This is a genomic window from Saccharothrix isguenensis, from assembly GCF_052936305.1.
Map to the genome: position 1 here is coordinate 5,560,658 of NZ_CP193626.1, position 57,671 is coordinate 5,618,328.

45 protein-coding genes, 1 pseudogene and 1 riboswitch (2 of these 47 running past the window's edge) are annotated in these 57,671 nt (G+C 71.5%); of the genes and pseudogenes, 15 read left to right on the plus strand and 31 right to left on the minus strand.

The features are described 5' to 3' along the window. Together ACRAKI_RS24475 and ACRAKI_RS24480 are read right to left on the minus strand one after the other, a co-directional pair. Positions 1-455, minus strand: the 5' portion of a protein-coding gene (locus ACRAKI_RS24475; RefSeq protein WP_447002856.1) for a hypothetical protein. It extends 52 nt beyond the left edge of the window; 455 of the gene's 507 nt are visible here — the first part of the coding sequence; its start codon is at positions 453-455; its stop codon lies beyond the left edge, outside the window. Positions 456-471: 16 nt separating this feature from the next. Beyond that, positions 472-1,251: a LysE family transporter gene (locus ACRAKI_RS24480; RefSeq protein ID WP_447002857.1), complete on the minus strand. Its 780-nt coding sequence runs from the start codon at positions 1,249-1,251 to the stop codon at positions 472-474. Positions 1,252-1,269: 18 nt separating this feature from the next. Between ACRAKI_RS24480 and ACRAKI_RS24485 the strand changes: the two genes are divergently transcribed. The 3 genes from ACRAKI_RS24485 (at position 1,270) to ACRAKI_RS24495 (ending at position 3,159) form a co-directional block, all read left to right on the plus strand. Then, complete coding sequence (locus tag ACRAKI_RS24485; protein ID WP_447002858.1) at positions 1,270-1,929, plus strand: (2Fe-2S)-binding protein; 660 nt, start codon at positions 1,270-1,272, stop codon at positions 1,927-1,929. A gap of 61 nt (positions 1,930-1,990) precedes the next feature. After that, positions 1,991-2,166: riboswitch (cobalamin riboswitch) on the plus strand. A 31-nt stretch (positions 2,167-2,197) separates the two neighbouring features. Then, entirely contained in the window at positions 2,198-2,401 is a 204-nt protein-coding gene (locus ACRAKI_RS24490) for a CbtB domain-containing protein (RefSeq protein WP_447002859.1), read from the plus strand. Continuing rightward, positions 2,392-3,159 carry a CbtA family protein gene (locus ACRAKI_RS24495; protein WP_447002860.1) on the plus strand — a complete coding sequence of 256 codons (768 nt, stop codon included), beginning with the start codon at positions 2,392-2,394 and terminating at the stop codon, positions 3,157-3,159. The genes ACRAKI_RS24490 and ACRAKI_RS24495 overlap by 10 nt, the downstream gene beginning before the upstream one ends. A gap of 164 nt (positions 3,160-3,323) precedes the next feature. Here ACRAKI_RS24495 and ACRAKI_RS24500 read toward each other — a convergent pair whose 3' ends face one another. After that, positions 3,324-3,986, minus strand: coding sequence for an HAD family hydrolase (locus ACRAKI_RS24500; RefSeq protein WP_447002861.1), 663 nt, complete (start codon positions 3,984-3,986; stop codon positions 3,324-3,326). Positions 3,987-4,223: 237 nt separating this feature from the next. Here ACRAKI_RS24500 and ACRAKI_RS24505 point away from each other — a divergent pair, with 237 nt between their 5' ends. After that, on the plus strand, positions 4,224-5,120 hold the full coding sequence (locus ACRAKI_RS24505; protein ID WP_447002862.1) for a PAC2 family protein: 897 nt from the start codon (positions 4,224-4,226) through the stop codon (positions 5,118-5,120). Between the two features lie 291 nt (positions 5,121-5,411). On the opposite strand, the gene ACRAKI_RS24510 is transcribed toward ACRAKI_RS24505, so the two are convergent. Next, positions 5,412-6,434 (minus strand): ISAs1 family transposase, encoded by a 1,023-nt coding sequence (locus tag ACRAKI_RS24510; protein ID WP_447002863.1) that lies wholly within the window; start codon positions 6,432-6,434, stop codon positions 5,412-5,414. Positions 6,435-6,620: 186 nt separating this feature from the next. On the opposite strand from ACRAKI_RS24510, the gene ACRAKI_RS24515 reads away from it, so the two are divergent. After that, a complete protein-coding gene (locus tag ACRAKI_RS24515) occupies positions 6,621-7,835 on the plus strand; it encodes an MFS transporter (RefSeq protein WP_447002864.1) in 1,215 nt (404 codons plus the stop codon). Here the strand turns inward: ACRAKI_RS24515 and ACRAKI_RS24520 are convergent. The 4 genes from ACRAKI_RS24520 to ACRAKI_RS24535 are packed head-to-tail and all read right to left on the minus strand — an operon-like array spanning position 7,750 to position 12,053. Then, positions 7,750-8,940, minus strand: a complete 1,191-nt coding sequence (locus ACRAKI_RS24520; protein WP_447002865.1) for an MFS transporter — start codon at positions 8,938-8,940, stop codon at positions 7,750-7,752. The genes ACRAKI_RS24515 and ACRAKI_RS24520 overlap by 86 nt on opposite strands. Further along, positions 8,937-9,494: an ArsR/SmtB family transcription factor gene (locus tag ACRAKI_RS24525; RefSeq protein WP_447002866.1), complete on the minus strand. Its 558-nt coding sequence runs from the start codon at positions 9,492-9,494 to the stop codon at positions 8,937-8,939. Before ACRAKI_RS24525 ends, ACRAKI_RS24520 begins: the two co-directional genes overlap by 4 nt. Positions 9,495-9,546: 52 nt before the next feature. Continuing rightward, positions 9,547-11,139 (minus strand): ABC transporter permease, encoded by a 1,593-nt coding sequence (locus ACRAKI_RS24530; protein WP_447002867.1) that lies wholly within the window; start codon positions 11,137-11,139, stop codon positions 9,547-9,549. Next, the gene (locus ACRAKI_RS24535; protein WP_447002868.1) at positions 11,136-12,053 is read right to left on the minus strand and encodes an ATP-binding cassette domain-containing protein; all 918 of its coding nucleotides are present in this window, start codon (positions 12,051-12,053) and stop codon (positions 11,136-11,138) included. Before ACRAKI_RS24535 ends, ACRAKI_RS24530 begins: the two co-directional genes overlap by 4 nt. A gap of 94 nt (positions 12,054-12,147) precedes the next feature. Here ACRAKI_RS24535 and ACRAKI_RS24540 point away from each other — a divergent pair, with 94 nt between their 5' ends. Then, positions 12,148-12,636 (plus strand): GbsR/MarR family transcriptional regulator, encoded by a 489-nt coding sequence (locus ACRAKI_RS24540; protein WP_447002869.1) that lies wholly within the window; start codon positions 12,148-12,150, stop codon positions 12,634-12,636. A 237-nt stretch (positions 12,637-12,873) separates the two neighbouring features. Further along, on the plus strand, positions 12,874-14,676 hold the full coding sequence (locus tag ACRAKI_RS24545) for a S8 family peptidase (protein WP_447002870.1): 1,803 nt from the start codon (positions 12,874-12,876) through the stop codon (positions 14,674-14,676). A gap of 93 nt (positions 14,677-14,769) precedes the next feature. Here the strand turns inward: ACRAKI_RS24545 and mshC are convergent, their stop codons facing one another. Continuing rightward, complete coding sequence (mshC, locus tag ACRAKI_RS24550) at positions 14,770-16,008, minus strand: cysteine--1-D-myo-inosityl 2-amino-2-deoxy-alpha-D-glucopyranoside ligase (RefSeq protein WP_447002871.1); 1,239 nt, start codon at positions 16,006-16,008, stop codon at positions 14,770-14,772. 262 nt (positions 16,009-16,270) lie between these two features. On the opposite strand from mshC, the gene ctaD reads away from it, so the two are divergent. After that, positions 16,271-18,061, plus strand: a complete 1,791-nt coding sequence (gene ctaD, locus ACRAKI_RS24555; RefSeq protein ID WP_447002872.1) for an aa3-type cytochrome oxidase subunit I — start codon at positions 16,271-16,273, stop codon at positions 18,059-18,061. Positions 18,062-18,155: 94 nt separating this feature from the next. Here the strand turns inward: ctaD and ACRAKI_RS24560 are convergent, their stop codons facing one another. The 9 genes from ACRAKI_RS24560 to fabG form a co-directional block, all read right to left on the minus strand. Then, positions 18,156-20,093: a vWA domain-containing protein gene (locus tag ACRAKI_RS24560; RefSeq protein WP_447002873.1), complete on the minus strand. Its 1,938-nt coding sequence runs from the start codon at positions 20,091-20,093 to the stop codon at positions 18,156-18,158. Next, a complete protein-coding gene (locus ACRAKI_RS24565; RefSeq protein ID WP_447002874.1) occupies positions 20,090-21,475 on the minus strand; it encodes a sigma 54-interacting transcriptional regulator in 1,386 nt (461 codons plus the stop codon). The genes ACRAKI_RS24560 and ACRAKI_RS24565 overlap by 4 nt, the downstream gene beginning before the upstream one ends. Positions 21,476-21,771: 296 nt before the next feature. Then, complete coding sequence (locus tag ACRAKI_RS24570; protein WP_447002875.1) at positions 21,772-22,635, minus strand: aminoglycoside phosphotransferase family protein; 864 nt, start codon at positions 22,633-22,635, stop codon at positions 21,772-21,774. Positions 22,636-22,748: 113 nt separating this feature from the next. Further along, positions 22,749-24,572: a glycoside hydrolase family 6 protein gene (locus ACRAKI_RS24575; RefSeq protein WP_447002876.1), complete on the minus strand. Its 1,824-nt coding sequence runs from the start codon at positions 24,570-24,572 to the stop codon at positions 22,749-22,751. Positions 24,573-25,050: 478 nt separating this feature from the next. Beyond that, a complete protein-coding gene (locus ACRAKI_RS24580) occupies positions 25,051-25,848 on the minus strand; it encodes a hypothetical protein (protein ID WP_447002877.1) in 798 nt (265 codons plus the stop codon). A 32-nt stretch (positions 25,849-25,880) separates the two neighbouring features. Then, entirely contained in the window at positions 25,881-26,354 is a 474-nt protein-coding gene (locus tag ACRAKI_RS24585; protein WP_447002878.1) for a YcxB family protein, read from the minus strand. After that, positions 26,351-27,397 (minus strand): ferrochelatase, encoded by a 1,047-nt coding sequence (locus tag ACRAKI_RS24590; RefSeq protein ID WP_447002879.1) that lies wholly within the window; start codon positions 27,395-27,397, stop codon positions 26,351-26,353. The genes ACRAKI_RS24585 and ACRAKI_RS24590 overlap by 4 nt, the downstream gene beginning before the upstream one ends. A 91-nt stretch (positions 27,398-27,488) precedes the next feature. After that, positions 27,489-28,256, minus strand: a complete 768-nt coding sequence (gene fabI / locus ACRAKI_RS24595; protein ID WP_447002880.1) for an enoyl-ACP reductase FabI — start codon at positions 28,254-28,256, stop codon at positions 27,489-27,491. 54 nt (positions 28,257-28,310) lie between these two features. Continuing rightward, positions 28,311-29,015, minus strand: coding sequence for a 3-oxoacyl-ACP reductase FabG (gene fabG, locus ACRAKI_RS24600; RefSeq protein ID WP_447002881.1), 705 nt, complete (start codon positions 29,013-29,015; stop codon positions 28,311-28,313). Between the two features lie 107 nt (positions 29,016-29,122). Between fabG and ACRAKI_RS24605 the strand changes: the two genes are divergently transcribed. After that, entirely contained in the window at positions 29,123-31,810 is a 2,688-nt protein-coding gene (locus ACRAKI_RS24605; protein ID WP_447002882.1) for an FAD-binding and (Fe-S)-binding domain-containing protein, read from the plus strand. Positions 31,811-31,924: 114 nt separating this feature from the next. Here the strand turns inward: ACRAKI_RS24605 and ACRAKI_RS24610 are convergent, their stop codons facing one another. After that, entirely contained in the window at positions 31,925-32,281 is a 357-nt protein-coding gene (locus ACRAKI_RS24610) for an ester cyclase (RefSeq protein ID WP_447002883.1), read from the minus strand. A gap of 288 nt (positions 32,282-32,569) precedes the next feature. Between ACRAKI_RS24610 and ACRAKI_RS24615 the strand changes: the two genes are divergently transcribed. Then, the gene (locus ACRAKI_RS24615) at positions 32,570-34,135 is read left to right on the plus strand and encodes an alanine/glycine:cation symporter family protein (RefSeq protein ID WP_447002884.1); all 1,566 of its coding nucleotides are present in this window, start codon (positions 32,570-32,572) and stop codon (positions 34,133-34,135) included. Positions 34,136-34,273: 138 nt separating this feature from the next. Here ACRAKI_RS24615 and cutA read toward each other — a convergent pair whose 3' ends face one another. From cutA to ACRAKI_RS24670, 11 genes and pseudogenes are all read right to left on the minus strand, one after another. Beyond that, the gene (cutA, locus tag ACRAKI_RS24620; protein ID WP_447002885.1) at positions 34,274-34,603 is read right to left on the minus strand and encodes a divalent-cation tolerance protein CutA; all 330 of its coding nucleotides are present in this window, start codon (positions 34,601-34,603) and stop codon (positions 34,274-34,276) included. Then, positions 34,600-36,552: a beta-galactosidase gene (locus ACRAKI_RS24625; RefSeq protein WP_447002886.1), complete on the minus strand. Its 1,953-nt coding sequence runs from the start codon at positions 36,550-36,552 to the stop codon at positions 34,600-34,602. The genes cutA and ACRAKI_RS24625 overlap by 4 nt, the downstream gene beginning before the upstream one ends. Further along, positions 36,549-37,502, minus strand: a complete 954-nt coding sequence (locus ACRAKI_RS24630) for a carbohydrate ABC transporter permease (RefSeq protein ID WP_447002887.1) — start codon at positions 37,500-37,502, stop codon at positions 36,549-36,551. The genes ACRAKI_RS24625 and ACRAKI_RS24630 overlap by 4 nt, the downstream gene beginning before the upstream one ends. Next, positions 37,499-38,473: an ABC transporter permease gene (locus ACRAKI_RS24635; protein ID WP_447002888.1), complete on the minus strand. Its 975-nt coding sequence runs from the start codon at positions 38,471-38,473 to the stop codon at positions 37,499-37,501. The genes ACRAKI_RS24630 and ACRAKI_RS24635 overlap by 4 nt, the downstream gene beginning before the upstream one ends. After that, positions 38,460-40,079, minus strand: coding sequence for an extracellular solute-binding protein (locus ACRAKI_RS24640; protein ID WP_447002889.1), 1,620 nt, complete (start codon positions 40,077-40,079; stop codon positions 38,460-38,462). The genes ACRAKI_RS24635 and ACRAKI_RS24640 overlap by 14 nt, the downstream gene beginning before the upstream one ends. Positions 40,080-40,322: 243 nt before the next feature. Then, complete coding sequence (locus ACRAKI_RS24645; RefSeq protein ID WP_447002890.1) at positions 40,323-41,324, minus strand: LacI family DNA-binding transcriptional regulator; 1,002 nt, start codon at positions 41,322-41,324, stop codon at positions 40,323-40,325. 1 nt (position 41,325) lies between these two features. After that, positions 41,326-43,854 (minus strand): beta-glucosidase, encoded by a 2,529-nt coding sequence (locus ACRAKI_RS24650; RefSeq protein WP_447002891.1) that lies wholly within the window; start codon positions 43,852-43,854, stop codon positions 41,326-41,328. Between the two features lie 274 nt (positions 43,855-44,128). Continuing rightward, positions 44,129-47,068, minus strand: coding sequence for a glycoside hydrolase family 48 protein (locus ACRAKI_RS24655; protein WP_447002892.1), 2,940 nt, complete (start codon positions 47,066-47,068; stop codon positions 44,129-44,131). Between the two features lie 115 nt (positions 47,069-47,183). Beyond that, positions 47,184-50,126 (minus strand): glycoside hydrolase family 9 protein, encoded by a 2,943-nt coding sequence (locus tag ACRAKI_RS24660; RefSeq protein WP_447002893.1) that lies wholly within the window; start codon positions 50,124-50,126, stop codon positions 47,184-47,186. Positions 50,127-50,341: 215 nt separating this feature from the next. Next, a complete protein-coding gene (locus tag ACRAKI_RS24665; protein WP_447008498.1) occupies positions 50,342-50,629 on the minus strand; it encodes a cellulose binding domain-containing protein in 288 nt (95 codons plus the stop codon). Between the two features lie 120 nt (positions 50,630-50,749). Next, a pseudogene (locus tag ACRAKI_RS24670) lies at positions 50,750-52,585 on the minus strand (glycoside hydrolase family 3 protein); the annotation flags it as partial. A gap of 424 nt (positions 52,586-53,009) precedes the next feature. Between ACRAKI_RS24670 and ACRAKI_RS24675 the strand changes: the two are divergent. The 3 genes from ACRAKI_RS24675 to ACRAKI_RS24685 all read left to right on the plus strand — a co-directional run bounded on the left by ACRAKI_RS24675 (position 53,010) and on the right by ACRAKI_RS24685 (position 55,242). After that, the gene (locus ACRAKI_RS24675) at positions 53,010-54,446 is read left to right on the plus strand and encodes a glycoside hydrolase family 6 protein (RefSeq protein WP_447002894.1); all 1,437 of its coding nucleotides are present in this window, start codon (positions 53,010-53,012) and stop codon (positions 54,444-54,446) included. A gap of 89 nt (positions 54,447-54,535) precedes the next feature. After that, complete coding sequence (locus ACRAKI_RS24680) at positions 54,536-54,841, plus strand: hypothetical protein (RefSeq protein WP_447002895.1); 306 nt, start codon at positions 54,536-54,538, stop codon at positions 54,839-54,841. Beyond that, positions 54,838-55,242, plus strand: a complete 405-nt coding sequence (locus ACRAKI_RS24685; RefSeq protein WP_447002896.1) for a YchJ family protein — start codon at positions 54,838-54,840, stop codon at positions 55,240-55,242. The genes ACRAKI_RS24680 and ACRAKI_RS24685 overlap by 4 nt, the downstream gene beginning before the upstream one ends. On the opposite strand, the gene ACRAKI_RS24690 is transcribed toward ACRAKI_RS24685, so the two are convergent. After that, positions 55,209-56,015 carry an ANTAR domain-containing protein gene (locus ACRAKI_RS24690; protein ID WP_447002897.1) on the minus strand — a complete coding sequence of 269 codons (807 nt, stop codon included), beginning with the start codon at positions 56,013-56,015 and terminating at the stop codon, positions 55,209-55,211. The genes ACRAKI_RS24685 and ACRAKI_RS24690 overlap by 34 nt on opposite strands. A gap of 57 nt (positions 56,016-56,072) precedes the next feature. On the opposite strand from ACRAKI_RS24690, the gene ACRAKI_RS24695 reads away from it, so the two are divergent. Both ACRAKI_RS24695 and ACRAKI_RS24700 read left to right on the plus strand, forming a co-directional pair. Continuing rightward, positions 56,073-56,732 (plus strand): response regulator transcription factor, encoded by a 660-nt coding sequence (locus ACRAKI_RS24695; RefSeq protein WP_447008499.1) that lies wholly within the window; start codon positions 56,073-56,075, stop codon positions 56,730-56,732. Next, a protein-coding gene (locus ACRAKI_RS24700) for an ATP-binding protein (RefSeq protein WP_447002898.1) crosses the window boundary here: on the plus strand, positions 56,733-57,671 show its 5' portion. The gene runs 417 nt beyond the window's last position; 939 of the gene's 1,356 nt are visible here — the first part of the coding sequence; it begins with the start codon at positions 56,733-56,735; its stop codon lies off the right edge, out of view. It begins immediately after the preceding gene.

Consider the following 57,671-nt stretch of genomic DNA (forward strand, 5'->3'; position numbering starts at 1 on the left):
GTGTCGTCCCGGGTGTCGGTGTCGGGACCTGGGACTCCGGTCATGGGTCTTGTCGGGGCCGGTCGGGGGCCGGGTCGGGGTCGGGGAAGACCACGAATCGCGTCTGCACGGTCCGCGCGCCGTCCGGAACCCGGTCGGCGGGGCGCTGGTACCTCTTCAGCAGCGTCAGGTAGTCCTCGAAGAGCGCGGCCAGTTCGCCGGGCGTCGAGTTGGTGGCGCACCGCGTCGAACCGGGCGAACATCTCCAGGTCCTCGGCGAGCCAGAGCCGCTGGGGGTCGTCGATCGTGGACCGCCGCTCGGGGTCCTGCTCGCCGCGGACACGTTCGGGCACCTCTCCCCCCAACCCGTCTTTCGAGGATCGCAGGTTGTAGCTGGTCACGCCGAGCCGCTCGGCGAGCACGGTCGACGTCGCCTCGCCGAGGAGCTCCAGCTCCCGGAGCATGCGTTGCCGCACGGGTTCCCCCTCGCACTCAGCCCGTTCGCAGGTGCCCCGCGAACTCGACTCCCATCGCGATGCCGACGAGCACGAGCAGCACACCGGCGCAGGTGAGCGTGCGCCGATAACCGTTGTCGTCCAACCGATCGCGCCCGCGCGCGACGAGCAGGGCGATCACGATCTTGCCGCCGACCAGGGTCAGGTAGAACCCGCCCAGCAGCGCCGCACCCGCGCCGGCCGACTCGCGCCACGTGGTGATGATCAGCGGGCCCAGCGCCGTCGCCCAGGCGATCCACGGGTGCGGACTGAGGAGGTTGACCACCACCGCCCGCTTCAGCGCACCGAAATTGTCGGACCCCGTCGGTAGAATCGACTTCAGGGGTCCCCTTGGCGGCGACCCCTGCACAGCACGGCCTCCGGCCGCATCACGCGCTGCCGCACCTCCCGCCGACGCGTCTTCGCCAGCCGTCTCCGTCCCTGCTGCGCCTGTCCCTGCCGCTTCTCCCCCGGTCGGGCGCACGGCGCCGGATCCCAGCGAGGCCGACCGCGCCTCCCGAACCGTCTGCACTCCGCTCCACACCACGAACACCGCGCCCACCACCCCGAGCACGCCCAGCGCCCGCCCCGGCAACCGGTCCAGCAGGAGCAGCGTCACCGCGACGACCACGGCGTCCGACACCAGCGGCGCGCAGGCGGTCAGCACGCCGGCCCTCCGGCCCGAGCGCAACGCCGCCGTCACGACCAGCACCAACAGCGGGCCGGGGCTGATGCCGGCGGCCAAGCCGAGGGTCAGTCCCAACCCCAGTGCGTCCACGGCGGCAGACTAGGACACGTGTCCCAGTTCGCCCGAGTCCTGACCACCCTGCGGCAGATCCGCGGCCTCAGCCCGTTCTTCGTCCTGGACGTCGGCCGTCCCGCCGACGGGGACTGGCACGACGGCCGGGAACTGCTGCACGGCCCCGCCCTGCCCGACGCGCTCGACCGGATCGCCACCCGGTACCGCACGGCCGAACGACGCGTCGCCGCGTCGCTGTTCTTCCTCAGCTACACCGCGCGGCTGCTCAGCCCGGTGGTCGCCGCCCGCGCGGTCGACGGGGTCGCGCCGGACGTCCGGCCGGCGAACCTGTGGTGGCGCTACCGGCCGGACGGCCTCCAAGTCCGCCTCAAGGACCCGGTCGCGGGCGTGGGCATCGCCGAGTCGATGGAACCGGTGGTCGAAGCGGTGCACGGGATCACGCCGGTGGCACGCGGACTGCTGTGGGGCAACGCGGCGTCCTCCGTAGCGGGCGCGCTGCGCACGATCAGCCGAAGCGGCATCGCGACGGACTGCGTGGCGCTGGGCGAGGAGTTGTTCGCCGATCCACCGTTGCGGGGCACGGGCGACTTCATCCCGTTCCCCGGCGAGGTCGTGTTCCGCCGGCGCAGCTGCTGCCTGTACTACCGCCTCGACGGCGGCGGGACCTGCGGCGACTGCCCGCTGCCGCCCCGCTGACCGGCAGACGTGAAGAAGACGACAACTCGTCTGGCCGGTTGTGCCCGGCCACGATCGACACTTACGGTTCGGGCGCCGCAGTGGACGGGAAGCCGGTGGGAATCCGGCGCGGTCCTCGCCACTGTGACCGGGGAGCCAACCCGCCGAGAACGTCACTGGCCGCGTGGAGCGGCTGGGAAGACGCGGGGACGGTGTCGATCCGGGAGTCAGGAGACCGGCTGCGGCGCGAGTTGTTGTTGACCTTCCACGAGGTATGGAGGAGGCCGTCATGACGAGCCCCGCGCAGTCCCCCGCTGTTTCCGACCCTCGGGTCACGCCCGTCCCCACATGGGCCTATGCCGTCGCACTGGTCGCGTTGACGGTGACGTGGCTGGTCCTCCAGGAGAACGGCGTCGCCCTCGGCCACGCCGCCGAGACCGTGCACGAGTTCTTCCACGACGGGCGCCACGCACTCGGCGTCCCGTGCCACTAGGGCTCGCCGTGATGCGGGCGAACGTGCCCACCTACAAAGGTCTGCTGCTCCGCGGTGTCGGTGCGGGCGCGGTGTCCGGGCTGCTCGCAGGCCTGGTCGGCGTGCTGGTGGTCGAGGCGCCGATCCGGGCGGCGCTGGCCGTCGAACAGGCACGGCCGGCGGAGCCCGGTGGTCACGGGCACGGCGAGCTGTTCAGCCGTGGCACGCAGGTGGTCGGCGGTGTGCTCGCCGCGATCGTGGTGGGTGTCGCCGTCGGCGCGTTGTTCGCCACCGCCTACGCGGGGTCACGGCGCTGGTTCGCGTCCAAGGCGCCGTTCGTGCGGGCCGTGACGTTGTCGGCGGCGGCGTTCGGCGCGGCGGCGTTGCTGCCCGCGGTGAAGTACCCGGCCAACCCGCCGGCGGTGGGCGACCCGAACACGGTGGAGTACCGGACGGTGCTCTACCTGGGGTTGATCGCGGCCGGGCTGCTGGTCGCGTTCGGGGCGAGCTACCTGGCTTCCCGGCTCGGGCACCTCGGTCAGCCGGTCCGCGCCACTGCCGTGGCGTTGGCCGTGGTGGCGGCGGTGGTCGTGCTGCTGGTGGCGTTCCCGGCCACTCCGGACGCCGTTCCGGCGGACATGCCGGGCAGTGTGCTGTGGGACTTCAGGTTGGCGTCCCTGGCCGAGACGGCCACGCTGTGGCTCGGCCTCGGCGTGGTGTTCGGCCTCCTCGTGGACCCGGCCGCGCGCCGCGTCCCCGTGTCACCCACCACCCCCTGACGCGCGAGTCGTCCACCCGGACACCGCGAGTCGTCCACTCCAGCACTCCGAACCCCACGCTCGCGCACTCCGAACCTCACGTTCGCGGCGCGTTGACGGATGTGAGCGCGAGGTTCGGGGTGTCGGAGTGGACGACTCGGGGTGCCGGAGTGGACGACTCGCGGTCAGTTGGGGAGGAGGGCGGCTAGGGACTCGGGGTCGACGCCTACCAGGGAGTCGCGGAAGATGCGGTGCTCGCCTTCGGGGACCGGGAGGTCGCAGGGGACGACGAGGACCGTGCAGCCGGCGGCCACGGCGGCGGTGGCGCCGGTCGGCGAGTCCTCGACCGCCACGCACCGGGTCGGATCGACGCCGAGCAGGCGGGCCGCCTTCAGGTACGGCTCCGGCAGCGGCTTGTTCAGGCCGTCGACCTCGTCGCCGCACACCGTGACGTCGAACAGGTCCCGCCCGAGCGTGTCCAGCGCGACCTCGGTCAACTGCCGTTCGGTCGACGTCACCAGCGCCATCGGCACCCCGGCATCCCGTACCGCCCGCAACGCCTCGCGCGCGCCCGGCCGCCACGGCAGCCCGGCGCGGAACAGCTCCTCGGTGCGCCGCTGGATCCACGCCGCGCCGTCCGCGATGTCACCGTCCTGCGGCGTGATCCCGACCTCGGCGAACAGCAACGCCATGGTCCTGGCCACGTTCGACCCGACCATCGCGTGCCGCGTCTCCAGCGACAGCGTGCCGCCCAGCTTCTCGGCGAACTCGTAGAGCGGGATGTCCCACAGCTTCTCCGAGTCCAGCAGCGTGCCGTCCATGTCCCACAGCACGGCCTCGACCGTCATGCGCACCTTCCCCCAGTGATCAAGCGTGTGAACGATTGGGTGAATCGGCCCCGAACGTGGTGATCTCCACGGCGTCCGCGACGACGGCCGGGTGGTCGCGGGGCGCACGTGGGGCACGGCATCGGGCCTGGTCACGTTGAGGGTCGGCCGGCGCGCCCCGAAAAGGTGGCGTGACACGATCCGACATGCGCCAAGCCTACGGCGTCAGGTCTGCGGCAGTGGTCGTAGTCTGACGCCGTGACCGATCCGGACGAGGCCGCCCAGACCCCCTTCGACCCCAGCAAACCGCTCACCAATCCGATCATGGTGGCGGCGTTCGAGGGGTGGAACGATGCTGGCGACGCCGCCAGCACGGCGATCGAGCACCTGCAACTCACGTGGGACGCGACGCCCCTGGCGGAGATCGATCCGGACGACTACTACGACTTCCAGGTGACTCGTCCCACAGTCCGACTGGTGGACGGCATCACCCGACGGGTTGAATTCCCGACCACCAGGCTGTCGGTTTGCCGGCCGCCCGGTTCGTCCACCGACGTGGTGCTGGTGCACGGGATAGAGCCGAACATGCGGTGGCGGAAGTTCGCCGCCGAGCTGCTGGGCCACATCGAGGACCTGGGCGTGACCACGGTTGTCACGCTCGGCGCGTTGCTGATGGACACCCCGCACAGCCGGCCGGTGCCGGTGACGGGGACGGCGTACGACGCGGAGGCGGCGGCGAAGTTCGGGCTGGAGCGGTCCCGGTACGAGGGGCCGACCGGGATCGTCGGCGTCTTCCAGGACCTGTGCGTGCAGGCGGGGGTGCCCGCGATCTCGTTCTGGGCCGCCGTGCCGCACTACGTGTCCCAGCCTCCCTCGCCGAAGGCCACGCTGGCGCTGCTGCACCGGGTGGAAGAGGTGCTGGACGTCGAGGTGCCGCTGGGCGCGCTGCCGGAGCAGGCGGAGGAGTGGGAGCGCACGGTCAGCGAGATGGCCGACGAGGACGAGGACGTGCGGAACTACGTGCGGGCTCTGGAGGAGCGCGGGGACGCGGAGATCCAGATCACCGAGGCGAGCGGTGACGCCATCGCGGCCGAGTTCGAGCGGTACTTGCGGCGGCGCGGGCGTGGACCGGGGCGCGGGCCGACCGGCATGTGAACCGGCCCGACCGACCACCTCCAGGTCGCTCGTACCCTGGTCCGCGGACTCCGGCTCAGACTCGGTCTCAGACTCGCCACCACTCCGCTCCGGCCGACTGCCCACAGGTCGGTCGACCGGCACCGGTCGACCGGCAGTCGGTCCGTCACCGGCTGGTCGAACGGCAGCCGGTCAAACGCCCGCAGGTCGAACGGCAGCCGGTCGAGCACCGGCAACTGACAGCCGGGCCGCGCGATGGCTTCGCAGGGGTCCTCGCCCAGGGCAGGGTTCCGGCAAAGTCGTTTGTGCTGTTCAGGTGTTGATTCCGAGTAGTTGTAGTGGTCGTGCCGGGTTGCGGGACATGGTTCGCAACCCGGCGGCGATGTTGGTGTGGCCGGTGTGTCGTAGGGCGTTGATGGCGAGGTTGCGCAGGGAGGCCATCGCCCTGGGGGCGTTTCCGGTGCGGACGCGGGAGGCGTCCTCGCCGTAGGTGACGTCGCGGACCCAGTGCAGCCGGTTCTCGATCCGCCAGTGGCCCCGCAGCAGGTCGGCGATGCGGGCGGGGTGGGCGTGTTCGCCGGTCAGGCTGCTGACCCCGAGCGCGGCGAAGGCGCCGCGCCGGCCGGTGGCGTGGCAGGTCCGGTAGCGCTCGACGAGGAACGCGGTGGCGGCGTGGGGGAAGTCGACGTCGCCGAAGCCGTGCTTTCCGAGCGGGGCGACCCGGACGGTGCGCAGTTCGGTGCGGCCGTGTCCTCGGTCGGCGAAGACCAGGCAGGGCATGTCGTTCCAGGGCAGTGAATCGAGTTGGGTGTAGACCCTCGGCCAGCCGGTCTTGACGGTGAACACGTAGTGCGCCCCGCGGGCGTGCAGGTAGCGGGCGTGGTCGCGCTGGGTGTGCAGCGCGTCGGCGGTCACCACCACCCCCGCCAGGTCGACGGTGTCGAGCAGCGGCGCGAACCCGGCCAACTCACCGCCGGCCGGGACCCGCCGCTGACCGGCCACGATCCCGTCGTCATGACGTAACGCCGCCAGCAGGTGCACCCCGCTGCCGCCGGCCCGACCGAACGTTCCGGCCACCGACTTGCCGTCCACCGCCACCGCCGACAACGCCTCGCCCGCGTCCCGACCGGAGATCCGCGAGGCCGACCAGGCACCGATCGCCGCGAACGACCGCGCACCCGCCGCCACCGCCGCCGCGGCCACCGACAGGATCGAGGTCAACGAATGCCGCACACCCCGACGCCTGCGCGGGTCCGGCACCCGGTCCAGAAAGACCCGCAGGTCGGCGACCTGCCCGGCCGGCACCGAGGCCAACCGATCGACGACACCGGGCATCGGGCAGGATGACAAGGCGGGCACGGCACTCCCCAGATCATGCGACTTAGACACTCACATGATCACTCCGGAGCGCCGTGCCCGCCCACATTCAGAGCCTGAACAGCACAAACGACTTTGCCGGAACCCTGCTCGCCCAGGGGACCCCTGCTTCAACCCTGCCAGAAGGGGCCGACAATTCCGGTGGTGAGACCGGCGCCTGTGGACAAGTCCCGCTCCCGCATCCGACTCGCGGCGCTCTACGCGGGTGGGTTCCTGGGGCCGTTCGGCGGCGCGATGACGTCGTCGGTGCTGCCCGAGGTGGGCAGTGACTACGGCATCCCGGCCGGCTCGGCGGCGGCCACGTTGACCGGGTACATGGTGCCGTTCGCCCTGCTCATGCTGGTGTCCGGCACGCTCGGCGCGCGCTGGGGCGCCCGGCGGACCATCCGGATCGCCTACGCCGTCTACGCGGTCGCCTCGGTGCTGTGCGCGGTGGCTTGGTCGTTTCCCGTCCTGATGGGCGGGCGGGCTTTGCAGGGGGCGGCGAACGCGTTCACGACTCCCCTGCTGCTGGCGGCGATCGCGGCGGTGACGCCGCAGGCCCGGTTGGGGCGGGCGTTGGGGGTGTTCGCGTCCATGCAGGCCGCCGGGCAGACGTCCGCGCCGCTGCTGGGCGGGTTGGCGGCGGAGGCGTCGTGGCGGTGGGCGTTCGTCGGCGCGGCGGTGGTGGCCGGGGCGCTGGCGCTGGCCGGGCTGCCCGCCGACCCGCCGCGCGGCGAGGACCGGCCACGGCTGCGCAGCGCGTGGCAGCTCCGGACGCTGCGGGTGGCCGTGGTCGGGTTCGTGGGCTGGGGCTGTCTGGGCGGGGTGTCGTTCCTGGTGGCGCTGCGGCTCGGCGACTCGTTCGGGTTGGGCGCCGGGCAGCGGGGGCTGGTGCTGACCGGGTTCGGCCTGGTCGGGATCTTCTGCGCGCGGCTCACGGGGTGGGCGATCGACCGGTTCGGGGCGCGGCGGTGGGCGTTGTTCGGCGCGGCGGGTGGCGCGGTGCTGCTGGCCGGGGTCGGGGTGTTGCCGTCGGTGGTGGCGGTCGCCGCGTTGTGGGCGGTGGCGGGCGCGTTCAGCCAGGCGGTCATCGTGAGCCTGAACGCCCTGGTGCTGTCCGACGGGGGAGGCAACCGGAGCGGGGCGGTGTCGGTGGTGCAGTCGCTGCGGTTCCTGGGCGGCGCGGCGTCGCCGGTGGCGTTCGTGCCGCTGTACGACCTGGATCCGATGAGCGCGTTCCTGGTGCCCGCCGGGCTGGTGCTGGCCGTCCCGCCCGCGCTGCTGCTCGGGTTCAAGCCGCGACGCGAGGACGCCGGACGTCCAGACGAACCAGCGCCAGCGCACCCGCCACCAGGTGGAGACCAGCCTGGACGTTGAGCAGCACGGACAGGCCCAGCACGGGCGTCAGCACGCCGGCCAGCACCATGCCGAGCGCCTGACCGCCGTCGTGGAGGCTGACGAAGGTGGCCAGCACCCGACCGCGCACCTCGTCGACCGTGTGCAGTTGGAGCACCGACATCATCCCGGCGCCCGCGATCAGGCCGGGCAGGCCGACCAGCGCGAACGCGGCCAGGTAGAACACGAGCGCCGTGGTCAGGTGCGGCGCGTTCCAGCCGACCGCCGCGACCACGCCGTAGCCGAGCAACGCCACACCCAGGAGCCTGCCCGGTGGAAGGTTCCGAGCCAGCAGGCCGAGCGACAGACCGCCGAGCAGACCGCCGACCGCCTGCACGCCCCGCAGGAGCCCCACCTCGGCCGCTCCCCCGCCGAGCTGGTCGGTCACGAACACGACGAACAGCACGACGAACAGACCCTGGCCCATCGCCATCAGCCCGACCACGGCGACCATGGGCCGCAGCGGGCCGCGGACCTCACGCAGCCCGTCCAGCCAGGCCCGCCACGCCGGTTCTCCGACCTCACGCGCGGGGTCCGCTGTCCGCGAAGTCGCCAGCAACACCGCCGCGAGCAGGAACGACGCCACGTCGACCAGCACCACGCCGGCCAAGCCGGTGTACCCGAGGAGCAGTCCGCCGAGCGACGCGCCGACCAGCCGCGCCAGGGTGCTGTTCAACCCCACCAGCCCGTTCGCCGCCGGCACCTGGTCGCGCGGCACGAGCGTCGGCAGCAGCGCGTTCTTGGCGGGTTCGAACAACGCGGCCAACCCGGCCTGCACCGCCGTGACCACGTTGACGAGCACGAGATCGCCGGTGAGCAGCGGCAGCAGGGTGACCGCCTGGGCGAGGCTGACCAGCAGCATCAGCTTCCGCCGGTCCCAGCGGTCGGCCAGCACCCCGGCCGGCGGCGACAGCGCGAGGCTCGGCAGCAGCGCCACCACGAACGTCGTCGCGGTCGCCGCCGTGGATCCCGTCAGCTGGTACACGTACACCGGCAGGGCGACCACGAGGACCCAGTCGCCGATCTCGGAGACGAACCCGGCGATCCACAGCCGCCGGAACGCGGGCACCGCCAACGGTCCGGTCATCGCGGGAACGCGCGGATGCCGACGTGCGCGGGCAGTGCGCCTTCCGGCACGTCCTCACGCACCGGCACCAGGTACGGGCGCAGGAGGTCGTCGATCACGCCGAGCAGGCCGGTCAGCTCCTCGGCCGTGACGTTGACCGTGTAGCCGTGCAGCCCGGAGGCCTCCAGCCACTCGCGCGGCAGCTCGTGCTGCCGGTCGAGGAACCGCTGCGCGAGCCGGTTCTCCTCGTTGAGCTGCAACGCGACCAGCGCGTCCTGCTGGGCGCGGACCTCCGGGTCCTCGTCGAACCCGCCGATGTCGTAGCCGACCGACGTGGCCCGCCATGGCCGTTCGCGGCCGTCACCGGCCTCCACGCGTTCCACGAACCCGGCCTTCGCGAGCTGCCGCAGGTGCCAGCTGCAGTTCGACGCGGTCGACCCGACGGCCTCGGCGCACTCGCTCGCCGTGCGCGGGCCCACCGCGACGAGGTGGTTCAGCAACGACACGCGCAGCGGGTGGGCCAGCGCCTTCAGCGCGTCGACGTCGGTGACCCGTCGGGGCCTGGGGAGATCCATGACCCCGACGGTAGACCTGAAAGAGGACTTTCGAAAGAGCCCTTTCAGGTTCCTAGCCGACGTCCCGCCGCCGGAACCCGATCAGCCCGACCGCAACGAGCGCCGCCGCGATCACGGTCAGCCACAGCAGCGGGGCCGCGGTGACGTCCGCGCCCGGCACCTTCGGGATGTGCGTGAACGGCGAGAGGTCCATCGCCCACTGGTCGAGCTGGAGCAGCGGCCCCAGCTGACCGAGCACCAGGAACACCACGATCACCGCCCAGCTCGCCGACGCCAGCTTCGGCACCAGCGCGAACAACGCCAGCGCGAGACCCGCGACCACCCACACCGCCGGCACGTGCGTCAGCGCCGCGCCCACCAGCCGGACGACCTGCCCGCCGACGTCACCGACGCGGGCGCCGTGCACCAGGCCCGCACCGGCACCGGCGGCGGCCAGCACGACGGCCGTGCCGGCGGTGGCGAACGCCAGGTGGCTGCCGACCCACGCGTACCGGGTGACCGGCGTGGCCAGCACCGCCTCGGCTCGGAACTCGGTCTCCTCGGTGCGCAGCCGCAACGTCGCCTGCACCACGTAGATCGCGCTGAACAGGGCGATGATGCCGACGATCGACGCCAGGTAGACGTCCACGATCGCGCCGGCGCCGCCCATCTGCGAGAGGATCTTCTCCATCGCCGGGTTGGCCTGGAGCATCTCCTCGACGCCGCGCGCGACCGACCCGTAGACGGCGCCCAGCCCGAACAGGCTCAGCGTCCAGCCGATCAGCATGCCCCGCTGCAACCGCCAGGCCAGGCCGAACGCGCTGCCCAACGAGCCGGGGGCGCGGGCCGGGCCGAGCCGGGTCGCCAGCAGGCCACCGCCGAGGTCGCGCTTCGTCACCAGCATCGACGCGGTCACCAGCAGCACCGCGAACAACACCAGCGGCAGGAGCAGCACCCAGTACCGGTCGCCCGCGAACGCCCTGGTCTGCTGCACCCAGCCCAACGGCGACAGCCACGTCAGCCACGTCGGCCCCTGCTCGCCCGCCGCGTCACCGACGGCGCGCAGCAGGTAGGCGGTGCCGAGCACGGCGCCGGAGATCGAGTTGCAGGTCCGGGCGCTCTCCGACAGCTGCGCGCTGACCGCGCCGACACCCGTGAACACCCAGCCGGCGGACATGAAGGCGAGGCCGAACGCGAACGACCCGGACGCCGACTGACCCAGGCCCAGCAGCCCGAACGCGATCAGCAGGCCGATCAGGGTGCTCGCCAGCAGCGCCACGACCACGGCCGCGACCAGCGGCGCGTGCCGGGCGACGACGGCCGAGCCGATCAGCTCCAGCCGGCCGCTCTCCTCCTCGGCCCTGGTGTGCCGGGTGACCAGGAACATGCACATCAGGCCGATCAGCAGCGAGCCGAACACGCCCCACCGCCAGGCCAGCACGCCGCCGATGGTCGACGCGTCGTGCAACGGGCCGAGCATGGCCAGGAACGCGGGGTTGCCGCCCGCCGTCGCGGCCAGTTGCTGCCGCGAGTCGGCCGAGCCGTACAGCTCTTCGAGGGTCGACGCGGTGGACAGCGTGATGCCGACCAGGCCGATGATCCAGGCGGCGAGCAGCAGCCGGTCGCGGCGCAGGGCGAGGCGCACCAGCGAACCGAGCCCCGTCACGACGACATCGCCTCCTCGACCCCTCCGGCCGGCGCCTCGTCCTCGTAGTGGCGGAGGAACAACTCCTCCAGCGTGGGCGGCTGGCTGGTCAGCGCGCGGACGCCGCTGCCGACCAACGCGCGCAGCGCCGTGTCGAGGTGGTCGGTGTCCACCTCGAACTTGACCCGCAGGCCGTCCACCTCGAGGTCGTGCACGCCGGGCAGCCCGGCCAGCCCGTTCGGCGCGCCCACGAGTTCGGCGGACACGCTGGTGCGGGTGAGGTGGCGCAGGTCGGCCAGCGTGCCGCTCTCGACCGTGCGGCCGTTGCGGATGATGCTGACCCGGTCGCACAGCGCCTCGACCTCGGCCAGGATGTGGCTGGACAGCAGCACGGTCCGCCGGCCGCGCAGCTCGTTGACGGCCTCCTGGAACACGGCCTCCATCAGCGGGTCCAGCCCGGAGGTCGGCTCGTCCAGGATCAGCAGCTCCACGTCCGAGGCCAGCGCGGCGACCAGCGCCACCTTCTGCCGGTTCCCCTTCGAGTAGGCGCGGCCCTTCTTGCGCGGGTCCAGCTCGAAGCGCTCCAGCAGTTCGGCCCGGCGCTTCTCGTTCAGCCCGCCGCGCAGCCTGCCCAGCAGGTCGATCACCTCGCCGCCGGTCAGGTTCGGCCACAGGCTCACGTCGCCCGGCACGTAGGCCAGCCGGCGGTGCAGTTCGGCGGTGTCGCGCCACGGATCGCCGCCCAGCAGCGACGCGGAGCCGGCGTCGGCGCGCAGCAGACCCAGCAGGACCCGGATGGTGGTCGACTTGCCCGACCCGTTCGGGCCGAGGAAGCCGTGCACCTCCCCCTCGTGGACGGTGAGGTCCAGCCCGTCCAGCGCACGCGTCGCCCCGAACGTCTTGACCAGGCCCGACACGGATATCGCAGCAGTCATGAGCGGTAAGCTACAGTCGTTTCACAAAGTCGTGAAGTTAAGGAAGCGTATAAACTGCCAGCCGTCCGAGGGACCACGAAGGGATGATCCGGCGGTGACACAGGTGGACGGGCGGGACGACCAGGCCGTGCTGCGCTTCATCGAGCGCTTCTCCTCGGTGTTCACCGAGTCGGGCATGCCGCGGATGCCGGCCCGGGTGTTCGTCGCGCTGCTCGCCACCGACTCCGGCGAGATGACCGCCGCCGAGCTGGCCGACGTGCTGCGCGTGTCGCCCGCCGCGATCTCCGGCGCGGTCCGGTACCTGACCCAGCTGGGCCTGGTGAGCCGGGAACGCGAGACGGGCACCCGCCGCGACCTGTACCGGGTGCTCGACGACCTCTGGTACGAGGCGCTGTTCCGCCGGGACGAGATGCTGCGCCGGATGACCGGACCGCTCAAGGAAGGCGTCAGCGCGCTCGGCGCCGGGACGCCCGCGGGCAAGCGCATCGCCGAGACGCTGATGTTCTTCGAGTTCTTCCACGCCGAGCTGCCGAAGATGCTCAAGCAGTGGCGGGAGTACCGGGACGAGCGACTGGGCTCCTGACGGCCGGCATTCGGCCCTGCCCGGCCCCGACCCGTTCGGAATGGCCGTAGTGATCGGGCCGAATTCGGCGTAGTACCGACGATCGGCGCTATTCGCAGGTCGGTGCCGTCGCGGAGCATGCAAGTGACCAGGTCGCTACACCCAGTTCGCGCGAACGTCCCCACCCTGCAACGCGAGGCCGACCGGTGCACCCGCCCGGCACGGCCGCGCAGCCCTGCCCTGAGGGAGAACCCTGCTATGGGAGACGCCCGCACCACCAGAAGACTGGCCGTGCTCGGTCTGGCCGCCGTGTCGGCCGCCGCGCTGGCCTTCGCGAACACCGGAGTGGCGGCCGCCGAGGGCGACGTGCTCGGCGCCGAGCGCGCCGACGCCGTCCCCGGCTCCTACATCGTGGCCCTGAACGACGCCGCGTCGCCGCGCTCGGACTCCGCGTCGACCGCGTCCTCGCTGGTCGGCAAGTACGGCGGCAAGGTCCGCGTGGCGTGGCAGCACGCCCTCAACGGCTTCCACGCCTCGCTGTCCGCCGGGCAGGCCAGGCGCCTCGCCGCCGACCCGCGGGTCGCGTTCGTGCAGGCCGACCTGCCGGTGTCGCTGGACGCGGTCCAGCAGAACCCGCCGTCGTGGGGCCTGGACCGGATCGACCAGCGCAACCTGCCGATGGACAACGCCTACAACTACTCCACGACCGCGGGCAACGTGCGGGCGTACATCATCGACACGGGCATCCGGACCACGCACAGCGACTTCGGCGGCCGTGCCACCTGGGGCACCAACACCGTCGACACCAACAACACCGACTGCAACGGCCACGGCACGCACGTCGCCGGCACCGTCGGCGGCACCGCCCACGGCGTGGCCAAGGGCGTGCAGCTGATCGCGGTCAAGGTGCTGAACTGCGCGGGCTCCGGCACCACGGCGGGCGTCGTGAACGGCGTCAACTGGGTCACCCAGAACGCCGTCAAGCCGGCCGTCGCGAACATGTCGCTCGGCGGCGGCGTGGACTCCGCGCTCGACACCGCGGTGCGCAACTCCATCGCGTCGGGCATCACGTACGCGGTGGCGTCGGGCAACTCGAACGCGAACGCGTGCAACTACTCGCCGGCCCGGGTCGCCGAGGCGCTGAGCGTGAACGCGTCGACCAACACCGACGCGCGTGCCTCGTTCTCGAACTACGGCACCTGCACCGACCTGTTCGCGCCCGGCCAGGGCATCACCTCGGCGTGGATGACGAACGACACCTCCACCAACACCATCAGCGGCACGTCGATGGCGGCTCCGCACGTCGCGGGCGCGGCGGCGCTGTACCTGGCGGACAACCCCACGGCCACCCCGCCGACGGTGAACGCGGCGATCGTCGCCGCCGCCACCCCGGACAAGGTCACCAACGCGGGCACCGGCTCGCCGAACAAGCTGCTGTTCACGGGCGCCTCCACCCCCAGCGGCCCGTCGGTCACCAACCCGGGCAGCCGGTCGACGGCCGTCGGCACCGCGGTCAGCCTGCAGCTGTCCGCCACCGGCGGCACCGCGCCGTACACGTTCTCGGCCACGGGCCTGCCCGTCGGCCTGTCGATCAGCACGTCCGGCCTGATCTCCGGCACGCCGACGACCGTGGGCGAGTACTCGGTGACGGCGACCGTGCGTGACGCGGCGGCGCGGACCGCCAGCACCACGTTCGCGTGGTCGGTCACGTCGACCAGCGGCTGCGCCGCGGTCACCAACGGCACCGACGTGACGATCGGCGACCACTCCGACGTGAGCAGCTCGATCACGCTGAACTGCGCGGGCAACGCGTCGTCCGCCACCACCGTGCAGGTGGACATCCGGCACACCTACATCGGCGACCTGATCGTCGACCTGGTCGCGCCGGACGGCTCGGTCTACAACCTGCACAACCGCACCGGCAGCAGCACCGACAACATCACCCGCAGCTACACCGTGAACGCCTCCTCCGAGGCCGCCGCGGGCACCTGGAAGCTGCGCGTCCGCGACCAGGCTTCCCTGGACACGGGCTACATCAACAGCTGGACGCTCGACGTCTGAGCTGTCGCGTGACCAGCGGGGCCGTCACCTCTTCGGGTGGCGGCCCCGCTCTCGTCCTACCTGCGGATACCCCGGCTCGCCAGCTACCCCTGCCTACAGCTCCACGCCCAGCAGCGAGTCCACCGCGGCCCGGAAGAGGGTCGGCGCGGTGGCGTCCGAACCACCGGTCGACAGCGCCTCCGCCGCCCAGCCGTCCAGGGCCGCCAGCGCCCGGGGCGTGTCCAGGTCGTCGCCGAGGTGGTCGCGCAACCTGGCGACCACGTCCACCGCGCTCGGACCGGAGGCCAGGGCCGCCGCCTGACGCCACTTCGCCAGCCGGGCCTCGGCCTCCGCCAGCAGGGCGGCGCTCCACGCCCGGTCGGCGCGGTAGTGGCCGGAGAACAACGCCAGCCGGATCGCGTTCGGGTCGACATCCTCGGCCCGCAGCTTGGACACGAACACCAGGTTGCCGCGCGACTTGGACATCTTCTCGCCGTCCAGCCCGATCATGCCCGCGTGCACGTAGTGGCGGGCGAACGGGTGGTCACCGGTCAACGACTCGGCGTGCGCGGCGGAGAACTCGTGGTGCGGGAAGATCAGGTCGGACCCGCCGCCCTGCACGTCGAACGACGTGCCGAGCCGGTTCAACGCGATCGCGCTGCACTCGATGTGCCAGCCGGGCCGGCCCGCGCCCAGCTCGGACGGCCACGACGGCTCGCCGGGACGCGCGGCCCGCCACACCAGGGCGTCCAGCGGGTGCCGCTTGCCCGGCCGGTCCGGGTCGCCGCCGCGCTCGGCGAAGAACCTGGTCATCGTCTCCAGGTCGTAGTTCGACTCGTAGCCGAACCGGCCGGTCGCCGACTGGTCGAAGTACACGTCCGGGTACTCGTCGTCGTCCACCCGGTACGCGGCCCCGCTCGCCATCAGCTTCGCCACGGCCTCGACGACCTCGGGGATGGACTCGACGGCGCCGACGTACTCGCGCGGCGGCAGCACCCGCAGCGCCACCATGTCCTCGCGGAAGAGCGCGGTCTCCCGCATGCCGAGCACGACCCAGTCGTCCTGGTCCCGCTCGGCCCGCTCCAGCAGCGGGTCGTCGATGTCGGTGACGTTCTGCACGTAGTGCACGTCGTGGCCGTTGTCCAGCCACACCCGGTGCACCAGGTCGAACGCCAGGTAGGTGGCGGCGTGCCCCAGGTGCGTGGCGTCGTACGGGGTGATGCCGCAGACGTACAGCCTGGCGGTGGCACCGGGGGTGGTCGGGCGCACCTCGCCGGTGGCGGTGTCGAACAGCCGCAGCGGGCGCGGCTCGCCCGCTACCCGCGGGACTGGAGTAGATGACCAGGTCTGCATGTTCACGACCCTAACTCGCCCGCCGGGTGGTGGACGAACGTCCGCCTGGTCGGAGCGACGCCGTCAGCGGCCATGGCGGGGAAGAGCCGGCGCCACCTTGTCGGCTGGAGCTGCCGCGCTCCCACGAACGGGCGTCCGGCGCGGCGGAGCAGCAGGTCAAGCCCTCTGGGCCGGGCTGAACGCCGGTCTCGTGCGTTTGCCGCGCGTGGCGCACCGGGAGACGATGTGGACTGGCTCACGTCGTCGGGACGAGGGAGGCGGGATGACCGCGCTCAAGCCGGAACCCGTGATCGCCCATCCGGGGGCGGCCAGACGGCGCTCCAAGGGCTCCGTGTTGCTGGGTCTGCTCAAGACGACGGACCCGAAGCAGATCGGGCTGCTCTACCTGACGACGTCGTTCCTCTACTTCATGGCCGGCGGCGTGATGGCGCTGCTGCTGCGGGGCGAGCTGGCCCGGCCGGGGTTGCAGTTCCTGTCCAACGAGCAGTACAACCAGCTGTTCACCATGCACGGCACGGTGATGCTGCTGCTGTACGCGACGCCGATCGTGTTCGGGTTCGCCAACTACATCCTGCCGCTCCAGATCGGCGCGCCCGACGTGGCGTTCCCCCGGCTCAACGCGCTGTCCTACTGGCTGTACCTGTTCGGCGGGCTGATCGTGATGGCCGGGTTCGTCACGCCCGGCGGCGCGGCGGACTTCGGCTGGACCGCCTACACGCCGTTGAGCGCCGCCATCAGTTCCCCCGGCGTCGGCGCGGACCTGTGGATCACGGGCTTGGCGCTGTCCGGGCTCGGCACCATCCTCGGCGCGGTCAACATGATCACCACGGTGTGCTGCCTGCGCGCGCCGGGCATGACGATGTTCCGGATGCCGATCTTCACCTGGAACATCCTCGTCACCAGCGTCCTGATCTTGATCGCGTTCCCGATCCTGACGGCGGCGCTGTTCGGGCTGCTGGCCGACCGCCACCTGGGCGCGCACGTGTTCGACCCCGCCAACGGCGGCGTGATCCTGTGGCAGCACCTGTTCTGGTTCTTCGGACACCCCGAGGTCTACATCGTCGCGCTGCCGTTCTTCGGCATCATCAGCGAGATCATCCCGGTGTTCAGCCGCAAACCGCTGTTCGGCTACAAGGGGCTGGTCTTCGCCACGTTCGCGATCGCCGGGCTCTCGGTGGCGGTGTGGGCGCACCACATGTTCGCCACCGGCGCGGTGCTGCTGCCGTTCTTCTCGCTGATGACGTTCCTGATCGCGGTGCCGACCGGCATCAAGTTCTTCAACTGGATCGGCACGATGTGGAAGGGCCAGATCACGCTGGAGACGCCGATGCTGTGGAGCATCGGTTTCCTCATCACGTTCCTGCTCGGCGGGCTGACGGGCATCATCCTGGCCTCACCGCCGCTGGACTTCCACGTCACCGACACCTACTTCGTCGTGGCCCACTTCCACTACGTGCTGTTCGGCACCATCGTGTTCGCCACTTTCGCCGGCATCTACTTCTGGTTCCCCAAGTGGACCGGCCGGATGCTCAACGAGCCGCTCGGCAAACTGCACTTCTGGACCACGTTCATCGGCTTCCACCTGACCTTCCTGATCCAGCACTGGCTCGGCAACGAGGGCATGCCCCGCCGCTACGCCGACTACCTGGAGAGCGACGGCTTCACCCTGATGCACACCGTCTCCACGATCGGGTCGTTCCTGCTGGGCGCGTCCGTGCTGCCGTTCGTGTGGAACGTGCTGCGCAGCTACCGCTTCGGCGACCCGGCGGGGCACGACGACCCGTGGGGCTTCGGCAACTCGCTCGAATGGGCGACGACCTCCCCGCCGCCCCGGCACAACTTCGCCGAACTGCCCCGCATCCGGTCGGAGCGGCCGGCCTTCGAACTCCACTACCCGCACATGGTGGAGCGGATGCGCGACGAGTCGCACTTCTCGCTGACCCGCCCGGGAAAGCGCCAGGTGCCGGCGGACGGCAAGACGGAGAAGGCCCTCGCGTCGACCGAGCGCGAGCGCGAGACGAAGGACGAGGTCAGGGAGGACCGGGAGGACTGAGCCGCCGGCCGTCCGCTCGTCGTCGTTCGGTCGGCCCCCTGGCACCGCTTGCCGTACACCCCTGCGTCAGAGCGCTCTCTTACGGCCGACAGCGTCAGCGACGGCGCTTCCGGGAGCGCAGGTAGTCGCTGACGACGGCGGCGCCCAGGCCGTCCTCACCCGGCGCGACCACCCGGCCACCGGAACGGCGGGCCACGGTGTCCACGAACGCGGTCAGCCTCGGGTCGTCACCGAGGCGGAACACGGTGATCGACGCGCCGAGTCGGGCCAGGGCGTCGACCTCCACCAGCGTCTTGCCGAGGGTCCGGTCCAGGGGCGGGTAGTGGAACTCGGCTTCGCCGGTCGCCTCCAGGTGCGCGGTCGGTTCGCCGTCGGTGACGACCAGCACCACCGGCTGGGCGTCCGGGTGCTTGCGCACGTGCCGACCGGCCAGCAGCAGGGCGTGGTGGAGGTTGGTGCCCTGTTCCCACACGCCCTCCAGCGCGGTGAGCCGGCCGATGTCGACGGTCTCCGCGTGCCGGCCGAACGTGATCAGCTCCAACGCGTCCGTCCGGAACCTGGTGCGCACCAGGTGGTGCAGCGCGAGCGCGGTGCGCTTCATGGGCACCCACCGGCCGTCCTGCACCATGGACCACGACGTGTCCACGCACAACGCGACCGCCGCACGTGACCGCTGCTCCGCCTCGCTGACCTCCACGTCCACCACGTCCAGCCGCACCGGGCCGCCGGCCGCCCGCAGCACGGCGTTCGTCACCGTGCGCGGCACGTTCCACGGCTCGGTGTCACCGAACTGCCACGGCCGCGTGGACCCGATCAGCTCACCGGCCGCGCCCGCCGACGAGTTGTCCCGCTGCCCCTGCTGCCGCGCGCTGTCGATCACGCCGCGCAACGCCGTCTCACCCAACCGCCGCAACGCCTTCGGCGTCAACCGGAGCGAACCGTCCGGCGCGCGTTCCAGCAGGTTCTGCGACCGCAGCTCGCGTTCCAGCTCGGCCAGCCGCCGCGCGTCCACGCCCGCCTCGCCACCGAGCTGCCGGACCAACGCCTCCAGGTCGATGTCCTCCAGCCGCGCACCGGGGTACGACTGGGACAGCTGCTCGGCCAGCGCGTCCAGCTCCGCCAGTTCCGCCATCGCCCGCGCGCCCTCGCCCAGGCCCATCGGGTTGTCGCCCCGGAACCGCGCCGACCCGGTCCAGTCCTCACCCGGCCGCAGACCCTGCAACAACGAGTCCAACCGGGACAGTTGCGACCCGACGCCGGAGTTGCCGAAAGCCTGCTGCGACAACGCCGACAGCTCGTCGCGCTGCTGGTCGGACAGCGAGTTCATCATCCGCTGGGCGGCGGCGGACCGGGCGGCGAGCGCGTCGACCAGCTCCTCGACCGTCCTCGGGTTCTCCGGGAAGAACTCGCCGTGCGCACGCATGAACCCGGCGAACCGCTCCATCGTGTCCTCGCCTCGGGCGTGCGCGGCGAGCAGGTCGTTCAGGTCGTCGAGCATGGCCTGGATGCGCTGGACGTCCTCGGGCCGGACGTCCTCCATCGCCCGCTTCATGCCCTGGAACCGCTGGTCCATCAGCTCCCGGCCGAGGAGGTTCCGGATCTGCTCGTAGGACTCGCGGGCCTGCGGCGACCGCCAGTCGTACTCGGCCAGCTCGCCCACCGCCGCGGCGGCCGACTGCGGCAACGCGTCCAGCTGCGCCTCGCGGAACCGCGCGTCGTCGTCCGGGTCCGGGAACAGCGCCGCCCGTTCGGCCCGCAACGCCTCCTCCAGCAGCCGCTGGACCTCCTGGAGCGTGCCGTCCAACTTGTTCCGCCTGGTCAGCGCGGCGCGCTTCTGCCACAGCCGCGCGGTCAGGTCGTCCAGGCCCCGGTTCCCGGGCAGTCCTCGGCGCAGCAGCTCGCGCAACGCCGACTCGGGCGACGCGCCCTCCATGACCTCCCGGCCCAGCTCGTCCATGGCCGCGCGCAGGTCGGTCGGCGGGGCGAGCGGGTCCGGTCCGTCCGCGTACCGGCCGTACCGGTAGGTGCTCATCCGTACACCGTCCGGTCGTCGTCGCTGTCCTTGGCGAGCCGGCGGGTGAGGTAGAGCGATTCCAGCGCCAGCTCCACGGCCGACGCGATGCGCCCCACCGGGTCCTTCGGCCCGGCGCCCGTGCGCTCCGCGACCTCGTGCAGCACCGGCAGCTCGGGCAGCGCGGCCAGCAGGTCGCCCGCGTGCACCCGTTCACCGGTCGCGACCGGGTGGCCATCGGACACCAGCTCGGCCAACGGCCGCAGGTTGATCCCCGCGAACGTCGACCGCGCCGTGTCCGCGACGGCCCGGCGCAGCAGGTGGACCAGCACCTCCTGCTCGCGGCCCTCCTCGCCGGCCTCGAACTCCAGCTTCCCGCGCAGCACCTCGGGCACCGAGTCGAGGTCGACCGGGCGGGCGATGGGCGGGTTCTCGCCGATCAGCGCGCTGCGCCGCAGGGCACTCGCCGCGACCGTCTCCGCCGCGGCGACCGCGAACCGCGCCGACACGCCGGACCGCTGATCGATCGAGGACGACTCGCGCAGGTGCCGGACGAACCGCGCGATGACCTCCAGCAGGTGGTCGCCGACCTCGGCGACCAGGTGGGCCTCCTGGCGCACCAGGTCGATCTCGGCGCCGATCTCCAGCGGGTAGTGGGTGCGGATCTCGGCGCCGAACCGGTCCTTGAGCGGGGTGATGATCCGGCCGCGGTTCGTGTAGTCCTCGGGGTTGGCGGTGGCGACGAGGAGGACGTCCAGCGGGAGCCGCAGCGTGTAGCCGCGGATCTGGATGTCGCGTTCCTCCATCACGTTCAGGAGGGCGACCTGGATGCGTTCGGCCAGGTCGGGCAGCTCGTTGACGGCGATGATGCCGCGGTGCGAGCGGGGCAGGAGGCCGTAGTGGATGGTCTCCGGGTCGCCCAGGCTGCGGCCCTGCGCGACCTTGACCGGGTCGACGTCGCCGACCAGGTCGCCGACGCTGGTGTCGGGCGTGGCCAGCTTCTCGGCGAACCTCTCGTCGCGGTGCTTCCACTCCACGGGCAGCTCGTCGCCCAGCTGCCGGGCGCGGCGCTTGGACTCGGGGGTGATCGGGTCGAGCGGGTGCTCGTTCAGCTCGGCTCCCGCGATCACCGGGGTCCACTCGTCCAGCAGGCCGACGATGGTGCGCAGCAGGCGCGTCTTGCCCTGGCCCCGTTCGCCGAGGAGCACCACGTCGTGGCCCGCGAGGAGGGCGCGCTCCAGCTGCGGGAGGACGGTCCGGTCGAACCCGACGATGCCGGGCCACGGGTCACGGCCCTCGCGGAGTGCGGCCAGCAGGTTTTCCCGGATCTCGGCCTTCACCCCGCGCGGCAGGTGGCCTGCCGCGCGGAGGGCGCCTGCGGTGGTGGGGAGGTCGGAAGTCACCCCTCCGAACCTACGCACTGATGGGTCGTCGGTCGACGTAGAGCAGCTCCAACGGGTGGAGAAGCGCAAGCGTGAGGAACGTGGGGGGCGGAACGTGCGGGTAGCGGCCCGGAATTGTCGGACCCTGCCGGCAAGATCAAGAACAGGGGTCCCCTGGGCGGGGACTTCTGCGACAGCGTTCGGCGGATCGGCGCTGGACGGCGGATCGACCGGCAGCGCCGGCGCACCGGGTTCGAACCCGCCAGGCCAAGTGCGCCAGGCCGGGCGCGCCAGGCAGAGCGCGCCGGGGACTGCGGTCACCGGGACAGGGTCAGCAGTTCCGTGAGGGCGGCTTCGTCGTCGAGGGTGGCGATGGCGAGGACGGGGGCCAGCGCACGGCACCACTCGTACAGGCGGTCGAGGTCGAGGGACGCTGCCACGGCCACCCGCTTGGCGCGGTCGGCGACGCCTTCGCGGCCCGCCGCGTCGAGGACGTAGTCCACGACGTCGAAGCACGGGTCGCCGACGCACGCCCGGGGGTCGATCGCCACCAAACCCCGTTCCGGACCACCGTCCAGCACGTTGCCCAGGTGCAGGTCACCGTGCAGCAGCACGCGCGGCTGGTCGTCCAGGAGGGCGCGGCAGCGGTTCCGGGCTCGGTCCCACGTCTCCGGCGAGATGTGGGCGGCGACGTCCGGATCCGCCAGGCGCCTGCCGATGCGGGTGTAGAACTCCGCGCACCGGGCGCGCAGCTCCAGCCGCGGTCCACCGGAGTCCGGCACGGTGTGCAGTGCCGCGGCGAGTTCCGCCCACTCCTCCGGCGTCGGCGGGGTCGGCAGCTCCTCGGCCATCGTGCCCGGCCGGACCGCCTCCATCAGCAGCACGCCGTCGTCCTCCGCCAGCACGGCGGGCACCCGACCGGACGGGGCGAACAGCCGCAGCACGGCCGCCTGCTCGGCCAGGAAACCGGCGTCCGGGCTGAGCTTGAGCGCCGCCCCGCCACCGTCCGACCGCTCGCACTCCACCACGACCGACGACGCGCCCTGCGGCATCATGCCGCCCAGCGTGAGACCCCAGCGTGCGGCGACCGAAGCCGCCCGCTCCGGCACCCGCGCACACCACGGGGCGACCGACGGGCCGAACCGGAGCGCCAACCGCGCGGTGATCTCTTCGACGTCCACCGATCTCACGCTAATCACCGCCGCAACCGGATAAACGCCCGTAGGCGGCGTCCAGAGAGGACGCCGCCTACGGAGTGCGGAGCTATTCAGTTGTCGTGCCAGTCAGCTCGTGGTCACAGCGCCGGGTAGGCGTTGGCCATGAGCTCCTGGAACTGGGCCGAGAACCAGTGACCCGAAACCGGGGCGTTGGCCAGGGCACCCGAGGGGTTGTTGCCGTTGCGGACGTTGCCACCGTAGGTCGGGTCGCACATCCGGTCGAAGCCCTTGCCCTCGTCGTTCGGGATCTGCGTGCTCGAACCGTCGGACTCACCCGGCGGCTTGATCCAGACGTAGGCGTCGATACCGGGCTTCGGCGCGGCCTTCGGACGCTCGCCCAGACCGGCACCGGCCTGGTTGCACCAGTTGCCCTTCTGGTGACGACGGTCGATGCGCGACTGGTTCACGTAGTCGTTCGCGTTGGTCGCGGTCGACTTCGCGGTGGGCCGGTTCGGGCCGCCCCAGCCGTTGCGCGAGGTGTCGATCAGCATGCCGATGCCGCTGTCGAAGCCCTGCTTCACCAGCTCGGCGCGCATCGCCTGGGCGAAGCCCACCTCACCGTTGAAGTCGTTCCAGTCGACCCACGTCGCCGACTCCTTCACCGGGCGGCCACCGACGAGGTCGTCGACCGTCCAGAACGGCTCCTCCAGCGCGGAGTAGTTCGCCGTGTTGGTGATGAAGCCGTGGATCTTGTCCTTCGTGGCGCCGTTCTTGCCGAGGAGGGACGCGAACATCTTCGCCGAGGCGTAGAAGTTGTCGTACTCCGCGACCGTGTCGCCCCAACCGATCCAGCCGTGGTGGCCGGCGTCGATGTAGTTGTACACGTTGGAGACGGCGCCGAGCTTGCCGAGCGCGTACGAGACGCCCTCGACGTAGTTGCCGTTCGCCTTCATCACGTCGCAGTTCGGCGTCGCGGTCGTACGCGGCGTCACGTTCGTCACCAGGTTCGGCAGCGAGTCGATCTCGATGACCGCGACGATGCGCAGCTTCGAGTACTCGGGCCGCGCGACGATGCTGGAGATCACGTCGATGTACTCGGTCTTGTACTTGCCGATCTCTGTCGGCCCGAGCTCACCGTTGGACGCCAGCGCCGCGCAGTCGCGACCGGGCAGGTTGTAGACCACGAACTGGAAGACCAGCTGACCGTCCGCACGGGCGGCGCGCTGCTTCTCAGCCTCGTTCAGGTGGTCCGCCAGACCCATCGTGCCGGTCGTCGGCGAGCCGTTGCCGTGGATCGCGCTGGTCCGGTCCAGCCACACACCGGTCGGCTGGTTCGCGACACGCGAGCCACCCGGCTCGGCCGCGGCGAGACGCGACCACTGCGGGTTCACGTACACACCGGCGCCGACGTACGGGTTGTCGACCCTCGGACCACCCGGGTTGTTGGACGTGGTGGTCGTCGTCGTGGACGTGCTCGTCGAGGTCGACGTGCTCGTCGTGGTCGACGTCGTGGTCGTGGTGCTGATGTTCCCCGTGCAGACCGTCCCGTTCAGCCGGAACTGCGTGGGAGCCGGGTTGGACCCGTTCCACGAGCCGTTGAAGCCAGGGGTGACGGTCGCGCCGGTGCCGAGGCTCGCGGCCCACGAGGGGTTGCGGACCGTCACCCGGGCACCAGACTGGGAGAAGTTGCCATTCCACCCCTGCTGGACCGTCTGGCCGGCGGCGAAGTCCCACTCCAGCGTCCAACCGCCGGAGATGGCGTCACCCAGGTTGGTGACCGTGACGTTGGCGCCGAATCCGCCTTGCCACTGACTACTGATCGAATACGCGACCCGGCAACCGGGAGCAGCGTTGGCGGTGGCCGTAGAGGCCACTACCCCGGCTACGGACAGGGCCGCCACCGAGGTCACCGCCAATGCTCCGGTGAATTTCCGGGACCGTACAAAAGTGCGCAGACTCATGCATCGCCTCCTTGCGTGCAACCCGCCATCTGGGAGCGCTCCCAGGTCATTTCGCCGACTCGGGATCCGACGCAAGACCGAAACAGCTGGGGACTGGGAGCGCTCCCAGAACGAACGGTAACGCATGACATGTCGTGTTGACGAGGGGTTGACCTGGAGATAATCCGGGGCTATACCCGTACGCGTACCGCGCCCCAAAGCCCCTGACCTGCGGTTACGGTACTTCATTCACCAATGGGATTGCCAGGGTGAAGCAACCCGGAATCGATTCCGATGGCAAACGGATGCGGCGCCGATCACCTGTACGGCCCATTGCACCCGCCGATCCGGGATAGTTCGACGTGGACTTCGGATCGACTTCCCGGGGGCTCACCCGACGCGATGGTCGGCGATAGCGGCGCGCAACATTTCGCAACCCGTCGAACAATTGTCGAATATTCGACACGGTCCGTCGAACGTTCGACGAGCGCCCACCCGCCTAATGGCGGCCGGCGCCCTGATCCGAAAGGACTCGGACGGCCTCGTCCACGGCCGCGAGCCGAGCCCGCCGCACCGCCTCGGACAACGGCCGCAGGGCTTCGTCACGGGCCCGCGTCGCCGTCGCCGACACCGCCCCGCCGGGCGCGTCGGACGCCGCCACGGTGAGGATCGCGGCCACCTCCGAGGCGCGCTGGAGCACGCGCAGGGCACGCGGCGGCATCCCCGCCGGCCACTCGACCTTCGTGTGCTCCGCGGACAGCTCGGCGATCTCCGCCCGCACGTTCGGCCGGTGCCGCGCCACGTCCAGCGTCACCAGCGCGGTGGCCGCCTCGCGCATGGCGGACGCCAGGCCGTGCTCGGCCTCGGCGATGGGCACGTGCTCGCCGCCGGGCGCGGACGGCAGGTCGAACACCGTCCACCGCATCACCCCGTCGGCCACCAGCGCGGGCACCAGGCCCACGCCGACCTCGGGCAGCACTGCGGCCTGACCGGCGCGCAGCGCGCACTTGGACAGCGGGCCGCTACCGCCCAGCCCGCGGACGTCGCCGGGCACGGGGATCACCAGCCTGGCCGTGGTGGCGGAGGCGCGGCGCAGCGACGCCAGCAGCAGGGCGGGGCCCACCGGGACCTCGTCCGGGCCCGGCAGGTCGAGAGCGGTCGCGGTGCCGTCGTCGTCCGCGGCCACCTCGTGCAGCTCGGCCCAGAACCCCAGGGCGTCGAGGACGTCGTCGGCCGCGGCCGCACCATGCAGCCAGGCGGACGTCCACACGACCAGCGTCGCACTCGCACAAGACACGACTGCCGAGGGTACGCGGCCGTTCGGACGCGTCAGGCCGCCGGGCCGACGTGTTCGGCCAGCAGGGAGCGGAACGCCGCCACCGCTTCGTCGTCGGCGAACGCGCGGCGCGGCACGGCGTACAGGGCGGTCGTGCCGGTCTTGAGCACGAAGCCGCGCGCCGTCTCCACCCAGCCGGGCAGTTCGGCCCAGTTCAGCTCGCTGCGCGCCGCCTCGCCGATGGACATCCGCAGCGAGTGGGAGTCCGCCGTGCCTGTCACGGTCTTCGCCGCGAGCGGGTGGTTGTGGAAGTTCACCGCGGTGCCCACCGGCACGAGTGCGATGATGATCACAGCAAGGGTGAGCCCGAACACGCCCGCCCACGTCATGCCCATCGCGAGCACGACGACGCCCAGCACGCCGAGCGCCGCGCCGAACCACGGCGCCCACCGGTACAGGGGCACGGCGATGCCCAGCGCGTCACGCCAGTCCGCGGGCCGGGGCGACCAGCTGAAGTCGACGCTCACCGGCCCGCTCCCGGGCGCTTCGCGGGCTCGCAGCAGCGCGTGGCGCAGAACGCGCCGTTGGTGGTGCACCCGAGGACCCGGAAGTCCGACAGCTTGCGCACCGGCCCGTCGGACACCTGCTCGGCGACCAGTTCGGCCACCATCTCGGCGAACCTGGGGTCGTCGTTGGGCGTGGCGGCGCGGGCGAAGCCCATCCCCAGTTCCTGGGCGCGTTCACGGGCCTCCGTGTCGAGGTCCCACACCACTTCGAGGTGGTCGCTGACGAACCCGATCGGGCACACGACCACGTTCCGCACGCCCTTGTCGTACAGGGCCTCGATGTGGTCCACGACGTCCGGCTCCAGCCACGGGACCTGCGGCGGACCGGACCGCGACTGCCACACGACGTCGAACTCGGGGACGCCCACGGCGGCGGCGACCAGCCGGGACGCCTCGGCGACCTGCCGGGAGTAGAGGTGCCCGCCGTCCTCGGGCGGTCCGGCGGCCTTGTCCGCCGACACCGGCACCGAGTGCGCCGTGAACACCAGTCGGTAGTCCGCTCCGGGCCGGTCGTCGGCGGCGGGCAGTCCGGACGCGGCGGCGCGCACGGCGTCCGCGAACGACTCGACGAACAGCGGGTGGTCGAAGAACTGGCGCAGCTTGACCAGCTCGGGGGCGTCCTCGACGGACGCACGGGCCCGCAGGACGTCCTCGTCGTACTGCCGGCACGCCGAGTAGCCGCCGTACGCGCTGGTCGGGAAGACGAGGGCGCGCCGGACGCCCGCGGCCTTCATCTCGGCGAGCGTGTCCTCGACCATCGGGTGCCAGTTGCGGTTGCCGAAGTAGATCGGCAGGTCGACCAGACCGCGCACGGCCTCGATCGCCGCCCGGTTGAGCGCGTTGATCGGCGACACGCCGCCGAAGTGCTGGTAGTGCTGCTCGACCTCGTCCAGCCGCTCGGGCGGGACGCCGCGACCGCGGGTCACGTTCTCCAGGAAGGGGCGGACGTCCCCGGGTCCTTCCGGTCCGCCGAAGGACAGCCAGAGCAGCGCGTCGTAACTCACCCGGACATCCTCGCGCCGGAGCGCGGAGGCCGCACAACCGGGTCGGCGTGATCGATCGCACGCCGACCCGGCACCCGTGCCGGGCCGTGGGTCAGAGGCCCAGGAAGTGCACGCCGCCGTCGACGAACACCATCGAGCCGGTGGTGGCGGGGAACCAGTCGGACAGCAGCCCGCACACCGACTGGGCGACCGGCGTCGGGTCGTCCACGTTCCAGCCCAGCGGCGCCCGCTCGGCCCACATGGACTCCAGGTCCGAGAAGCCGGGGATCGACTTGGCGGCCATCGTGCGCACCGGGCCGGCCGAGACGAGGTTCACCCGGATGCCCTGCGGGCCCAGGTCGCGCGCCATGTAGCGGTTGATCGACTCGAACGCCGCCTTGGCCGCGCCCATCCAGTTGTAGGCGGGCCACGCCTGGCGGGCGTCGAAGTCGAGGCCGACCACGGACGCGCCGCGGCCCATCAGCGGCAGGGCGGCCTGCACCAGCGCCTTGTAGGAGTACGCCGAGACGTGCATGGCCGTGGCCACGTCCTCCCACGGCGCGTCCATGAACGGCGCGCCCAGGCACGACGGCGGCGCGTAGCCGACGGCGTGCACGACGCCGTCGAGGCCGTCCACGTGCTCGCGGACCCGGTCGGCCAGCGTGTCCAGGTGCTCCTGGTTCTGCACGTCCAGCTCGACCACCGGCGCGACCTGCGGCAGGCGCTTGGCGATGCGCTCCACCAGGGTCATCCGGCCGAAGCCGGTCAACACGACCTGCGCGCCCTGCTCCTGCGCGACCCTGGCCACGTGGAAGGCGATCGACGCGTCCGTGATCACCCCGGTGACCAGCAGCCGCTTGCCTTCGAGCAGTCCCGTCACTGAAACGTCCTCCGGAATGTTGTGCTTGGTGGGAAGTCGGTGGGTCCGGCGTCCTCAGTGGCCCATGCCGAGGCCGCCGTCGACCGGCAGCACCGCGCCGGTGATGTAGGCGGCGGCGTCGGAGGCCAGGAACGTGACGGCGGCGGCGATCTCGTCGGTCGTGCCGTAACGGCCCGCCGGCACCTGGGCGAGGATCTGGTCCCGGCGCTCCTCGGGCAGCGCGTCGGTCATGTCCGTGGTGATGAACCCGGGCGCGACGACGTTCGCGGTGATGTTGCGGCTGCCCAGCTCACGGGCGATCGAGCGGGCGACGCCGACCATGCCCGCCTTGCTCGCCGCGTAGTTGACCTGGCCCGCGCCGCCGGCGAGGCCGACCACGGACGAGATGAACACGATCCGGCCGTAGCGCTTGCGCAGCATCCCCCTGGACGCCCGCTGCGCGACCCGGAACGCGCCGGTCAGGTTGGCGTCGAGGACGCGGGTGAACTGCTCGTCGGTCATCCGCAGCAGCAGCGTGTCGTCGGTGATGCCCGCGTTGGCCACGAGCACCTCGACCGGTCCGTGCGCCGCCTCGACCTCGGCGAACGCCGCGTCGACCTCGGCGGAGCCGGTCACGTCGCACTTGACACCGAGCAGGCCCTCGGGCGCGCCGGACCCGCGGTGCGTGACCGCGACCTTGTCGCCCTGCGCGGCGAACGCGCGCGCGATCGCCAGGCCGATGCCCCGGTTGCCTCCGGTGACCAGAACGGACCTCGACACGCTTGCTCCCATCACTGCTGGTTGAGAAGGGGAAGGTTGATGCGGGCGAGGCTATCCCGTACCAACGGGTACGCCATCATCGGCCGGAGGTGGATCACAATCGGTCCGTGACCGGTTTCGTCGAGCGACTCCGGGCGGCGGTGCACGGCGACGTGCTCGCCGACCCGGCCGACCGCGCCCTCTACTCCGTCGACGCCTCCAACTACCGGCACGTGCCAACGGTCGTGGTCAGACCCCGGACGGTGGACGCGGTCGTGGCCGCGGTGGGGGTGGCCGCCGAGCACGGCGTGCCGATCACGAACCGGGGCGCGGGCACGTCGATCGCGGGCAACTCGGCGGGCGCCGGGATGGTGATCGACTTCTCCCGCTACCTCGACCAGGTGATCTCGATCGACCCGGACGAGCGGATCGCGGTGGTCCGGCCGGGGGTGGTGCTGGACCGGCTCAACGACGAGGCCCGGCCGCACGGGCTGGTGTTCGGGCCCGATCCGTCCACCCACTCGCGCTGCACGCTCGGCGGGATGATCGGCAACGACGCGTGCGGCGCGCACTCCGTCGCCTGGGGCAAGACCAGCGACAACGTGCGCGCGCTGGACGTGCTGCTGGCCGACGGCCGCCGGTTCGACACCCGCACTCCCCCGCCGCTGGACCTGCCGGACGTGGACCCGGCGTGGTTCCCCGCGCTGGACCGGCGGGTCTCCGGGTACCGGCTGGACGCCTTGCCGGACCTGACCAGGGCGTTGGTCGGCTCCGAGGGCACGTGCGTCACCGTGCTGGGCGCGACCCTGCGCCTGGTGGAGGCTCCGCCGCGCCGGGTGCTGGCGGTGCTCGGGTTCGACGGCCCGTACGACGCGGCGGACCTCGCCCCGGCGCTGCGCGAGCTGGACGTGCTCACGATCGAGGGCCTGAACGTCGAGCTGGCACGGGCCGCGGGCGGCTCGCGGCGGCTGCTGCCGCGCGGTGAGAGCTGGCTGTTCGTGGAGGCGGCCGAGGACGCGGTCGCGCACCAGGCCGCCGCGCTCGCGCCGCACTCCCTGGTGGTGACCGATCCGGCGCGGCAGCGCGCGCTGTGGCGGGTGCGCGAGGAAGGCGCGGGGCTCGCGACCCGGATGGCGGACGGCGGTGAGGCGTGGTCCGGGTGGGAGGACGCGGCCGTGCCGCCCGAGCGGTTGGGCGCCTACCTGCGGGAGTTCGACGCGTTGCTGGCGGGGCACGGGCGGCGCGGCGTCACGTACGGGCACTACGGCGAGGGCTGCCTGCACGTGCGGATCGACTTCGACTTCGCGCGGGGGCACCGGTCGTTCGTGGAGGACGCGGCGGACCTCGTGGTGGCGCACGGCGGGTCGTTGTCCGGCGAGCACGGCGACGGGCAGGCGCGGTCGGAGCTGCTGCCCCGGATGTACCCGCCGGCCGCCATCCGGGCGTTCGCGCGGTTCAAGGCGGCGTTCGACCCGGAGAACCGGATGAACCCGGGGCGGATCGTCGCGCCGGCGAAGCTGGACGCCGACCTGCGGGTGCTGGTCTCTCCCCCGGTGATCCCGACCCGCGCGGCGCTGGCGTTGCGGGCGGATGGCGGTGACCTGGCGGCGGCGACGCGGCGGTGCGTCGGGGTGGGCAAGTGCCTGAACACGTCCGGCGGGGTGATGTGCCCGAGCTACCGGGTGACGCGGGAGGAGAAGCACTCCACCCGCGGACGCGCGCGGCTGCTGTTCGAGATGCTGGGCGGGCAGGTGGTGCGCGGCGGGTGGCGGTCGGAGGAGGTCCGTGAGGCGCTGGACCTGTGCCTGGCGTGCAAGGGGTGCAAGCGGGACTGCCCGGTGGACGTGGACATGGCCACGTACAAGGCGGAGTTCCTGCACCACCACTACCGGCGGCGGGTGCGGCCGGCGGCGCACTACTCGATGGGGTGGCTGCCGTTGTGGCTGCGGCTGCGGCTGGTGAACCGGGTGAGCGCCCGGTTCGCGCGGTTCGGCGGGGTGGCCCCGGAACGGCCGCTGCCCGTGCCGGTGCGGTCGTTCCAGTCGCGGTTCTCCCCGGTCGGGGGCGGTGACCGGGTGCTGCTGTTCCCGGACACGTTCACCAACCACTTCGAGCCGGAGGTCGGCTTCGACGCGGCGGCGGTGCTCGGGCACGTCGGTCAGGGTGTCGAGGTGCCCGCGCCGGCGGTGTGCTGCGGGTTGACGTGGTTCTCCACGGGGCAGTTGGGCGTGGCGCGGCGGGTGGTGCGGCGGACGGCGCGGGTGCTGCGGCCGTGGACGCGGGACGGGGTGCCGGTGGTCGGGTTGGAGCCGAGCTGCGCGGCGTTCCTGCGTTCCGACGCGGTGGAGGTGGCGGGCGACGACCCCGACGTGGTGCGGCTGGCGGAGTCGGTGCGGACGTTCGCCGAGCACGTGTCGCCGTTGCTGGAGCCGCTGCCTGAGCCGGTGTCGGGGTCGCCGTCGGGGCCGCTGTCGGGGCCGCCGTCCGGTGTGGAGCGGGCGGTCGTGCAGCCGCACTGCCACCAGTACGCCGAGCTGGGCCTGGACGCCGACCGCGACCTGTTGGCGAAGGCCGGCGTCACCGCGTCCCTGCTCGAGGGCTGCTGCGGCCTGGCCGGCAACTTCGGGTTCGAACGCGGCCACTACGACGTGTCGATGGCGGTCGGCGAGGAGACCCTGTTCCCCGCCGTGCGCTCCGCCGCCCCGGGCACCGCGATCGTCGCGGACGGCTTCAGCTGCCGCACCCAGGTCCGCCACGGCTCCGACGCCGAGCCGGTGCACACGGCCACCCTGCTCAGGCGGCGGTTGGGCATCTAGCCGGTTGGGCATCCAGCCGGTCGGGCATCCAGCCGGTCGGGCATCCAGCCAACGGGCATCCAGGCGGTCGGGCATCCAGCGGGAGCCATTCCGCCGGGCCGGCGCTCCCGGTCGTCAGGCCTCGGTCCAGGTGGCGACCCAGTACTCGACGAAACGACCGTCCCGGACCCGCAGGATGTCGTTGCCGAAGAAGCTCGTCGGCCCCTCGGCCGTCCTGCCGCGACCGGTCCAGCGCGCCGCGACGAGGTCGCCTTCGACGACGGGGCCGACGACGAGGGTGAAGGACAGGTCGGTGAACATCGCGTGGGTCTCGCCGACGACGGCGGCGAGACCGGCCGGCCCGGTGACGTCGCGGTCGGGCCAATGCCCGACGAAGTCCGCGCCGACCAGCCGCTCGGCGGCCTCGGGGTCGCCGTTCCACAGCTCGTCGAGCCACCGCCGGTACAGATCGTGGGTTGGGGTCGAGACCATGCCCGGGGGTTTGCCCGTGACCGGCACGCCGAATCACCCGTGCGTCGGGTGGGCGGATGCGGTCCAGCGCCGGGGTGGGCGCGGGCGGCTCCGGCCGGCGGGTCCTGCGACGGTGGTGACCCGCTCGCACGCCGTCGACCTGGTTCGGCGACGACCCGCGATCCAGTCGAACACAGGTTCGAATCCTGCCGTCGAACGTGTAGCTGTGGTCACCGAACGGACACAAACCTCAAGAAATGCTCAAGTACGCTTTGTGCGAACTTGCGGGATCCGGTCAACTACCGGCCCATGACCACAAGTCCACCCTTGTCGCCACCGCCGACCGTCCTCGCAGCCGAGGGCGGCACCCTGTCGACCATCGAACAGGCCATCAACAACGCGTTCACCCCGATCTCCGAGGCCGTCTCGGGCTTCATCTTCGCCGAGATCACCGTCTTCGGCGTGACGTTCCCGTGGATCGTCGGCTGGTTGGTGCTGGCCGCCGCCGTCTTCACCGCGTACTTCGGCGTCATCCAGATCCGCGGCTTCGGCACCGCCATCCGGATCCTCCGCGGCAAGCACAGCAAGCCGGACGACCCCGGCGAGATCACCCACTTCCAGGCGCTCAGCTCCGCCGTGTCGGGCACCGTCGGCCTCGGCAACATCGCCGGTGTCGGCGTCGCGGTGACCATCGGCGGCGCGGGCGCGACGTTCTGGATGATCCTGGCCGGCCTGCTCGGCATGTGCACGAAGTTCGTCGAGTGCACGCTCGGTGTGAAGTACCGGGACGTGCACGAGGACGGCTCGGTGTCCGGCGGCCCGATGCACTACCTGCGCAAGGGCCTGGCCGAGCGGTTCCCCAACGCGGCCGGCCGCGGTGTGGGCCGGGTGCTCGCCGTGGGCGCGGCGATCATGATCCTGTTCTTCGGGATCGCGGGCGGCAACATGTTCCAGGCCAACCAGACGTTCGCGCAGATCCGCTCCGTGACGGGCGGCTCGGACGGCTTCCTCGGGGGCGACGGCGCGGCGCTCGTGTTCGGCATCATCCTGGCCGTGGTGGTCGGTGCGGTCATCATCGGCGGCATCAAGTCCATCGGCCGGGTCACCGGCAAGCTGGTGCCCGCGATGGCGATCGTCTACGTCGCCGCGTGCCTCATCGTGATCCTGCTGAACGTCACCTCGATCCCCGCCGCGATCGGTGAGATCATCGGCGGCGCGTTCAGCGCCGACAGCGTCGCGGGAGGCGCTATCGGCGCGATGATCGTCGGGTTCCAGCGGGCCGCGTTCTCCAACGAGGCGGGCCTCGGTTCGGCGTCCATCGCGCACTCCGCGGTGAAGACCCGCCGTCCGGTCACCGAGGGGTACGTGGCGCTGCTCGAACCCTTCATCGACACCGTCGTCATCTGCACGATGACCGCGCTGACCATCGTGGTGGCGCAGACCCAGTTCTGGAAGGACGCCCAGGCGACCGTCGCGGCGGGCGGCCCCCGGCCGGACGGCGTCACGGTCACCTCGGAGTCGTTCGGCACGGTGCTGCCGTGGTTCCCGTACGTGCTGACGGTGGCGGTGGTCCTGTTCGCCGTGTCCACGATCATCACGTGGAGCTACTACGGCGAGAAGGCGTGGGTCTACCTGTTCGGCAAGAGCAAGGGCAGCGAGACCGCCTACCGCGTCATCTTCTGCGCGTTCATCATCGTCGGCTCGGTGCTCACGCTGGGCAGCGTGCTGGACTTCGCCGACGCGGTGCTGTTCACGCTGGCGCTGTTCAACATCATCGGTCTGTACCTGCTCGCACCGGTGGTGAAGCGGGAGCTGAAGGCGTTCCGGGCGTCGCTCGCGGAGGAGCGCGCGGAGGCCGACCTAGAGAAGAAGTGACCGGACGGGTGGCGGCCGGCAGGGGTGCGGGCCGCCACCCGGCGGGAACGACCAGGCCCGGGACAACCCGGCAGGGCCGGGGCCGGCACGTCCAGGACCAGCACTCCCAGGCCTCGGCACGTCCAAGGCTCGGCAGGCTCAGGCCTCGGGCCGGGTCTGCGACGTGATCCAGTCCAGGTAGTCGGGGTTGCCGCCGAGCACCGGCAGCGCCAGCACCTCGGGCACGTCGTAGGTGTGGCGCGCCCTGACGAACTCGGTCAGCTCGTCCACCCGGTCGTAGGCGGTCTTGATCCAGAGCTGCCACTCGCGGTCGTCCCGCACGTCGCCGTCCCACCGGTAGACGCTGCGGATCGGACTGCTGATCTGCACGCAAGCGGCCAGGCGTGCCTCCACGATCGCCCGCGCCAACGTGCCGGCCGCGTCCTCGCTGTCGGTGGTGGTGATGACCACGACGTGGTTGTCGCTCATCCACCGGAGGGTAGCGCCAGAGCGGCGACGCCGAACTCCCCGAGCGTGACGGAGTCCGTGACGGGTGCACCCGTCAGCAGGTCGACGTGCACGCCGGGCACGTCCACCCGCACGTCCGGCACACCGTGGTTGACCAGGAACAGCACGTCACCGCGGCGCACCACCTCCACCCCGCGCGGCACGTCCAGCACCGGTTCGACGCCGACCGACGCGACCACCAGGGACAGCAGCCGGCGCATCGCACCGGCGGACGGCCGGGTGCCCACGTACCAGGCGGCGCCGGCGCCGAACGCGTTGCGCAGCACCACCGGCACGCCGTCGACCACCGACGCGATCACCTCGGCGCCCTCGGTCCGCAGGTCGTCGTACCAGAAGTCGGCGGTGAACTCCCCCAGCGCCTCCGAGGCGCACTCCAGCACCTCGTCCGGCCCGAGCGGCACCATCTCCTCGACGCGCAGGCCCAGCATCTCCCGGAACGGCGCCGGGTAGCCGCCGAGGCGCACCCGGTCGTGCTCGTCCACCACGCCGGAGAAGAAGCCCATCACCACCGTCCCGCCGTCCTCCACGTAGGACAGCAGCGGCTCCGCGTCACGCACCAGGTACAGGTTCGGCACCACCACCAGCCGGTACGCCGACAGGTCCGCCGAGGGGTGCGCGAAGTCCACCGTCACGCCCAGGTCGAACAGCGGCTCGTAGAAGTCCCGCAGCCGGCCGAGCAGGTCGAAATCGCCCGACGGGTGCGCGTCCAGCTCCGCCGCCCACCAGCTCTCCCAGTCCAGCACCACGGCCACCGACGCGGTGACCGACGCGCCGGCCACGCGCTCCAGCGCTCGCAGGTCCACCCCCAGGCCGACCACCTCGCGGAACACCCGGCTGTCCGGACCGGCGTGCGGCACCATCCCGGAGTGGTACTTCTCCGCGCCGCCACGGGACGCGCGCCACTGGAAGAAGCACACGGCGTCCGCACCGCGCGCCACCGCCTGCACCGATTGGGCGCGCAGCTGCCCGGCCGGTTTCGGCGGGTTGCGCCGCCGCCAGTTCACCGCGCTCGCCGCCTGCTCCATCAGCACCCACGGCCCGCCCGCCAGCGACCGCATCAGGTCGAAGCTCAACGCGCTCATCACGTGCCCGGTCGGGTCGAAGGGGTCGGGGTACCAGTCGTGCGACACGACGTCCTCGTGCCGGGCCAGCTCCCAGTAGTCCATCGGCTGCTGCAGGCCCATGAAGTTCGTCGTCACCGGCACGTCCGGCGCGGCCCGCCGCAGCACGTCCCGTTCGGCCACGAAGCACTCCAGCAAGGCGTCCGAGCAGAACCGGGCGAAGTCCAGCCGCTGCGCGGGGTTGATCAGGTACGGCGCGCGGCGCGGCGGGATGACCTCGGCCCACGAACCGTAGCCCTGGCTCCAGAACGTGGTGCTCCACGCGTCGTTCAGCGCGTCCAGCGACCCGTGCCGGTCCCGCAGCCACGAGCGGAAGTGCGCGGCGGTCACGTCGCAGTGGCACACCTGCCCCAGCTCGTTGCCCACGTGCCACAACGCCAGCGCGGGGTGCCCGGCGTACCGCTCCGCCAGGTCCGAGACCAGCGACAGCGCGTGCTCCCGGTACACCGGCGAGGACGGGCAGAACTGGTTGCGCGACCCGTAGGCCAACCGCCGGCCGTCGAAGTCGACCGGCAGCGTCTCCGGGTGGCGGTGCCCGAGCCACGGCGGCGGCGACGCGGTCGGTGTGGCCAGGAAGACCTCGACGCCGCCACCGTGCAGCAGGTCGAGCACCCGGTCCAGCCAGCCGAAGTCGCGCTCACCCGGCCGCGGCTCGATGCGGGCCCAGGAGAACACGCCGACCGTCACGGTGTTCACGCCCGCCCGGCGCATCAGCTCGACGTCCTCGGCCCACACCTCCTCCGGCCACTGCTCCGGGTTGTAGTCGCCGCCGTAGCGCAGGCCCCTCATCCCTTGATCGCCCCCACGATGACGCCCTTGGTGAAGTGCTTCTGCACGAACGGGTAGATCACCAGCACCGGGATCACCGCGAGCACGATCACGGCCATCTTGATCGCGAGCGTGGCCACGGCGCCGCCCGCGCCGGGCAGCGCGGAGTCGACCACGCTCGCGCCCGGGATCGGCTGGCCTTGCAGCACGAACGCCCGCAGCACCATCTGCAACGGCCACTTGTCGTTGGAGTTGAGGTACAGGAAGGCGTTGAAGAACGCGTTCCAGTAGCCCACCCCGTAGAACAGCGCGATGACCGCCGTGACGCCCTTGGACAGCGGCAGCACGATCTTGGTCAGCACGCCGAACTCGCTCGCGCCGTCGATGCGGGCGCTGTCGATGATCTCCCCCGGCAGGTTCATGAAGAACGACCGCAGCACCACCAGGTTGAACGCCGCCACCGCGCCCGGCAGGATCAGCGACGCGTACGTGTCCAGCAGGCCCAGCGAGCTGACCAGCAGGTACGTCGGGATCAGGCCCGGTCCGAACAGGAACGTCAGCAGCACCACGAACAGCAGCGGCCGGTGCGCGAACGACCCCGGCCGGGACAGCCCGTAGGCCGCCAGCAGCGTCACCACCGTGCTGAAGAACGTGCCGACGACCGTGATGCCGGTGCTGACGAGCACCGACCTGGTCACCACGCCGCCGGCCAGCAGCTCCTCGTACGCGCCGAAGCTGAACCCGTCCGGCACGATCACCAGGCCGCCGGCGGCGGTGATGGTGGCGGCCGGCGACACGCTCGTCACCAGCACCACCCACAACGGGAACAGCACGGCCAGCACCACCAGCGCGACCAGCACGCCCTTCGCGGTCTGGCCCAGCTTGGTGGGCGGCTCGTCCCACGCCGGACGTTGCCCCCTGCGCGGGGGATTCCTGTGCGTCGAACCTCTGGACGCCACTGCCGTCGTCACCGGGAGTACACCCCCTGCTCGCCCACCATGTGCGCCACCTTGTTGGCCACCACCACGAGTGCCAGGCCGATCAACCCCTTGATCAGGCCCGCCGCGGCGGCGTACGAGTAGTCGCTGTTCACCACACCGGTGAAGTACACGTACGTGTCCAGCACTTCCGCCGCCTCGTGGCCGACCGCGTCGCGTTGCAGCAGGAACTGCTCGAAGCCGACGGTCAGCGCCTCGCCCAGCCGCAGGATCAGCAGCAGCACGATCACCGGCACCAACGCGGGCAGCGTCACGTGCCACATCCGCCGCCACCGGCCCGCCCCGTCGACCGCCGCCGCCTCGTACAACGACGTGTCCACGGTGGACAAGGCGGCCAGGAACACGATCGCGCCCCAGCCCGCGTCCTTCCACACCGACTGGGCCGTCACCAGCGCGATGAACAGGTCGGGGTCGGTCATGACGTCGAACGCCGAGGCGCCGCTCGACCGCAGCACCTGGTTGAGCACCCCGGCCCCGCCCAGCATCTGCTGGAACAGCGTGATCACCAGCACCCACGAGAAGAAGTGCGGCAGGTACACCACGCTCTGCACGAACATCCGCAGCCGGGGGCTCAGCAGGCTGTGCACCAGCAGCGCCAGTCCGATCGGGATCGGGAAGTAGAACACCAGCTGGAAGCCGGTGATCACCAGCGTGTTGACCGTGGCGTCCCAGAAGTCCGGGTCGTCCAGGATGCGGGCGAAGTTCGACAGGCCCGTCCACGGGCTCTGCGCCATGCCGATGTACGGCGAGTAGTCCTGGAACGCGACCACGTTGCCCAGCAGCGGCACGTAGTGGAACACGGTGAGCAGCCCGATGGCGGGCGCCACCATGACCAGCAGCACCCAGTCGCGTCGCAGTCTGCGGCGCCAGCCCGCACGCCGGCCGGCGGCTGCCGGCGTGCGGGGCTCGACGGAAGGCCGGTCGAGCAGGTCAGCGCCCGGCATCGGAGAGTGCCTTGTCGTAGAACTCGCGCAGTTCGTTCCCGCCTGCCTTGCGCCAGTCCTCGGCCAGCTGGTCCATGTCGGTCACCGGCCGGCGCCCGCGGAGGATGTCGTTCGTCCGGTCCTCGAACTGCTTGGGCAGCTTGGTGTGCTCGGCCGGCTCCTCGATGCGCAGGCCGAACGTCGGCGGCTCCACCTTGTGCTGGTAGGCGTCCGCGTACCAGGCGTGCTTGGCCTTGACGAAGTCCGGGTACTGGGCGTCGACGATGGACTCCGGCGGGGCCGACATGAACCCGTAGGTGAGCGTGACCTCCTTGCGCCCCAGGTCGTTGAGGCCCGGTGCGCCGGCCGCGTCGCGGACGCTGTGCTTGCCCTCGACCCCGTAGTTGATCAGGTAGTGCTCCTTGGTGCCGACGGGTGCGGCGACGAAGTTGGTCAGCCGCAGCAGTTCCTTGATCCGCTCGGCCGGGAGGTCCTTGCGGAACAGGGTCACCATCGCCGTGGGCGCTGTCACCACGTACCGGGGCTTGCCGCCGTCGTGCGCGAACAGGGGCATGGCGTCCATGCCGAACGCCGGGTTGGCCGGCCGCTGCCGCCGCATCGCCTCGGCCCAGCCGCCCATGCCGATCTGGTCGATCAGCATCTGGCCGCCCTCGAACAGCTCCTTGATGCCCGTGGTGTTGCCCGCCACGACGTTCGGGTGCACGAATCCCGCGTCGTACAGCGAGCGGGTGAACTTCACCGCTTCCTTGTACGCCTCGGTCTCGATCTTGTTGACGACCTTGCCGGACGAGTCGCGGCTCCAGTCGCCCGGGTCGCCGAAGACCCGGAGCATCGAGCGGAACACGTCGCCGAGCGCCCACCGGTTCGCGCCGGGGTCGTTGACCTTCTTGCAGAGCTGGAAGAACTCGTCGGCGTTCTGCGGCACCGAACCGCCGAGCTGCTCGATGATGTCCTTGCGGTAGAAGAGCGCCTCGGGGAACAGCTCGCCCCGAAAGGGGACGCCGTAGAGCCGCCCGCCGTAGACGCACGCGTGCCACGTGTCGCTCGGGATGTTGGCCAGCAGCGGGTAGTCCTCGACCTTGTCACCGCTGAGCAGGTCGGTCAGGTCGGCGAACACCTGGCCCACGCCCTCGCTGAACCGGGGCGGGATGGTGAACGTCGGCATCACGGTGATCTCGGGCACCTGCTTGGCCGCCACCATCGCGCTCAGCTTCGCCAGGTAGTCCGTGCCCTGCACCTGCTCGAACTTGACCGTCCCGCCGATGCGCTGGTTGACGGCCTCCCAGTAGGAGTTGTCGCCCAGCCCTGGCGGCAGCGGCCAGAACGCGGGCGTCATCGCGGTGACCTCGCCACCGTTCAACACCTCGCCCTTGACCGCGTCGACCAGGTTCGCGGGGAACTTCAGGTAGCCGGGCACGGACCCGTTCACGCCGGGCAGGTCCGGCTTGACGAAGTCGATCGGGATGTAGGAGGGCAGCACCTTGGCCAGCGCGTCCGCGCCCAGCGCGGTGCCGGTGTGCTGTGCGGCGGGACTGCCGCAGCCCACGACGAGCGTGCCGCCGGCCACCGCCGTGAAGGTGAGGAAGCCTCTGCGGTTGAGAATCATCGGACAAACGCCCCTTTGCGTCTCATCAGGGAAGTTGTGCGCTTGGGCGCACGAAGAGGTGGTGCGGTCGAGCGGTGCGTCGACCCGTGAGCGGGCTGGACGGCCGGCCGGTTCGCGGTGGCCGTGCAGGTGGAACAGCGGAGTGCGGCGCCGTGGTGGAACCCGAGCCGCCCATCGGTCCTCCCGTGGATCGAAGCGCTTCGAAAGCGCGCGCGGTCAGCGCGAAACAGAAACGGCGCCGGCTCAGCGCGGCGCCGTGCTCGCCCGTTCGGTCAGGCGGGGAGGCAGCAGTGTCAGCGGAGGGGTCGGGGTCCGGTCCAGCTTGGCCATCAGCAGCGCCACCGCGTGGTGGCCCAGCTGCTCGGCGGGCACGGCGACGGACGTCAGCGGCGGCATCAGCCGCTCGGCCTGGTCGTCCGGGCAGATCGCGATCACCGCCACGTCGTCGGGCACCTTGCGGCCCAGCGACCGCAGCACCTCGACCACGGACGGCAGCGCGGCCTCGTTGTGCACCACCAGAGCCGTCACGGACGGGTGCCGCTCCAGCAGGCCGGTGATCGCCACCCGGACCGACTCGTGGTCGGTCTCGGTGGGCAGGGTCGTCGACGAGACGTCACGGCGCATCGCCGCCGCGCTGAACCCGGCCATCGTGCGGTGGGCGAACCCCGTGTCGCGCTGGTAGACCGCACGCGGCGCGCCGACCAGCGCCACGTACCTGTGCCCGAGGTCGGCCAGGTGGTCCACGCACCGCGAGCCCGCCTCGGCGAAGTCGAGGTCCACGCACGTCAGACCCGCCGCGTCGGCGGGGAAGCCGATGAGCACCGACGGGCGGTCCAGCTCGCGCAGCACCGGCACGCGCTCGTCGTGCATCTCCACGTCCATCACCAGCAGGCCGTCGACCTGGGCGCTGCCCGCCACCCGGCGCAGACCCGCCGCACCCTGGTCGGCGGTCACCAGCAGCACGTCGTGGTCGTGCCGGCGGGCCGCGTTGGCGACCGCGACGACGAACTGCATCAGCACCGGCATGTGCATGCCCTCGCGCATCGGCAGCACCAGCGCCAGCACGTTGGCCCGGTTGCTGGCCAGCGACCGGGCGCCCGCGTGGGGGTGGTAGCCCAGCGCCCGCACGCTCGCCTCGACCCGGGCCTTGGTGGCCGAGGAGATCGAGCGGCGGCCGGTGAGCACGTAGGACACCGTGCTGGGCGCGACCCCGGCGTGCCGGGCGACGTCGGCGATCGTGACCACGTCAGCTCACCTCCGTGATCCGCGTGCCCGCCGCGACCGCGGTGAGCAGGACCGATGTGCCGTCGACCGAGAGCGCGGTGCCGGGTGGCGCGGACCGGGGTCCCGGCGTCACGTCGTGGAACGCGATCCACGCGCCCTCGCGGGTGAACACGACCTCGTCGTCCACCAGCCGCACGCCGTCGCAGTCGTCGAAGTCCAAGGCGCGCAGCGCGCCCGAGCGCGGCGCGATGGTCTCCCCCGGCACGTCCACCACCAGCCGGGCCCTGATGTCCTCGCACGACGAGCCGGCCATCAGCTCGTACCGCCCGGCCTCGACCACCCGGCGTCCGGTGGTGACGTCCCAGTGCCACAGCTGGTCGGTGCGCAGCTCGACCGCCGCGGTCTCGCCGGGCGCGAGGCGCACCCGGTGGAACGACTGGAGCTTGCGCACCGGCTGCGGCACCCGCGAGCCCGGCGCGGCCGAGTACAGCTGCACGACCTCCGCGCCCGCGACCGGCCCCGTGTTGGTGACCGACACCGTGGCGACGCCGTCCGCCCACTCCAGGTCGGAGTACGCGAACGTGGTGTAGCCCAGCCCGTGGCCGAACGGGAACAGCGGGTCGCCGGTGAAGTACAGGTACGTGCTGCCGGCGCGGATGATGTCGTAGTCGAGGATGTCCGGCAGGTCGTCGTCGGAGCGGTACCAGGTCTGCGGGAGCCGGCCCGAGGGCGAGAACACGCCGAACAGCGCCTCCGCGACGGCCCTGCCCTGCTCCTGCCCGCCGTGCGCGGTCCACACGATGCCGGGCAGGTGCTCCTCCTCGCCGTCCAGCGCGTACGGGTAGCTGCTGACCAGCACCAGCACGGTCCTGGGGTTCGCCTCGCGGACCGCGCGCACCAGGTCCAGCCACGGCAGGCGCAGGGTGGTGCGGTCCTGCGTCTCCCGGCCGTTGATGTGCGGGTCGTTGCCCAGCACCAGCACGACCGCGTCCGCGTCGGCCGCCACCTCCACGGCGTCCGCGATGCCGTCCACCACCAGCTCCACCGTGAACGGCCCGGTGTCGACCCCGCCGACGGTGTTGTGCAGCACCACACCGCCGTCGGTCAGCCGCGGCTCGAACAGCTCGCGCACGTCCCAGCCGCCCGGCATGGCCGCGGCGGCGACCAGCGAGCCGTCCGCGGTGGTGCCCAGGTAGCGGCGGGAACCGACGTCCCGCAGCGTCCACACGCCGTCACCCCAGTCGAAGCGGTCGAACAGCGACCGCTCCCCCAGGCCGACGACACCGCCGCGCACCCCGAGGTAGCGGCCGTCCGCCGCGCGCAGCGCGATCCGGTCGACACCCTCGGCGTGGGAGACGGAGGCGAACTCCTCCAGTCCCCTCCGGACGGTCACCTGGTACGGCAGGGTGCCGCTGTACCAGTCCTCGAACAGCGCGTCCGCGTGCGTGCCGATGACGGCGAGCTTCGTGCCGCGCTCCAACGGCAGCACGGAATCGTTGCGCAGCAACACGATCGCCTGCCGTGCGGCCTCCAGCGCCAACTCGCCGTGCGTACCGATCACGTCGGAGGTGATCCCGGCGTAGGGGTTGTCGTCGGCGGGGTCGAACTCGCCGAGCCGGAACCGCAGGGCGAGCACCCGACCCACGGCCCGGTCCACCACCTCGCGCTCCAGCAGGCCGTCCTTGAGCGCCGTGGTGACGCTCTCGATCATCAGCGTCGGGTCGGCGTCCTGGTCGGTGAAGCTGTCCAGACCGGCGTTCAGCAGCGCCGCGTGGCCCTCGGCCTGCGTCGGCAGGTACCCCTGCATCCCGGCCACGTTCGACGGCGCGTACGCGTCGCTGACGACCGCGACACCGTCCGGCGCCCACGTCCGCAACTCCTGCTCGATCAACGGGCTCAGGTGCGCGGGACGGCCGTTCACGAGGTTGTACGACGGCATCACGGCCGGCGCCGCGCCCGCCTCGATCGGACCGCGGAAGCACGGCAGCTCGTACTCGTGCAGCACCCGCGGCCGGAGGTCGGACGACGTGACGCAGCGGTCGTCCTCGTTGTTGTAGCCCAGGAAGTGCTTCAACGTCGGCGCGGTGCGCAGGTAGCGCGGGTGGTCGCCGCGCAGGCCGCCGGCGTAGGCCGTGCCCATCGCCGCGGTCAGCGTCGGGTCCTCTGAGTAGCCCTCCTCGTTGCGGCCCCAACGCGGGTCGCGCAACGGGTTCACCACCGGTGCCCACACGTTCAGGCCGTGCGCCACCGGATCGCGGTGGTGGAACCCGCGCGCCTCCACGCCGGTCGCCTCGCCGACCCGCCGCACCAGCCCGAGGTCCCACGAGGCGGCCAGACCGACGGCTTGCGGGAACACGGTGGCCGGACCGAGCCAGGCCACGCCGTGCAGCGCCTCCGTGCCGGTGTGGAACTCCGCCAGGCCCAACCGGGGCACGGCCTGCTGCCGCTGGTGCAGCAGCGCGACCTTCTCCTCGTCGGTCAGCCGGCCGAGCAGGTCGGACACCCTGGCCTCGACCGGCAGACCCGGATCGCGGAACGGCAGCGGGTCCACGGCACACCTCTCGTGGTCGTCGAATTGTTCGAATGCGCAGCTCACTGAATCGAATCGTTTCGATCGCCGCGACTCACAGCGCCCACCTGATCGTCCGGGGCGGGGTGCCAGAAATGTGGCACAGCTCTCTCACCCGCGTCAACACCGAAGTTTCAACGCTGTTTCACCGGGATGTGCCCGACCATTCGATTCGAATGCGTTCGACTAATGAGACGACGCACGCCGAACACCCCCCTCACCACGTCGTGAGGGGGGTGCCGGCGACCTTCGAGGTCTACCCGAACAGTTCCACGTGCAGCTGGAACGCCGTAGCGATCTCAGCCTGCGCCCAGAACCGGTGGTAGGTGAAGGTCGGCGCGGGGCCGCCGTCCAGGTAGGCCTGGACCTTCGGCCAGTCCGGGTCCTGCTTGAACATCGAGCGGATGTCGACGAACGACACGCCCGGCTTCACGATGTCGCCGTTGGGCATGTCGCCCGACCAGCCGGCCGGGACGTACGGACCCTCGCGCGTCGTCGCGTTGTAGACGTCGTCGAAGCGGTTGTAGTCCGCGCGCTGCTCCGGGATCGCGATGCCCTTGGTGTCCTGGTGCGCCAGCAGCGCCGTCAGCAGGCCCTCGCCCACGGTCTTCGCCTGGGCGTTGCCCGACTTGGCCGCGTAGTTGAGGAGGGTCTTGGCGTAGGACGCGGCGATGCCGACGTCCTGGCTGTGGTTGAGCACCTTGACGCGCAGGTTCGCGTTGGCGCCGGGGTTGGTGGCGTTCCAGTTGTCCGGAGCACCCGTCCACTCCATGTCGGACGGGATCTGGAACTGGCCGCCGGTGCCCACGGTGGTGTTGGCGATGGCCCAGGGGACCCACTTGTCGAGGATCTTCTTGGCCGCCGCGTTGCCGGTCATCTCGTACAGGGCGGCGGTGCGCTCCATCTGCCACGCCTGGAAGCCGAACCAGCGGTTCGACGGCGGGTCGCGCCACACCGGGTGGGCGTCGTAGAACATGCCGTAGAAGGTCGGCGTGCCCGCCGGGGGCTGGCCGTACGAGCCTTCCCACGTGTTCGTGACACCACCGGCGATGGCGCCGTCGGCCGACTGCAGCCACTGGAGCAGCTCAAGCTGACGGGTCATCGACGTGGCCCAGTCCTGCTGACCCGTCGCCGACTTCGGCTTCAGGGCGGGCACGTTCGCCAGCGCGTGCGCCGCGAGCGGGTTCTGGTAGCCCTGGTGCGAGGCGCCGGAACCGATGCGCCACGCCCAACCGGCGGACGTGTCGGTCGCGCCACCCCACGCGTAGTACCAGGACATCAGGTAGTGCGCGCTGTCCTTGCCGGTGCCGCCGGGGCAGGTCGTCGGGCTGGTGCAGTTGCCGACCTTCTTGAAGTACTTGTCGAACATGGCGTACCGGAGGTAGTCGCCCATCTTCGCGGCCTTCGCGATCTCCGGGGCGATCTCGGCCGCCTTGCCCTGCTCGGTCGCCCACTCCTGCGCCAGCAGCGCCACCTGCACCGCACGCGCGTCGGCGTCCGGGGCGTTGGTGTACTTGTACTGCTTGGCGTAGGTGGCGTCCTTGGTGAACAGGTCGAGGAAGCCGTTCGGGCCACCGTGCGCGAAGGTGTCGCAGGACGGCTGCGGGATGGTCTCCCACACCGACTCCGACGAACCGCGCTGGTAGGTGTTGATGTACGCGGGCGCCGCGTCGGACTCGTCGCCGCACCGGCCGAAGCCGTAGGTGTTGTCGACGTCGATCAGCCAGTGCATGCCGTAGATGTCGTCGGTCCCGTAGGCCGACTTCAGCTCGCCCGCGATCGGGTCGCGGCCCACCGGCGCGCCGGCGTCCAGCTGCGACGGGTACATGTCCATCCGCGGGTGCTCGGGAGCGTAGGTCGCGGGCTTGGACGGGTCGTACTTGTTGTTCGTCGCCTGGTCGGCCGAGGACGGGATGATGTACTTCTCCATCGCCGCCCAGGCCTTCTTGAACGACGTCCAGTCACTGGTGATCCGGGCGTAGCTCGCCTCCAGCCAGAGGTAGTAGCTCAGGGCCTCGGACGTGGTCTGGTGACCGTGGTCCGGCGCCTCGACCATCAGCGTCTCGATCGAGTGGTACGGCACCTTCAGCCCGTCGGGGAAGGTGCGGAAGTAGCCGCTCGCCGGGTCGTGGATCTTGGCGTACTGGTCGAGGAAGGCCTGCTCGAAGTTCGACGCGCTGCCGCTGATCTCCTTGACCTCGACCGTGCCCGCGGTGGCGCCGGTGGCGCTCGCGGTGAACGTGGCCGAGGCCAGTTCGCCGCCGTTGGCCGCCGAGGTGACCGTGACGTTCTGCTTGGTCGACCAGTTGGCGGTGGTGAACGTCAGCGACGCCGGACCGGCCGTGAGGTCGGTGCTGCCCGCCGAACGCGCCACCGTCACCGTCACCGGCGCGGAGGGCGCGGTGGCGAGGGAGACGCCGAACGTGCCGGTGTTGCCCTGCCGCACGCTCAGCGTCGGCGGGCTGACCTGGACCGCCTGCCCCGCGAGCACCCGGACGCCGATCGCCGTGGAAGCGCCCACGCCGCCCTTGTCGTCCGTGGCCCGGGCCACGAGGGTGTGCTCACCGGCGGTCGCGCCGGTCCACGAACCCGTGTAGGGGGCCGAGGTGTCGGTCGCGACGACCACGCCGTCGGCCAGGAAGTCGACCTTGGCGACGGTGCCGTCGCTGTCGGCGGCGGTCGCGGCCATCGGGATGGCCTGGCCGACCTGGAACGCCTGGCCCGAGGTCGGCGACGTCAGCGCCGCCGTCGGGTTCGCGTTGACGTTCGGACCCGTGCACCGCGTGCCGTTGAGCGCGAAGTCCGTCGGCGGCCGGTTCTGACCCGACCAGGAGCCGTTGAAGCCAGGGGTGACCGAGGCACCCGTGCCGAGGTTCGGGGCCCAGCCCGGCGCCGCCACGGTGACCGCGGTGCCGCTCTGGGTGAACGTGCCGTTCCAGCCCTGCTGAACGCGCTGGCCGTCCGGGAAGGTCCACGTGAGACGCCAGTTGTTGACCGCGTCACCCTCGTTGCGGATGCTGACGTTGGCGCCGAAACCACCCTGCCACTGGCTGGTGATCTGGTAGTTGACCGTGCACGCCACGGCGGCGTTGGCCACCGGCGCGACGAACGGCATAACACCCGCGGCGGTTGCCGCCGCGGCTATCAGCGCGAGCGGACCGGTGCGCAACCGTCCCGCTCTGGTGCGGTACCTCATGCGTCCTCCTCCTGCACGGATCAGCCATTGACCCGCGAGCTCCAAAGGGCGTGCGGCGAGTGGAGTCGGCACGGGACGCCTGGGCGCGCAGAACGCCCCGTGCCGAGTTCGGGTGCTAGGGCTCGACGCCCCAGGCGAGGGTGCCGCCGGTGTACGCGGTCACCCTGGTGAAGTCGGTCAGCGTCGCGCTGACCCGGTAGCTGTGGTCGTCGGCCTGGTTGAAGGAGGACCAGTCGGACTTGGCCACCCGCAACTGGATGTCGCCGGTGCTCGCGCCGGCGGCGAGCGTGCCGGCGGCGAAGGACACCTGGAGGTACGCGTCCGCGCCGGGACGCGCGGTGGGCAGCTTCACGACGGTGGCGCGCACGTTCGCGCAGCCGACCACCGCCCAGTCGCAGAACACCTGGTAGTTGGCGTTCGCCGTGTCACCGGTGAACCAGTACCGCGCGGTGACGGTGGACCGGTCGACCGCCGTCGTGCCGCGGTTGACCACCGCGATCGTCGCGCCGATCTGGTTGGCGCTCGCCGCGCCGCTGCCGCGCTGCTGCACGGCGATCGCGCCGGTCACGCTGCCCCGCGTGGTCCGGAACGTCACCGCGGCGCCGGCCGCCGAGACGTTGCCGGAGGTGTCCTTGGCGCGGACGGCGAACGTGTAGGGGGTGTCCGCGGCGAGGTCGGTGAACTTGTGGCTCAGGCCGGTGGTGGTGGCCGCGATCGTCCCGTCGGAGCGCAGGACCTCGTAGCCGGACACGGCCCGGTCGTCCGTGGACGCCGTCCACGTCAGCGTCGCGCCGCTGCTGGTGACCGCGGACACCGAGAGTCCACCCGGGACGGTCGGGGGCTCGCGGTCGTCGACCTCGACCACCGTGACCGAGACCGGCGCGCTCGGCGCGGACAGGTTGCCCGCCGCGTCCTTGGCACGCACGGAGAACGTGTGCGTGCCCGGCGGCAAGGCGGCGAGGTGGAACGTCGGGGTGCCCGTGGCACCTACGACCGTGCCGTCCGCCCACAGCACGTCGTAGCCGGTCACCCCGACGTTGTCGGTGGACGCCACCCAGTTCAGGGTGGCGCTGTTCGTCCCGGTGCTCGTCGCCCGCAGTCCGGTGGGGACGGTCGGGGCCTCGCGGTCCTCGACCGCCGGGCCGGGCTCCTTGCCCCACAGCACCCGGCCGTCCTGGGCGAGCACCACGCGGTCGGTCTGCGCCACCGTGTTGCCGGTGCCCAGGCCCGTGAACGACCAGTCGTTGGACGGGTCCCACGTGCCGGCGCTGGTGATGCGGAACTGCACCTCGTGCTTGTGCGCCGACTGGCCGCCGGGGTAGACGCCGGGGCACGGCACGTCCACGTAGTACACGGATCCGCTGTGCCGCTTGGGCCCGCTGGGCGTGCCGCACTGGTTGTAGTTCGTGGTGACGGTGATCTGGTCCGGCGTGGTGGCGCCGTCGAGGGTGAAGTAGTAGCGCAGCGAGCCGTCGAACATCCGGGCCGGCCACGCGGACTTGTTCAGCACGAACGCCTTGATCTCGGTGAACCCGGCCGCGCTCTGGTTGACCGAGGCCTGCACGGTCAGCTCGGGGCCGTCCGGGGTCTCGGCGACCGGGAAGTTCGCGGCGGGCGTGCCGCCGTACTCCTTGTACAGCCGGGCGAGCGCGCCGGTGAACGCGGCGTTGTAGTCCAGCGCGACCTCGTTGGCCACGAAGTCCTTGCGGTTGTCCACGTACGCGTCGTTGTTCGTGCCGGGACCGCCGACCAGCGCGCCGTACAGGACGTGCCTGCTGGTGGCCGGCTCCTCCATCGTGTCGGCCCACGCGCCGTGCGCGGTGCGGTGGTGCGGGTTCTTCGGCGGGTTCGCGCCGAAGCCGACGACGTAGCTGGCGTTGCGCGGGTTGTCGCCCAGCGCGTAGTTGATCTGCCGCACGCCGAAGTCGTGGTAGACGGCCGCCTTGGCGGCGTCGCGCTCGCGCAGCCAGTCGCTGTAGACGAGTGCGACGAACGCGGTGTTGGCGGCGTACCGCAGCGAGCCCCAGGTGTCGAGGTGCGCCTGGCCGCCCGGCGAGTACCGCACCCGGTTGCCGTTGTAGCCGGTGGTCCAGTAGTCCAACCACCGGTTGGCGTCGGCCACGTACTCGGCCTCACCGGTGAGCTTGGCCATCAGGGCGTACGCGCCGTAGGACTTGTCGTCCCAGGCGATGGTCCACCGGTAGGACCGCGTGGTGGTCTGCGGCTCGGTGGACAGCTTCGGGTACTCCGCCTTGGCCTTGGCCAGGTAGCTCGCGTCGCCGGTCGCGCGGTACAGCCAGATCGCGCCCCACACGAGTTCGTCCTGGTAACCGCTCCAGGAGTTGTAGAAGTTCGCCGAGTCGGTGATGCAGGCGCTGTACTTGCCGCGGTAGGTGTCGGCGAAGCTGTAGAGCTGCTTGGCGTGCGTCAGCAGGGTCGCCGCGTAGGCCGGGTCGGTCTGCTTGAACACCATCGAGGCCGACGCCATCGCGGCGGCGTACTCGCCCGCGAGGTCCGAGCCGGGGCAGGAGGCGTCCACCTTGTACGCCGGGCGCGCCATCTGCATGACCTCGGCCGCGCCCCACCACTTGTGGTCGTCGTCGCCCTTGCCGACCTGCCCGTACACCACGTTGGGCGACGGGTGGGCCTTGATGATCCAGTCCGTGCCCCACTTGAGGTTCGCCATCAGGTGCCGCAGCTGGCCCGAGCTCTCGTAGGCGTCCCGGTTCTCCACCGCGCCCCACGCCAGCATCGACATCGTGGCCGCGAACGGGAGGCCGAACTTGACGTGGTCGCCCGCGTCGTAGAAACCGCCCGACAGGTCGAGGCCGACGTCGCTGCCGTCGCGCAGCGCCGAGTCACCGCGCCAGTTCACCCGGTTGTCCGCAGGCAGCGCTCCGGACCGCTGGGCGTCGTAGAACCAGATCGACTTCTGCAGCGCCTCGGCGTAGTTGAACGCCGGCGCGGCCGTCGCCGTGGACTGGAACGGGGTCAGCATCAACGCGCTGACCAGCAGGGTTAGCGTGCCGGCCAACGCTTTGACCATGCGTCGTCGCATGTGGTGCCTCCGATGGGGCAGGGCGGTGGAGGTTTCTGGGAGCGCTCCCAGTCGGGACTGTAACGGCATCGAAACACCGTGAAAAGAGGGTTGAGCCACAAAGCCTTGACAAATTCGACCCCGAGACACTCGCCCACTGGGCCGAACGTTGGCCCACGCTGCGCTGAATGACGCAGCGTGGGGGAGCGCTCCCAGAAAGTAGTCACGACCCGCCGCTACCTCGATCGGCAGGTCAGCTCGGGCGTCGAGGTCGCGCCGCTCGCGACGTACCCGAAGGACCCCGAAGCGCCGGCTGCGAGCGTGCCGTTCCAGCCCACGTCATCCACGGAGACCGATGTCGCGGTCTGGGTCCACCTGCCGTTCCACAGCGAGGTGACCGTCTGGCCGCCCGGCTTGGCCCAGCTGACCGTCCAGCCGTTGATCCCGGTGGCGCCCCGGTTGGTGACCGTGACCTCTGCCTGGAACCCGCCCTGCCAGGAGCTCGCGATGCGGGTCGTGGCCACGCAGCCGGCGGCCGGTGTCGTCGTGGTCGTCGTCGAGGTGGTGGTCGAGGTGGTGGTCGTGGTGGTCGTGGACGTGGTCGTCGTGGTGCTGGTCGGGGTGGTCGTCGTGGTGCGCGGGGCGTAGCTCAGGCCGTGGCCGAGCGGGTACAGGGCGGCCTTGCCGTCACCGGCGTTGATCGGCTGCTGCGAACCGCTGCTCATCCAGGTCACGGGCAGGGTGCCGGTCGGGTTGTAGTCCCCGAAGAGGACGTCGGCCACGCCGCGCCCCTCGGTGCCGGGCAGCCACGACGCGAGCAGCGCGCTCCAGCCGCCGACCTCGCTCGCGACGTGCAGCGGCCGGCCCGAGACCAGCACGACGACCACCGGGATGCCCGCCGAGCGGAGCCGGTTGATCGTCTCCAGGTCCTCCCGGTCCAGCCCCAGGCCGTGGGGCCGGTCGCCCTCGCCCTCGGCGTACGGGGTCTCCCCCACCACCGCGATGGCCGCGGTGTACGAGCCGTCCACGCCGGCGCCGTAGCGGTCGTGGGTGATCGCCGCGCCTGAGCCGACCGTCTCCCGGATGCCCTGGAGGATCGTGGTGCCCGGGGTGGTGTTGCCGCTGCCGCCCTGCCAGGAGATCGTCCAGCCGCCGCTCTGGTAGCCGATGTTGTCGGCCGACTTGCCCGCGACGAAGTACTTGCCGGTCTTGGCCAGCGGCAGCACGCCGTTGTTGCGCAGCAGCACCTGGGACTGGCGGACGGCCTGGCGGGCCAGGTCGCGGTGCGCGGCGGAGCCGACCGTGCCGGTCAGCGAGCGGTCGGTGAGCGGGCGCTCGAACAGGCCCAGCTCGAACTTCTTGGTCAGGATGCGCCGGTTGGCGTCGTCGATCCGGGTCATCGGCACCCGCCCGGCCTGCACCTCGGCCTTGAGCAGGCTGGTGAACCGCTGGTAGTCGTGCGGGACCATGACCATGTCGATGCCCGCGTTGACCGACGCGGCGACCTCGGCCCCGGTGAACCCGAGCGCGCCGTCGATCTGGTCGATGCCCGCCCAGTCGGAGACGACGAACCCGGTGAAGCCCAGCTCGTTCTTCAGCACGTCGGTGATCAGGTAGCGGTGGCCGTGCGCCTTGACGCCGTTCCAGCTGCTGTAGGTGATCATCACCGAACCGACCCCGCGGTCCACCGCGGCCTTGAACGGCGGCAGGTGCACCGAGCGCAGCTCCTGCTCGCTGATCCGGGTGTCACCCTGGTCGTCTCCGCCGGTCGTGCCGCCGTCGCCGATGTAGTGCTTCGCGGTGGCCAGCACGGAGCTGTTCGTGCCGCCGAGCGTCGTGCCCTGGAGGCCGTCGATGTACGTGGTCATCGCGGTGGGGATCTCCGGGACCTCGCCGAACGACTCGTACGTGCGGCCCCACCGGTCGTCGCGCGCCACGCACAGGCAGGGCGCGAAGTTCCAGTCGATGCCGGTGCCCGCGACCTCCTTCGCGGTGACCTCGCCGATGCGCCTGACCAGCTCCGGGTCGCGGGTCGCGCCCAGGCCGATGTTGTGCGGGAAGATCGTCGCGCCGCGCACGTTGTTGTGCCCGTGCACCGCGTCCACGCCGTAGATCAGCGGGATGCCGAGCGGCGTGGACATGGCCGTGCGCTGGAAGTTGTCGTACATGTCGGCCCAGCCCTGGGCCGTGTTGGTGGCCGGCGCGGAGCCGCCGCCGGACAGCAGCGAGCCGATCCGGTAGGTGACCAGGTCCTGCGGGGAGTCGAGCGCGCCGCGGTCGACCTGGGTCATCTGGCCGACCTTGTCGTCGAGCGACATGCGGTCGAGCAGCTGCTCGACCCTGGTGTCGGCTGGGGCCGCCACCTGCGCGGTGGCGACCGGTCGCAGGTGCGGCACCAGCACGGTGGCGGACAGTGCGACGGCCGCCAGGACGGCCGTGGTCACCGCCACCGCGAGGGGTCGGGAGGGAGTGCGCGTCATTGCGTGGCCTCCGGTCGAAACGGGGTGAGAGACGCCTGGGAGCGTTCCCAGACTACGATTGTCCGTTTTCCCGCACCAGGCATGAGCCTTTCGGCCTATTCACGCCACGTCCCCCCGGCGTAATTCATCGAATTTCGGACATCAACTTCGAATCGCCCGTGACGCGGATCTCAGTCACCCGTTCAGCGCAGTCGAACCCGAGAAAGTCGACGCAGAGTTCGCAAAACTCGCCCTCGCCGCCGTTGAGCCGGTCTCGAACACGGCTCATCAGCCCCTTTGTTCACGGAACGTGAGACCCGGCCAGGTGCCTGCCCGCCCCACGCCCTCTTTTCCTCACCGTTTCCCACTGGCTACAGTCCTGCCACCTGGGAGCGCTCCCAGTGCCAGTCAGCCCCCGTTCAGCACCGACGCTGCGAGGACCCCGATGCGAGCACAGAACGCCAACCACCCCGGCCGCGCCGACCGCCGACCTCGTCACAAGGCCAGGTTGGCCGCAGCGAGCGCGCTCTCCAGCGCATTGGTGGCCGGCGCGGTCGCCTTGGTCCTCGGCGGCGGCGCGACGACCGCGCAGGCGGCCGACTCGGTCTTCTACGTCGACCCAAACACCTCCGCGGCCAGGTGGGTGGCGCAGAACCCGAACGACTCGCGGGCCGCGGTGATCCGCGACCGCATCGCCAACACGCCCCAGGCGCGCTGGTTCACCACCACCAACACGTCCGAGGTCAGGGGCCAGGTGGACGCGTTCGTCGGCGCCGCCGCGGCGGCCGGGAAGATCCCGATCCTGGTCGTCTACAACGTGCCGAACCGGGACTGCGGCGGCGCGAGCGGCGGCGGTGCGCCGTCGCACTCGGCGTACCGGGCGTGGGTCGACCAGGTCGCCGCGGGTCTCGGGGGCCGTCCCGCGTCGATCGTGCTGGAGCCGGACGTGCTCCCGATCATGAGCACCTGCCAGAGCGAGTCGCAGCAGAACGAGACCAAGGCGTCGATGGCGTACGCGGGCAAGAAGCTGAAGGCCGGCTCGGCGCAGGCGAAGGTCTACTTCGACATCGGCCACTCGGCGTGGCTCACCCCCGGCGAGGCGGCCAACCGGTTGCGCGCGGCGGACATCGCCAACAGCGCGGACGGCATCTCCACCAACGTGTCGAACTACCGGTACACCCGCGACGAGGTCTCGTTCGCCAAGGCGGTGCTCAACAACCTGGGCGACTCACGGCTGAAGGCGGTCGTCGACACCAGCCGCAACGGCAACGGGCCGCTCGGCAGCGAGTGGTGCGACCCGGCGGGCCGGGCGATCGGCACGCCGAGCACCACCAACACGGGCGACTCGCAGATCGCCGCGTTCCTGTGGGTCAAGCTCCCCGGCGAGGCCGACGGCTGCATCGCGGGCGCCGGGCAGTTCGTGCCGCAGCGGGCGTACGACATGGCGATCGCGGCGGGACCGACCAGCACCACGACGTCGACCACCACGTCGACTTCGACCTCCACCACCACTTCCACCACAACCACTACCTCCACGACCACCACCTCGACCACGACCACGACTCCGCCCCCGGGCGGATGTCGGGTGACGCACCGCGTGGTGAGCCAGTGGTCGGGCGGTTACACCGGTGAGATCGTCATCACCAACGGGGGCGCGGCGCTCAACGGCTGGACGCTGACGTACTCCGCACCCGGTGTGACCGTTTCCCAGGGCTGGAACGGGACGTGGACCGACTCTGGCGACATCGTTCGCGTCGGCAACGCTCCCTGGAACGGCGGGCTCGCCACCGGTGGTACCGCGACCATCGGTTACAACGCGAGCTTCTCCGGCAGCACCCCACCGTTCGCTTCTCCCACTTTGAACGGTGCCGCGTGCGCCTGAGGCCGTAAGCCGGCCCTCCCTCGAAGCGGCTCCCCTCCCCGACTGGCAGTCAACGGGAGGGGGGCCGCTTCCCTCTCTATCCTGGCTGCGTGACCGAACCGATGTCCGTGGCGCACGGTGTCGCCCTGGCCCGCGACCCGGACGACGCGGTGCGCGAGGCGCTGTCGACCGATCCCGCCGCGCCCGCCGAGGCGTTGGCGGTGCTCGCCGACGACCCGCGGCCGGCGATCCGGGCGAACCTGCTCACCAACCCGGCCGTGCCCGCGGACCTGCGCTACCAGGTGCACGCGTCGCTCTCCGCCGAGGCCGCCGCCGGCGACCGGGAGGCGGAGAACGCGCTGGCCTGGGTGCGCTACGACCGTTCCGGCCGCACCCCGTGCGACCGGCCGGAATGACGTCCACGCGGGTGACGACCCGCTGCCCGTGCGGGCTGGGCGACCCCTACGAAACGTGCTGCGGCCCGTTCCACCAGGGCCACCGCACGGCGCCGACCGCCGAAGCGCTGATGCGCTCCCGCTACAGCGCGTTCGCCCTGGGCCAGGAGGACTACCTCCTGGCGACCTGGCACCCGTCCACCCGGCCGGCGTCCGTGGACCTGGATCCCGACCAGCGCTGGACCCATCTGGAGGTCCTGGCCCGGACCGGCGGCACGCCGTTCCAGACGACCGGCACGGTGGAGTTCCGAGCCCACTACCGCGTGCGGGGTCAACGCGACGTGCTGCACGAGAACAGCCGTTTCGTCCGGGAGGACGGCGCCTGGCTCTACTTGTCCCCGGTCGGACCCTCCGGGGCCTGACCTTCAGCAGCCACGTCCTGCGGGGCCTCAGCCTCCGGGGCCTCAGCTCCGGGCTTGCGCACGGAGGCCAGCAGGTTCCGGGCCACGTCACGCAGCTTGGTGTTGTGCCTCTGCGACTCATCCACCAGTCGGGTGAACGCCTCCTGGGCGCCGACGCCGTGCGCGGCCATCAGCACACCCTTGGCCTGGTCGATCTCCGCACGCGAGTCCAGCGCGCGCTGCAGGTGCTCGACCAGCCGCCGTGACCGCTCGTACTTGCGGAACCCGGTGATGGAGGTGGAGGCGGCGGTGACGAACAGCCGCAACAGCGCCTCGTCGAACGGGTCGAACGCGCGGGCGTCCGAGCTGTAGAGGTTCAGCGAGCCGATCACGTCGTTCTCGACCACGATCGGCGCGGACAGGTACGCCTGCACGCCCGCTTCTTCGGCGGCGGCGGCGAACTCGGGCCACTTCTCCCGGCCGCTCTTCACGGTGGCGCGCACCGGGCGCTGGGTCCTGGAGGCTTCCAGGCACGGCCCATCACCGATCGCATACTGCTTCCGGTCGATCTCGACGACCTTCTCGTCGGTCCAGGCCTCCGTCGACGCGCCCTCGGGCCCGACGACGGTCACGCTCACGTTCTCGGCGTCCGGGATGACCCGCGACGCCGATTCGACCAACTGCTGGAGCGCGTCGTTCAGTGTCTGGCCGGTCACCAGCACGCCGGCCAGTTCTTCCAGCGCCTCGCTGGCCTCGTCCAGCAGGGCCGCTGGTACTTGCGCTTCGATGCTCACAAGCCATTGTCTACACCTCGGGGGCCATAATCGCCCCAATCGAAGGTGGTGGACGAAGTGCGCGTGCTGCTCGTCGAGGACGACGACGGGGTCGCGGACGCCCTCGTCGAGGCGCTGGAGGCGAACGACCACCGGCCGAGCCGCGTGGCGCGCGGTGCGGACGCGCTGCTCGTCCACCGTGATTTCGACCTCCTGCTGCTCGACCTGGGCCTGCCCGACACCGACGGGCTGGAGGTGCTGCGCAAGATCCGCAGGGTGTCACCCGTTCCAGTGTTGGTGCTCACCGCACGGGGTGACGAGCGGTCGCTGGTGCGCGGCCTGCGCCTCGGCGCGGACGACTACCTGGTGAAACCGGTCCGGCTGGGCGAGCTGCTGGCCCGGATGGACGCGGTCGCGCGGCGCAGCTCGGCGCTCACCGGACCGAAGGGCCGCACCGTTCGGGTGGGTGACGTGGAGATCGACCTGGAGGGCAGGCGGGTCGTCGTCGGGGACGCGGAGGTCTTGTTGACCACCAAGGAGTTCGACGTGCTCGCGGCGTTGGCGAGTCGGGCCGGCACGGCGGTGAGCCGGCAGCAGCTGATGGACGAGGTCTGGGGCGACGCGTACCTGGCGGTGTCTCGGTCGTTGGACGTGCACCTCGCGGGGTTGCGGGCGAAGCTGGACCGCCCCGGTCTGCTCACCACCATCCGCGGTTTCGGCTACCGGTTGGGTGGGTGAATGCGCCGCCGCCTGCTGCTGGTGCTGCTGCTGTTCTCCGCTGCCGCCGTGGCGGCGTTCGCCGTGCCCCTGTTGTCGGCGACGGCCGCCGAGCGCACCCAGCGGTTCGTGCTGACCCGCACCGCCGACCTGGACCGGTTCGCCGCGCTGGCCCAGCAGGCGGAGACGACCGGTGACAGCGCGGCCCTGGTGGACGAGGTCGCCGCGTACGTCGAGCTGTACGGCGAGCCGGTCGTGGTGGTCGACGCGCGCCGCCGGCCCGTCGCCCAGGCCGGTCTGACCTCCGACGACCCCGCGTTGGCGCGGGTGTTGGACGCGGCCCTGCGCAACCAGCCGGCGTCGTCGGTGCCCACGGTGCTGCCGTGGTCGTCGGGGGACGTGGTGTTCGCCCGACCGGTCGGCACGGGCACGCGGGTGGCGGGGGCGGTGGTGCTCCGGGCGTCGGTGGACCGCGCGGCGGCGGACGTGACCGGGCGGTGGCTGCTGATCCTGGGTGGCGCGGTGGCGGCGGCGTTGATCTCGGTGCTGCTGGTCGCCGCGGTGACCCGGTGGCTGCTGAGACCGCTGGCGGAGTTGGCGGTCGGCGTGCGTGCGGTGGCGGCGGGCGAACGTCGGGCGCACGTGGCGAGCAGCAGCGGGCCGCCGGAGGTGCGGGAGCTGTCGGAGTCGTTCAACCGGATGTCGGACGCCGTGACGGAGGCCGCCGACCAGCAGCGGCGGCTGATCGCGGACGCGTCGCACCAGTTGCGGAACCCGATGGCGGCGTTGCGGCTGCGGATGGACACGTTGAGCGGGCAGGTGAAGCCCGAGGGCCTGCGTGCGTACGCGGCGGGCGTGGCCGAGATCGAGCGGCTGGAGTCGCTGCTGGACGGGCTGTTGGCGTTGGCTTCGGCGGAGAGCGCGGCCACGGAGGTCGCGGCGGGTGGGCGTGAGCCCGGG

What these genes read in the sequence shown, in the direction of transcription:
- ACRAKI_RS24490 (WP_447002859.1), top strand. Translation starts at nt 2,198, where the DNA reads ATGACGAGCCCCGCGCAGTCCCCCGCTGTTTCCGACCCTCGGGTCACG.
- ACRAKI_RS24500 (WP_447002861.1), bottom strand. Translation starts at nt 3,986, where the DNA reads ATGACGGTCGAGGCCGTGCTGTGGGACATGGACGGCACGCTGCTGGAC.
- ACRAKI_RS24510 (WP_447002863.1), bottom strand. Translation starts at nt 6,434, where the DNA reads ATGCCCGGTGTCGTCGATCGGTTGGCCTCGGTGCCGGCCGGGCAGGTC.
- ACRAKI_RS24520 (WP_447002865.1), bottom strand. Translation starts at nt 8,940, where the DNA reads ATGACCGGACCGTTGGCGGTGCCCGCGTTCCGGCGGCTGTGGATCGCC.
- ACRAKI_RS24525 (WP_447002866.1), bottom strand. Translation starts at nt 9,494, where the DNA reads ATGGATCTCCCCAGGCCCCGACGGGTCACCGACGTCGACGCGCTGAAG.
- ACRAKI_RS24535 (WP_447002868.1), bottom strand. Translation starts at nt 12,053, where the DNA reads ATGACTGCTGCGATATCCGTGTCGGGCCTGGTCAAGACGTTCGGGGCG.
- ACRAKI_RS24545 (WP_447002870.1), top strand. Translation starts at nt 12,874, where the DNA reads ATGGGAGACGCCCGCACCACCAGAAGACTGGCCGTGCTCGGTCTGGCC.
- mshC (WP_447002871.1), bottom strand. Translation starts at nt 16,008, where the DNA reads ATGCAGACCTGGTCATCTACTCCAGTCCCGCGGGTAGCGGGCGAGCCG.
- ctaD (WP_447002872.1), top strand. Translation starts at nt 16,271, where the DNA reads ATGACCGCGCTCAAGCCGGAACCCGTGATCGCCCATCCGGGGGCGGCC.
- ACRAKI_RS24560 (WP_447002873.1), bottom strand. Translation starts at nt 20,093, where the DNA reads ATGAGCACCTACCGGTACGGCCGGTACGCGGACGGACCGGACCCGCTC.
- ACRAKI_RS24575 (WP_447002876.1), bottom strand. Translation starts at nt 24,572, where the DNA reads ATGAGTCTGCGCACTTTTGTACGGTCCCGGAAATTCACCGGAGCATTG.
- ACRAKI_RS24610 (WP_447002883.1), bottom strand. Translation starts at nt 32,281, where the DNA reads ATGGTCTCGACCCCAACCCACGATCTGTACCGGCGGTGGCTCGACGAG.
- ACRAKI_RS24615 (WP_447002884.1), top strand. Translation starts at nt 32,570, where the DNA reads ATGACCACAAGTCCACCCTTGTCGCCACCGCCGACCGTCCTCGCAGCC.
- cutA (WP_447002885.1), bottom strand. Translation starts at nt 34,603, where the DNA reads ATGAGCGACAACCACGTCGTGGTCATCACCACCACCGACAGCGAGGAC.
- ACRAKI_RS24625 (WP_447002886.1), bottom strand. Translation starts at nt 36,552, where the DNA reads ATGAGGGGCCTGCGCTACGGCGGCGACTACAACCCGGAGCAGTGGCCG.
- ACRAKI_RS24635 (WP_447002888.1), bottom strand. Translation starts at nt 38,473, where the DNA reads ATGCCGGGCGCTGACCTGCTCGACCGGCCTTCCGTCGAGCCCCGCACG.
- ACRAKI_RS24640 (WP_447002889.1), bottom strand. Translation starts at nt 40,079, where the DNA reads ATGATTCTCAACCGCAGAGGCTTCCTCACCTTCACGGCGGTGGCCGGC.
- ACRAKI_RS24655 (WP_447002892.1), bottom strand. Translation starts at nt 47,068, where the DNA reads ATGAGGTACCGCACCAGAGCGGGACGGTTGCGCACCGGTCCGCTCGCG.
- ACRAKI_RS24660 (WP_447002893.1), bottom strand. Translation starts at nt 50,126, where the DNA reads ATGCGACGACGCATGGTCAAAGCGTTGGCCGGCACGCTAACCCTGCTG.
- ACRAKI_RS24675 (WP_447002894.1), top strand. Translation starts at nt 53,010, where the DNA reads ATGCGAGCACAGAACGCCAACCACCCCGGCCGCGCCGACCGCCGACCT.
- ACRAKI_RS24685 (WP_447002896.1), top strand. Translation starts at nt 54,838, where the DNA reads ATGACGTCCACGCGGGTGACGACCCGCTGCCCGTGCGGGCTGGGCGAC.